The organism is Dechloromonas denitrificans (assembly GCF_001551835.1).
GTDB lineage: Bacteria > Pseudomonadota > Gammaproteobacteria > Burkholderiales > Rhodocyclaceae > Azonexus > Azonexus denitrificans.
The window spans coordinates 56,204-113,420 of sequence record NZ_LODL01000005.1 but is presented as its reverse complement, the minus strand read 5'-3'; the positions used below and the strand labels follow the sequence as shown (position 1 = coordinate 113,420).

52 protein-coding genes and 4 tRNA genes (2 of these 56 cut by a window edge) are annotated in these 57,217 nt (G+C 61.9%); 20 read left to right on the top strand and 36 right to left on the bottom strand.

The features are described from left to right. Window positions 1–406, bottom strand: partial view of a hypothetical protein gene (locus AT959_RS01390; protein WP_157651169.1) — the 5' portion only. 275 nt of this gene lie to the left of the window's left edge; only the first 406 of its 681 coding nucleotides appear in the window; it begins with the start codon at window positions 404–406; the stop codon falls past the left edge of the window. A 28-nt stretch (window positions 407–434) separates the two neighbouring features. Here AT959_RS01390 and AT959_RS01385 point away from each other — a divergent pair, with 28 nt between their 5' ends. Continuing rightward, window positions 435–1,619: a BamA/TamA family outer membrane protein gene (locus tag AT959_RS01385; protein ID WP_157651168.1), complete on the top strand. Its 1,185-nt coding sequence runs from the start codon at window positions 435–437 to the stop codon at window positions 1,617–1,619. 80 nt (window positions 1,620–1,699) lie between these two features. Here the strand turns inward: AT959_RS01385 and AT959_RS01380 are convergent, their stop codons facing one another. The 8 genes from AT959_RS01380 to AT959_RS01345 form a co-directional block, all read right to left on the bottom strand. Then, on the bottom strand, window positions 1,700–2,356 hold the full coding sequence (locus tag AT959_RS01380; protein WP_066879808.1) for a 3-oxoacid CoA-transferase subunit B: 657 nt from the start codon (window positions 2,354–2,356) through the stop codon (window positions 1,700–1,702). 2 nt (window positions 2,357–2,358) lie between these two features. Further along, entirely contained in the window at window positions 2,359–3,015 is a 657-nt protein-coding gene (atoD, locus tag AT959_RS01375) for an acetate CoA-transferase subunit alpha (protein WP_066879805.1), read from the bottom strand. Window positions 3,016–3,037: 22 nt separating this feature from the next. Continuing rightward, entirely contained in the window at window positions 3,038–4,042 is a 1,005-nt protein-coding gene (locus AT959_RS01370) for a YeiH family protein (protein WP_066879802.1), read from the bottom strand. Between the two features lie 53 nt (window positions 4,043–4,095). Then, the gene (locus AT959_RS01365; protein WP_066879799.1) at window positions 4,096–6,546 is read right to left on the bottom strand and encodes an efflux RND transporter permease subunit; all 2,451 of its coding nucleotides are present in this window, start codon (window positions 6,544–6,546) and stop codon (window positions 4,096–4,098) included. Between the two features lie 41 nt (window positions 6,547–6,587). After that, on the bottom strand, window positions 6,588–7,661 hold the full coding sequence (locus AT959_RS01360; RefSeq protein WP_066880240.1) for a WD40/YVTN/BNR-like repeat-containing protein: 1,074 nt from the start codon (window positions 7,659–7,661) through the stop codon (window positions 6,588–6,590). Window positions 7,662–7,730: 69 nt separating this feature from the next. Beyond that, window positions 7,731–9,080, bottom strand: coding sequence for a DUF1329 domain-containing protein (locus AT959_RS01355; protein WP_066879796.1), 1,350 nt, complete (start codon window positions 9,078–9,080; stop codon window positions 7,731–7,733). Window positions 9,081–9,090: 10 nt separating this feature from the next. After that, complete coding sequence (locus tag AT959_RS01350; protein WP_066879792.1) at window positions 9,091–10,803, bottom strand: DUF1302 domain-containing protein; 1,713 nt, start codon at window positions 10,801–10,803, stop codon at window positions 9,091–9,093. A gap of 173 nt (window positions 10,804–10,976) precedes the next feature. After that, window positions 10,977–13,661: a winged helix-turn-helix domain-containing protein gene (locus AT959_RS01345; RefSeq protein ID WP_066879789.1), complete on the bottom strand. Its 2,685-nt coding sequence runs from the start codon at window positions 13,659–13,661 to the stop codon at window positions 10,977–10,979. A 222-nt stretch (window positions 13,662–13,883) separates the two neighbouring features. Between AT959_RS01345 and AT959_RS01340 the strand changes: the two genes are divergently transcribed. The 9 genes from AT959_RS01340 to AT959_RS01300 all read left to right on the top strand — a co-directional run bounded on the left by AT959_RS01340 (window position 13,884) and on the right by AT959_RS01300 (window position 22,222). Then, window positions 13,884–14,192, top strand: coding sequence for a Rieske (2Fe-2S) protein (locus tag AT959_RS01340; RefSeq protein ID WP_066879786.1), 309 nt, complete (start codon window positions 13,884–13,886; stop codon window positions 14,190–14,192). 37 nt (window positions 14,193–14,229) lie between these two features. Next, entirely contained in the window at window positions 14,230–15,264 is a 1,035-nt protein-coding gene (locus tag AT959_RS01335) for a universal stress protein (protein WP_066879783.1), read from the top strand. A 33-nt stretch (window positions 15,265–15,297) separates the two neighbouring features. Next, the gene (locus AT959_RS01330) at window positions 15,298–16,278 is read left to right on the top strand and encodes a quinone oxidoreductase family protein (RefSeq protein ID WP_066879780.1); all 981 of its coding nucleotides are present in this window, start codon (window positions 15,298–15,300) and stop codon (window positions 16,276–16,278) included. Window positions 16,279–16,292: 14 nt separating this feature from the next. Next, window positions 16,293–17,150: a TauD/TfdA dioxygenase family protein gene (locus tag AT959_RS01325; protein ID WP_066879777.1), complete on the top strand. Its 858-nt coding sequence runs from the start codon at window positions 16,293–16,295 to the stop codon at window positions 17,148–17,150. Between the two features lie 102 nt (window positions 17,151–17,252). Next, entirely contained in the window at window positions 17,253–18,308 is a 1,056-nt protein-coding gene (locus AT959_RS01320; RefSeq protein ID WP_066879775.1) for a beta-keto acid cleavage family enzyme, read from the top strand. A 133-nt stretch (window positions 18,309–18,441) separates the two neighbouring features. After that, window positions 18,442–19,752, top strand: coding sequence for an MFS transporter (locus AT959_RS01315; RefSeq protein WP_066879772.1), 1,311 nt, complete (start codon window positions 18,442–18,444; stop codon window positions 19,750–19,752). Window positions 19,753–19,781: 29 nt separating this feature from the next. Continuing rightward, window positions 19,782–20,336, top strand: coding sequence for an RBBP9/YdeN family alpha/beta hydrolase (locus AT959_RS01310; RefSeq protein WP_066879769.1), 555 nt, complete (start codon window positions 19,782–19,784; stop codon window positions 20,334–20,336). Window positions 20,337–20,357: 21 nt separating this feature from the next. Beyond that, window positions 20,358–21,575: an MFS transporter gene (locus AT959_RS01305; protein WP_066879766.1), complete on the top strand. Its 1,218-nt coding sequence runs from the start codon at window positions 20,358–20,360 to the stop codon at window positions 21,573–21,575. Continuing rightward, window positions 21,575–22,222, top strand: a complete 648-nt coding sequence (locus tag AT959_RS01300) for a DsbA family oxidoreductase (protein ID WP_066879763.1) — start codon at window positions 21,575–21,577, stop codon at window positions 22,220–22,222. The genes AT959_RS01305 and AT959_RS01300 overlap by 1 nt, the downstream gene beginning before the upstream one ends. Here the strand turns inward: AT959_RS01300 and AT959_RS01295 are convergent. The 9 genes from AT959_RS01295 to AT959_RS01255 form a co-directional block, all read right to left on the bottom strand. Further along, the gene (locus AT959_RS01295; protein ID WP_066879760.1) at window positions 22,199–22,831 is read right to left on the bottom strand and encodes a response regulator; all 633 of its coding nucleotides are present in this window, start codon (window positions 22,829–22,831) and stop codon (window positions 22,199–22,201) included. The genes AT959_RS01300 and AT959_RS01295 overlap by 24 nt on opposite strands. Then, the gene (locus tag AT959_RS01290; protein WP_083518137.1) at window positions 22,828–23,898 is read right to left on the bottom strand and encodes a PAS domain-containing sensor histidine kinase; all 1,071 of its coding nucleotides are present in this window, start codon (window positions 23,896–23,898) and stop codon (window positions 22,828–22,830) included. The genes AT959_RS01295 and AT959_RS01290 overlap by 4 nt, the downstream gene beginning before the upstream one ends. A gap of 186 nt (window positions 23,899–24,084) precedes the next feature. Continuing rightward, window positions 24,085–25,881, bottom strand: coding sequence for an acyl-CoA dehydrogenase (locus tag AT959_RS01285; protein WP_066879753.1), 1,797 nt, complete (start codon window positions 25,879–25,881; stop codon window positions 24,085–24,087). Between the two features lie 26 nt (window positions 25,882–25,907). Next, entirely contained in the window at window positions 25,908–27,107 is a 1,200-nt protein-coding gene (locus tag AT959_RS01280) for an acetyl-CoA C-acyltransferase (RefSeq protein ID WP_066879750.1), read from the bottom strand. A gap of 20 nt (window positions 27,108–27,127) precedes the next feature. Continuing rightward, on the bottom strand, window positions 27,128–29,524 hold the full coding sequence (locus AT959_RS01275; protein WP_066879747.1) for a 3-hydroxyacyl-CoA dehydrogenase/enoyl-CoA hydratase family protein: 2,397 nt from the start codon (window positions 29,522–29,524) through the stop codon (window positions 27,128–27,130). A 23-nt stretch (window positions 29,525–29,547) separates the two neighbouring features. Further along, on the bottom strand, window positions 29,548–31,194 hold the full coding sequence (locus tag AT959_RS01270; protein WP_066879744.1) for a fatty acid--CoA ligase: 1,647 nt from the start codon (window positions 31,192–31,194) through the stop codon (window positions 29,548–29,550). A 225-nt stretch (window positions 31,195–31,419) separates the two neighbouring features. After that, window positions 31,420–31,512: transfer RNA gene (locus AT959_RS01265), tRNA-Ser, on the bottom strand. A 56-nt stretch (window positions 31,513–31,568) separates the two neighbouring features. Further along, window positions 31,569–32,789, bottom strand: a complete 1,221-nt coding sequence (locus AT959_RS01260) for an aspartate kinase (RefSeq protein ID WP_066879741.1) — start codon at window positions 32,787–32,789, stop codon at window positions 31,569–31,571. Window positions 32,790–32,873: 84 nt separating this feature from the next. Beyond that, window positions 32,874–33,800, bottom strand: a complete 927-nt coding sequence (locus AT959_RS01255) for a histone deacetylase family protein (RefSeq protein ID WP_066879738.1) — start codon at window positions 33,798–33,800, stop codon at window positions 32,874–32,876. Between the two features lie 119 nt (window positions 33,801–33,919). Here AT959_RS01255 and AT959_RS01250 point away from each other — a divergent pair, with 119 nt between their 5' ends. The 4 genes from AT959_RS01250 to mltB are packed head-to-tail and all read left to right on the top strand — an operon-like array spanning window position 33,920 to window position 38,768. After that, entirely contained in the window at window positions 33,920–34,867 is a 948-nt protein-coding gene (locus AT959_RS01250) for an AAA family ATPase (protein ID WP_066879734.1), read from the top strand. Between the two features lie 6 nt (window positions 34,868–34,873). Next, window positions 34,874–35,827 (top strand): DUF58 domain-containing protein, encoded by a 954-nt coding sequence (locus AT959_RS01245; RefSeq protein ID WP_088178923.1) that lies wholly within the window; start codon window positions 34,874–34,876, stop codon window positions 35,825–35,827. Beyond that, a complete protein-coding gene (locus AT959_RS01240; protein WP_066879731.1) occupies window positions 35,824–37,773 on the top strand; it encodes a transglutaminase TgpA family protein in 1,950 nt (649 codons plus the stop codon). Before AT959_RS01245 ends, AT959_RS01240 begins: the two co-directional genes overlap by 4 nt. Next, entirely contained in the window at window positions 37,770–38,768 is a 999-nt protein-coding gene (gene mltB / locus AT959_RS01235; protein WP_066880236.1) for a lytic murein transglycosylase B, read from the top strand. Before AT959_RS01240 ends, mltB begins: the two co-directional genes overlap by 4 nt. Window positions 38,769–38,774: 6 nt before the next feature. Here the strand turns inward: mltB and AT959_RS01230 are convergent, their stop codons facing one another. The 16 genes from AT959_RS01230 to AT959_RS01160 form a co-directional block, all read right to left on the bottom strand. Beyond that, window positions 38,775–40,097: a caspase family protein gene (locus AT959_RS01230; RefSeq protein ID WP_066879728.1), complete on the bottom strand. Its 1,323-nt coding sequence runs from the start codon at window positions 40,095–40,097 to the stop codon at window positions 38,775–38,777. A gap of 56 nt (window positions 40,098–40,153) precedes the next feature. Further along, window positions 40,154–41,080 (bottom strand): RNA polymerase sigma factor RpoS, encoded by a 927-nt coding sequence (rpoS, locus tag AT959_RS01225; RefSeq protein ID WP_066879725.1) that lies wholly within the window; start codon window positions 41,078–41,080, stop codon window positions 40,154–40,156. Beyond that, window positions 41,077–42,006 (bottom strand): peptidoglycan DD-metalloendopeptidase family protein, encoded by a 930-nt coding sequence (locus AT959_RS01220; protein ID WP_066879723.1) that lies wholly within the window; start codon window positions 42,004–42,006, stop codon window positions 41,077–41,079. The genes rpoS and AT959_RS01220 overlap by 4 nt, the downstream gene beginning before the upstream one ends. After that, entirely contained in the window at window positions 42,003–42,665 is a 663-nt protein-coding gene (locus AT959_RS01215; protein WP_083518136.1) for a protein-L-isoaspartate(D-aspartate) O-methyltransferase, read from the bottom strand. Before AT959_RS01215 ends, AT959_RS01220 begins: the two co-directional genes overlap by 4 nt. After that, window positions 42,662–43,402, bottom strand: coding sequence for a 5'/3'-nucleotidase SurE (gene surE, locus AT959_RS01210; protein ID WP_066879718.1), 741 nt, complete (start codon window positions 43,400–43,402; stop codon window positions 42,662–42,664). Before surE ends, AT959_RS01215 begins: the two co-directional genes overlap by 4 nt. Before the next feature lie 3 nt (window positions 43,403–43,405). Further along, window positions 43,406–43,729: an H-NS histone family protein gene (locus AT959_RS01205; RefSeq protein WP_066879715.1), complete on the bottom strand. Its 324-nt coding sequence runs from the start codon at window positions 43,727–43,729 to the stop codon at window positions 43,406–43,408. 100 nt (window positions 43,730–43,829) lie between these two features. Next, window positions 43,830–43,906: transfer RNA gene (locus AT959_RS01200), tRNA-Pro, on the bottom strand. A gap of 34 nt (window positions 43,907–43,940) precedes the next feature. Next, window positions 43,941–44,318 (bottom strand): MerR family transcriptional regulator, encoded by a 378-nt coding sequence (locus tag AT959_RS20180; RefSeq protein WP_083518135.1) that lies wholly within the window; start codon window positions 44,316–44,318, stop codon window positions 43,941–43,943. After that, on the bottom strand, window positions 44,302–44,604 hold the full coding sequence (locus AT959_RS01195) for an integration host factor subunit alpha (RefSeq protein ID WP_066880234.1): 303 nt from the start codon (window positions 44,602–44,604) through the stop codon (window positions 44,302–44,304). Before AT959_RS01195 ends, AT959_RS20180 begins: the two co-directional genes overlap by 17 nt. A 14-nt stretch (window positions 44,605–44,618) precedes the next feature. Next, window positions 44,619–46,994, bottom strand: a complete 2,376-nt coding sequence (pheT, locus tag AT959_RS01190; protein ID WP_066879712.1) for a phenylalanine--tRNA ligase subunit beta — start codon at window positions 46,992–46,994, stop codon at window positions 44,619–44,621. Then, the gene (pheS, locus tag AT959_RS01185) at window positions 46,991–48,037 is read right to left on the bottom strand and encodes a phenylalanine--tRNA ligase subunit alpha (RefSeq protein ID WP_066879709.1); all 1,047 of its coding nucleotides are present in this window, start codon (window positions 48,035–48,037) and stop codon (window positions 46,991–46,993) included. The genes pheT and pheS overlap by 4 nt, the downstream gene beginning before the upstream one ends. Window positions 48,038–48,094: 57 nt before the next feature. After that, window positions 48,095–48,454 carry a 50S ribosomal protein L20 gene (gene rplT / locus AT959_RS01180; protein WP_066879706.1) on the bottom strand — a complete coding sequence of 120 codons (360 nt, stop codon included), beginning with the start codon at window positions 48,452–48,454 and terminating at the stop codon, window positions 48,095–48,097. An 11-nt stretch (window positions 48,455–48,465) separates the two neighbouring features. Further along, window positions 48,466–48,663 (bottom strand): 50S ribosomal protein L35, encoded by a 198-nt coding sequence (gene rpmI / locus AT959_RS01175; RefSeq protein ID WP_066879703.1) that lies wholly within the window; start codon window positions 48,661–48,663, stop codon window positions 48,466–48,468. 84 nt (window positions 48,664–48,747) lie between these two features. Continuing rightward, on the bottom strand, window positions 48,748–49,272 hold the full coding sequence (gene infC, locus AT959_RS01170; protein WP_083518134.1) for a translation initiation factor IF-3: 525 nt from the start codon (window positions 49,270–49,272) through the stop codon (window positions 48,748–48,750). A 26-nt stretch (window positions 49,273–49,298) separates the two neighbouring features. Beyond that, window positions 49,299–51,215: a threonine--tRNA ligase gene (gene thrS / locus AT959_RS01165; RefSeq protein WP_066880230.1), complete on the bottom strand. Its 1,917-nt coding sequence runs from the start codon at window positions 51,213–51,215 to the stop codon at window positions 49,299–49,301. Between the two features lie 131 nt (window positions 51,216–51,346). After that, window positions 51,347–51,423 (bottom strand) — tRNA-Val (locus tag AT959_RS01160). A gap of 119 nt (window positions 51,424–51,542) precedes the next feature. Here AT959_RS01160 and AT959_RS01155 point away from each other — a divergent pair. Continuing rightward, on the top strand, window positions 51,543–51,743 hold the full coding sequence (locus tag AT959_RS01155) for a SlyX family protein (protein WP_066879701.1): 201 nt from the start codon (window positions 51,543–51,545) through the stop codon (window positions 51,741–51,743). Window positions 51,744–51,753: 10 nt separating this feature from the next. After that, the gene (locus tag AT959_RS01150; protein ID WP_066879698.1) at window positions 51,754–52,740 is read left to right on the top strand and encodes a DHHA1 domain-containing protein; all 987 of its coding nucleotides are present in this window, start codon (window positions 51,754–51,756) and stop codon (window positions 52,738–52,740) included. A 4-nt stretch (window positions 52,741–52,744) separates the two neighbouring features. On the opposite strand, the gene AT959_RS01145 is transcribed toward AT959_RS01150, so the two are convergent. Together AT959_RS01145 and AT959_RS01140 are read right to left on the bottom strand one after the other, a co-directional pair. After that, window positions 52,745–53,671: a bestrophin family protein gene (locus tag AT959_RS01145; RefSeq protein WP_066879695.1), complete on the bottom strand. Its 927-nt coding sequence runs from the start codon at window positions 53,669–53,671 to the stop codon at window positions 52,745–52,747. 81 nt (window positions 53,672–53,752) lie between these two features. Then, window positions 53,753–53,837, bottom strand: a tRNA-Leu gene (locus AT959_RS01140). 54 nt (window positions 53,838–53,891) lie between these two features. On the opposite strand from AT959_RS01140, the gene hpnC reads away from it, so the two are divergent. The 4 genes from hpnC to AT959_RS01120 form a co-directional block, all read left to right on the top strand. Continuing rightward, the gene (gene hpnC / locus AT959_RS01135) at window positions 53,892–54,701 is read left to right on the top strand and encodes a squalene synthase HpnC (protein ID WP_066879692.1); all 810 of its coding nucleotides are present in this window, start codon (window positions 53,892–53,894) and stop codon (window positions 54,699–54,701) included. A 4-nt stretch (window positions 54,702–54,705) separates the two neighbouring features. Further along, a complete protein-coding gene (hpnD, locus tag AT959_RS01130) occupies window positions 54,706–55,539 on the top strand; it encodes a presqualene diphosphate synthase HpnD (RefSeq protein ID WP_066879689.1) in 834 nt (277 codons plus the stop codon). Then, the gene (gene hpnE, locus AT959_RS01125) at window positions 55,532–56,785 is read left to right on the top strand and encodes a hydroxysqualene dehydroxylase HpnE (protein WP_066879686.1); all 1,254 of its coding nucleotides are present in this window, start codon (window positions 55,532–55,534) and stop codon (window positions 56,783–56,785) included. Before hpnD ends, hpnE begins: the two co-directional genes overlap by 8 nt. Window positions 56,786–56,850: 65 nt before the next feature. Further along, a protein-coding gene (locus tag AT959_RS01120) for an ABC transporter substrate-binding protein (protein WP_066879683.1) crosses the window boundary here: on the top strand, window positions 56,851–57,217 show its start. 836 nt of this gene lie beyond the right edge of the window; only the first 367 of its 1,203 coding nucleotides appear in the window; it begins with the start codon at window positions 56,851–56,853; the stop codon falls past the right edge of the window.

Genomic DNA, 57,217 nt, shown 5'->3' with positions numbered 1-57,217 from the left:
CTGGTTGCGGCGGTAGCGGCTTCGCCGGATCGAAACCGGTCTGCTGGACGGCCCATGTATGGCAGGCGGACTCATCGCTCTGCTGCTGCGTTGGAGACTGCCCCTGCGCCGGATAGACGTATTGTTGGGCTAACACTTGGGAAATCAGCCCCAAGCTGCAGGCCAACACCCAAAGGATTTTCTTTTTCATTCGATCAACCTCCACATAAAGGTGAATGCCTGGCGCCATGCGGCAGGTAAAACACTTTGCTGGTTCATGTCGCGTATCGAAGCAGGTCAGATCATCCAGAAGATGACAAGTGGTAGCATACCACCGGCAAGTGTTCGCTTTGAATACCGATTTCAGAGGCAATATGAGCCCTGTCGAAACTTCGCCGACAACAAGAAAATCGGGGATCAGAATCAAACAAAGTAGCCAAAAAAGCTTCGAGGCAATGACCAATCAAATTCGTCTTCATGCTTTCAAAGCACTTGGCTTGCTCGCTTTGCTCTCGTCCGGCATGAACACATGGGCGCAGACTGCCCCCTCCGCCGTGCGGACGCCTGCAGAAGCAAATGCGCGGCAAGAGTCGTCGCCCGGAGCGGACGATAATGGCTGGCCGGACTTGGGCAACTTCATCGATCGGGCCTATGGCTTCCTGCCACTGGCGATTCCGATCACGGAACCGGCCGTCGGTTTGGGTGCCGTTGGCGCCCTGGCCTTCATTGACAAGCAAAACCCGGAAGCAGGGGCGGGGTTTGGTCGTCCGAATATCTCGGTGGTCGGCGCCCTGGCAACCGACAACGGATCACGCGGCCTGATCCTGGGGGATATGCGCTACTGGATGGACGATCGACTTCAGACACTGGTCGGCGCCATCAAGACCAGCGTTAATCTGGATTACTACGGCACCGGCGAGCAAGGTTTCCTGAACAAGCACCCACGCGCTTACTCGCTGAACCTGTCGGGTGCAAGGGCACAAGCAAAGTACCGTATCGGCCAATCCCAGAACTGGGTTGGGCTGGGCTACATGTTGGCCAACAGCAGCGCCACCTTCAACACTCCCTTCGATTTCCCGGAGAACGACCGATCAACCAGGCTTGGTGGCATCAATGCCACTTTTTCGCATGATTCGCGCGACAATATTTTCACCCCGCGCAGCGGCAATTATATGGAGTTGTCAGTCAGCATATTCGACCAGACATTGGGCAGCGATCTGAAGTTCACGCGACTCAACCTGGTCGGCATGCAGTATTTCCCGCTGGATGCAAAATGGTCGCTCGGTTTGCGGGAGAGCATCAGCTTCAACTATGGCGAGGCGCCTTTTTACATGCAACCGTATGTACTGATGCGCGGCGTACCGGCCATGCGCTATCAGGGCGAAAAGGTTGCGCAAGTGGAAGCCGAATTGCGCTGGCAATTCTGGCAGCGCTTCAGTCTTCTGGGTTTTGTCGGGGCCGGATCGGCGGTGGATGAAATCCGGCAATTGACGCAAACCAGCAACGTTGTCGCTGGTGGTGCGGGGCTACGATATGAACTGGCCAGAAAGTACGGCATCCATATGGGTCTGGATATCGCTTGGAGCCGCGATGGCCCCGCTGCGTACTTCCAGGTCGGCAGTGCCTGGATGAGGCCGTAAGCCAGGCCGAGTGCTCGGCCCCTGGCTCCGTTAGCCGGTGTCCCCGCCGACACTTCACCCGGCTCTTCTGAACGCCCCCCCTAAGCGATACCGAGCGCCATCCGGCCGACATTCTCGGGCACGACGAAACGTGCGCCGGTCCTCTCGCGCACCACCTTGACCGAGACCCCGGGCGCGGTTTCGAGCAGGATGAACTCGCCATGCGAAATCGAGAAGACAGCCAGCTCTGTAACCACCATCGAGACCCGGGATTTGGCCGTCAGCGGTAAATTGCAGCGTTCAAGGATGCGCGTTTCACCCTCCTTCGTGCAATGCTCCATGGCGACGATCACCTTGCGGGCACCACTGACCAGATCCATCGCACCGCCCATGCCGGGCACCATCTTGCCGGGCACCATCCAGTTGGCCAGGCTGCCTTCTTCGTCGACCTGCAAACCGCCCAGTACGGTGACGTCAACATGACCACCGCGGATCAGCGCAAACGAGGTGGCGCTGTCGAACATCGCCGCCCCCGGCACCAGGCCGCAGGGCACACCGCCGGCATTGACGACACCGGGCATCGGCTCGCCTTCGAGTGGCCCGAGGCCGAGAAAGCCGTTTTCCGACTGTAGCGTGATGTTTATGCCCTTCTGCAGGAAGCGCGGCACCATGGTCGGCAGGCCGATCCCGAGATTGACGACATAGCCCTCCTTCAACTCCTGGGCAACGCGACGGGCAATGATTTCCTTGGCTTCCATTTTCAAGCTCCCTGACTCAGAACGATCTTGTCGACCAGCGCGGCCGGGGTCATCACCATGTCCGGATCGATCTCACCGACCTCGACCAGTTCATCGACTTCGACGATGACCAGATCGGCGGCAAAGGCGATCACCGGATTGAAATTGCGCGCCGCCCGTTCATAGACCAGATTGCCGGCCCGGTCGGCGCGCTTCGCCTTGATGATCGCGATGTCGGCGCGCAGCGGCAGCTCGAGCAGGTATTCCTTGCCGCCAACCGCCATCTTGGTCTTGCCCTCCTCGACCACGGTGCCGACCCCGGTCGGCGTCAGGACGCCGCCCAGGCCACTGCCACCACAGCGGATACGCTCGATCAGCGTGCCCTGGGGCACGAGGTCGACATCGAGTTCACCGGCGATCATCTTCTTGCCGGTGGTCGGGTTGGTACCGATATGGGAGACGATCACCCGGCTCACCTGACCGCTCGCCACCAGCGGACCAACACCGGCATCGGGCATCGCCGTATCGTTGCCGATCAGGGTCAGCTGGCCGACGCGGCTTTCGCGCAGCGCGGCGACGATCCCCAAGGGGGTGCCGACCCCCATGAAGCCGCCGAACATGACGGTCATGCCATCCCGGAACATCGGGCCGATTTCCGGCCATTGCACAATCTTGTTCATGATCTTTGCTCTTTCAAAAGGTTTAGTGCTGGAGCATCAGGCCGCCGAGGATCAGGCAAGCCAGGAATACGGTATCGATCACCAGCATCAAGACCGGGCGCCAGCCGAGGGCAGCCAGTTGCTGAAAGGAGGTCTTGACGCCGAGGGCGGCGATCGCCACCACCAGGCACCAGCGCGACAGGCCAGACATGCCGTCAACGACCGGCTTGGGTATCCAGCCCAGGCTGTTGATCACGATCAGGGCTGCGAAGCCGACCAGGAACATCGGCAGCAGCGGCGGCTTGCTGCCCTGCCCGCCGCCCTGGCTGCGGAAGAGCAGCGACAGGATGACGACGACCGGCAGCAGCATGGCAACGCGCAGCAGCTTGACGAAAGTTGCCGTGTCGCCGACCTCCGGGGAAATCAGGTAGCCGGCAGCCACCACCTGGGCAACATCATGGATAGTGCCGCCGATGAAGACGGCTGAGGCACTGGGGCTGAGTTCGAGGAATTTGGCGATACTCGGGTAGGCGATCATCGCCACGGTCGACAGGGCGGTGACACCGACTACGGTAAACAGCGTGAAACGCTGGTTTTCCTCGTTCTTCGGCAAGACCGCTGAAATGGCCAGGGCGGCAGAAGCACCGCAGATCGCCACAGCACCACCGGTGAGCACGCCCTCGACTGCCGGTCGCTTCAGGATGCGGCCGATCGACACACCAAACAGGATGGTCATGAACACCCCGCCGATGACCATCGTGATCGAAGTGCTGCCGATCGACGTAATCTGGTCGACCGTGATACGCACGCCGAGCAGCGCAACACCGAAGCGCAGGACCTGGCGTGCGGTGAACTCGATACCTGCCTTGACCTTCTCACCCTGCGCCGCAAAGTTGAAGGCCATGCCGAAGAACAGTGCATAGAGCAGTTGCGGGCCGCCCTGGTGCTCGGCGACGAAAGTTGCTGCCATGGCAATGGTGATGGCGGTCAAGATGCCCGGCCAGAGAGCTTTCCAGTGCGGAATGCGATGGGCGAAGAAGGCGTGCATTTTTCCGGCTCCTGCCCCGCGGGCGGACGATTGGCTAAGGGTTGTCATGGTTGTTAGCGGCTGGCGGTGCGCAGCATGGAGAGGCTGAACTGGGCACTGCGCGCCGGCTTGTCGAGCAGGAAGTGCGAGAGGGCCGGGATCAGGATCAGGGCGCCGACCATGTTCCAGACGAACATGAAGGTGAGCAGGATGCCCATGTCGGCCTGAAACTTGATCGGCGACCAGACCCAGGTGACGACGCCGGCCGCCAGGGTGATGCCGACCAAGGCAACAACCTTGCCGGTGAATTGGATCGAGCGCTTGTAGGCGACGGCGAGGGAGGCGCCGGCCCGTTGCTGGGCAAGCTGGATGCTCAGCAGGTAGAGCGCGTAGTCGACGCCGATGCCGACGCCGAGCGCAATCACCGGCAAGGTCGCGACCTTGACGCCGATGCCGAGGATCACCATCAACGCTTCGCAGAGGATCGAGGTCACGATCAACGGCACGATGGCGACGACGACAGCACGCCAGTTGCGGAAGGTGATGAAGCAGAGCAGGATCACGACGCCATAGACGTAGAACAGCATGGTGCGGTTGGCTTCATGAACGACGATGTTGGTCGCCGCCTCGATACCGGCATTGCCGGCGGCGAGCAGGAACTGATGCTCGGGCGTCGAATTGGCTTCGGCAAAGCGGGCCGACTCATCGACCACCCGGCTCAGCGTTTCGGCACGATGGTCGCTTAGATAGGCAATCACCGGCATCACAGAACAATCGTTGTTGAACAAGTCCGGGTTGTTGACCGAAGCCTGCTGCGCGCCGTAGTTGAGCACGTCCTGATTGCGTGCCAGGGTCAGCCACTTCGGGCTGCCCTCGTTCGAACCGGCGGTAATCTGGCGGACGGCATTGCCCAGGAAAACGGTAGTCTGTACGCCGGGCAACTGCTGCAGGTTCCAAGCCAGGCGATCGGCCTCGACCAGGGTCTGATAATTTAAGCAACCTTCGGCCGGCGTCTTGACGATCACCGCGAACTGGTCGCTGGACAGTGAATAGCTGCCGGAAATGTAGGCGTTATCCTTGTTGTAGCGCGAGTCGGCGCGCAATTCCGGCGCCCCGGCATCGAGATCGCCGATCTTCAATTGCAGGCTGACGACGAAGCCAATCACCGCCAGCGCCAGGGAAACGCCCACCGCGCCCAGCGCCCAGCGACGTTCGGTAAAGCGTTCAAGCCAAGACCACAGGCCGGCCATGCCCTTGCCGGAAGACTCGGCCTGGTCGGCCTGCAAGCTACGCTCGGCTGCCCCGGCACTGACGCCGGTATAGGACAGGAGGACCGGTAACAGGATCAGGTTGGTGAAGATCAGCACGGCGACGCCCATCGAGGCGGACAGTGCGAGGTCCTTGATAACCGGGATATCGATCAGCATCAGCACGGCAAAGCCCACGGCATCGGCCAGCAAGGCGGTCATCCCGGCCAGGAACAGGCGACGGAAGGTATAGCGGGCGGCGACCAGGCGGTGTGTCCCCTGTCCGATATCCTGCATGATGCCGTTCATCTTCTGTGCCCCGTGCGAGACACCGATGGCGAAGATCAGGAAAGGCACAAGGATGGAGAAGGGGTCCAGCTCGAAGCCGAGGAAGGCGACCAGCCCGAGCTGCCAGACCACGGCGACCACCGAACAGGCGACCACCAGCGCCGTACTGCGCAGGCAGCGGGTGTAGAAATAAATGATGGCAACAGCGATGGCGGCGGCAATCGCGAAGTACATCATGACCTGCGACAGGCCTTCGATCAGGTCGCCGACCAGCTTGGCAAAACCGATCATATGGATGCGTGTACCGGAGCCATCCTGCTCGTAGCGATGGCGGATGTTCTCTTCCAGCGTCCGGGAAAGCGCCCGGTAGTCGATCTGCTGGCCGGTCGCCGGGTCCTTGTCGAGCAAGGGAACCACGATCATGCTCGACTTGAAGTCGTTGCCGACAAAGCGGCCGACGATGCCGGATCGGGCGATGTTGAGGCGTAGCTGGTCGGTCGCTTTCGGCGAACCGTCGTAGGATTCCGGCATCACCGGACCACCGCGGAAGCCCTCTTCGGTCACCTCCGTCCAGCGTACGCCCGGTGTCCACAGGGATTTCACCCAGGCGCGATCGACGCCAGGCGTCAGGAACAGCTCATCGCTGATCTTACGCAGCGTTTCCTGGTACTTCGGGTCGAAAATATCGCCCTCGGTGTTTTCGACGACGATACGCAGCACATTGCCCAGGCCACGCAGCTCGGCGCGGTTGTCCAGGTAGTTCTTGATATAGGGCTGGCTCTGCGGAATCATCCGCTCGAAGCTGGCATTCAGCGTCAGCTTGGTCGCCGCGCCAAACAGCAAGACCAGCGTTACCAGGACGCAGGCCACGACGACGGCCAGGCGGTTGTTGAAGATCAGTCGTTCAAGCTTGGTGCCCGAATTCTGGTTGAAATCTTTCAGGCTCCGCACGATGGGCATGCGGTCCATGAGGTCAGTTGCGACAGCCATCGCTTGCGTCTCCTGTGGGTTTTTCTTGTTTTGTCGTTGAATTACTGGATAGCCTGAGCGCGGACACCCCGCGCCCCGGCGATCACGCTTACATCACGGCCCAGGCAGGCAACCGCCGAGGCGGGCACGGCCTGCTCCAGCTTGACCGGGCGAAAGCTCGCGCCACTGTTGTCGCTGAGCAACATCCGGCCCGCCTGGCTGACCAGGACAATGCGCCCTTCTCCGCAGACGCTGCTGCCGGTGACACCATCCTGCAGGCCGGTTTCGATCTTCTGCCAGCTTGCTCCGCCATCGAGGCTGCGGAAGGCGTGGCCACGCAGGCCATGCACGATGACTGCGCCGTCGCTGCCGGTGACGCCGAAGAAGGTTCCCCGGTAGCCGGTTTCCAGCGCCACGAAGCGTCCACCGCCGGCATCGAGTTTCTGTACCGAGCCCTGTTCGCCGACGAGGTACAGACTGTTACCAACCTGGCGCATGGCATAGAAGTGGAGACGATTGGGGTTTGCCGTCCGGTGATACCACGGTTCCCAGGTCTTGCCGCCATCGGCCGTGCGAAAGATCAGGTTGAAGGCGCCGACGATGAAACCGTTGTTTTCATCCGCAAACCAGACATCGAGGAAGGGGTTTTCCGCCCCCTGGGCGGCAATACGGCCGGCCTCGTCGATCAGTGCGGCGGCTGCCTCCGGCGCACCCAGGTTGCCCTTGGCCGCCTGCGCAGCGTAGAAATCAGTCATGATCTTGCCCGCACCACGGCCATCGAGCTGGCGCGCCCAAGTCGCTCCGCCGTCGGCCGAATGCAGCACGATGCCATCATGGCCGACCGCCCAGCCCTTCGCGGGGGTCGGAAAGCTCACTGCCACTAGGTCGGAACTGACCGGCACCTGCGCCTGCTGCCAGGACTTGCCGGCATCGTCGGAATAAACGATATGCCCGCGCTGACCAACCGCAACCACCCGGTGCCCTGCATTGGTCACACCATTGAGCAAGGTCTTGGCGGCGAATGGGCTCTGCCGGGCCGGCGTATCGAGCGCATCGCGAAAGCCGTCGGCCGTCGCCGAAAGCGGCAGGCCGAGCGTCAGCGCAATGACAGGGAGAATGATGCTGCGGATGTTCATGGCGAACTCTTCAATAAGGAAGGGCATGCCGGACAAGAGAAGCCTCTCGCCCGGCCCTGATTTGCCTTGTTAGCGGATACCGGCACCAGCCAGCGCTTCCGGCGACCAGTCACGCTCGGAAACCGGTTTGCTGTGGCGCATGCCGCCGGTCTGGGCGGTGTAGCCGCTCAGTGAGTAGGAGCCGGCGACCAGGTCGTACAAGCCATGCGTTGCGCTATACGGTGCCGGCGCTTCGTAGCTCGGCGTCATGTAGGCAAAACCGGCACGGAACAACTGACCACGGGCGTCGTACTCATCGGAAGCCAGGATGGTCCAGCTATCCTCGTCGATGTAGAAGGTCCGCTTGCTATAGACGTGACGCTTGCCCTCGCGCAGGTTGGCCTCAACCACCCAGACGCGGTGCTGTTCCCAGCGGACCAGGTCAGGATTCAGGAATTTCGGCTTGAGCAGATCTTCCTTGGTCGAGTTGTAGGCCATACGATAGGTGTTGTACGGCACGAACATTTCCTTCTTGCCGACCAGCTTGAAGTCGTAACGATCGAGCGAGCCGTTGAACAGGAAGACGTCGTCAAAGGTCGAAGTACCGCCGGTGCCCGGATTCGGGGTGTCGTGCGAGAGATCGGGCGCGACCTTGACGCGACGCTGACCAGGCAAGTACTGCCAGGCACGGCGGTCCTTGTCGGTATAGTCGAGCGGATCGATCAGCATCAGCGCCTCGCCGGCACGACGGGCCGGGCCAGAGTAGGTGATGCGCTGCTTGTAGTAGACACCGGTATCAGCCTTGTCCGCCTGCCAGTACGGGTAGTCCTGGACGATAGTGCCTTCGGTCGAGATGGACGGCCGACCGGATGCGTCGATATTCCAGTTCTGGTACTTCACGGTGTAGGCAACGCCCTCGTAACGCACCAGATGGTTCCACATCACCTCGAAGCCGGTCTTCGGGATCGGGAAGGGGAAGCCGGCATGGCAGCCTTCCATGGAACGCCCGCCGGCATTGGTCTTGGCGGCGGTGGCGCACTTGGCGGTGGTTTCCTCGACCGCCTTGGGATAGGCAACCGTGCGCTGGGTCTTGTAGACATCGATCCGGTAATCCGGATTCTTCTTCATCAGCGCCTTGGTCCCTTCGGTCAGCTTGTCGCCGTATTTGTCGGTCGACTTGCCATCAACCGAGAAAAGCGGTTTTTCGTCAGCAAAGGGGTCTGGGCGCAGGCCATCACCAGCCTTGTAGGCCGCCGGCGCCTTGGTCAGGCCACCGGTGTAGGCCGGGATGGAACCGTCCTTGTTGGCGCCTTTCTCGGCACCAACGGCGGTCAGGGAAGTGCCGAGTTTCTTGGCTTCGTCAGCGGTGACGCCGGCGTGGGCCAGGCCGCTCAATGTAGAAGCGACGGCGACGATAGTGAGTGATTTTTGAAATCGCATGTTTGTCTCCTTAGAAGGTAGTCTTGAAGGTCAGGCCGAGGAAATCGCGATCCTTCAGATAGGTGGTCAGGCCAGCGGCGGTGATGTTCGTCGAGCCGCCCGACTGGCCGTAGTCCTGGATACGGCCGAAGTAACTGACGTACTTCAGATCGATCCGATATTTCTGGAAAATATCGAGTCCGAGACCGGCGGTGAAGTTGCCATTGGCCTGGCTGCCGCCGAAGGTCGTTGCGGAGTTACCCTTCAGACCATAAGAGAAGGCCATCGGCGCTGAAAGATCAACGCCCGGCGAAACCTGGAACCAAGTCGGCGTAAAGCTGGCGCCCAGACCGAAATAGTCGCGGGTCGCACAACCATCATGGACGTCGCCAACCGGCTTGAAAGCAAAGGAACAGCCGCCGTAGCCGACCCCGCTGAAATTATTCGCCCCGCTGCGCACCTTTTCCAGGCGGCTCCAGACCAGTTCGGTCGCCCAGGTAGCAGCCCCGAAAAGCGGAGTTTCCGAGATCGTCCCCAATACATTGACCAGGGCATGGAGGGTATCGCCACGCGGACCAACGGTTTCCCCCTCGCCCGGGAAGCCTGTCGTCACCGTGCCCAGAATCTTGGCTGCCAAAGGCGTGTTGTGGCGATAGGACATTTCCGCACCAACGCTGACGCCGCCAATATTCTTCGCGAAGCTGATGCCGTACAAGTCAATGTCGTCGGCGTAGGTCAGGTTGTACTGGTGGAACGGCACCCCGTTCCTCGCCGTCCGCAAATTCAGCAGGGCTTGCGGCAATTTGTCGGCGTAATTGCGGTAATAGAAGCCCAGTGTCCCGTCGAGGAACTCCGGCGACCAGCGGGCGCTCAGGCCAAACTCGCCACGCTGCTTTGGCTCCCGGGCGTCACCGCGCGGGACGAAGCCGAGTGGTGCGCCGGCAAAGACGCGATCCGGACCATTGAAGGCGAAGTCGGCGGGCCCTAGATACGTGCCGCCCTCGGGATAACGGTACGGCTCCCATTCAAGGAAATACTGGCCGGCAAGCGACAAGGTGTCGGTCACCTGAACCTGGCCGGAGACCTGATTCAAGGGACGGAACAACTCCTTCGCCTCGACGCCCGGAGTAGCAAACCCCTTTTGCAGATCGAGCGGCATCTGTGAATAGGAAATACCATGCAGCGCGCCGCCAAGGAACAATGCCTCGCCCCAGAACACAGTGTGACGACCGCCTCGTACCTTGGTCGGCACATTGCCGAGATCGAAATTGGCGAAGACGAAGGCATCGAGCACTTCACCTGCCGGCCCCTGGTAATAGCGCTTGGTATACGAGCTGTAGTGGTTACCGTTGTATTCGCCAATCGCCGCGAACTTCGGGTTGGGATGAGGATCGTCGCCGTAGGCACCGTCATACCAGCCGGCACCGCTGAAGCGGAAGCCAAGCATTTTCTTGTAGGAAAGATCGAACTCGGTCAGCAAGTCGATACGATTGGCGACCGCATCACCGCGATCCTTGCTGAAGGTACCCTGATCATAGGCCTGATTGCCGGCGATCAGCGGGTTACGCCCCTTGGTACGGCCTGCGACGTTGTAGCGGATCGTGTTGTCCCAGCGGACCTCCAGATCCTCGTTGCCGGTATCGATATTGAACGCCGCGGCATTGCCCCCTGCTCCCAGTGCAGCAACTGCCAACACGATGGGACGGATGCGATTCCACTGCGAGCCTTGTCTCCGTTTATGCATTATTTTCTCTTCCTTCCTGGCTGATTAATCCGAGAGGTCTGTTTCCAGACTGCTTCTGGGATCTGATTATCCAGAGCGCGCGCCAGCTTCCCCCCCCAGAAACGGGGGGTTAGTCAGGTAAAGAAGGGGGGGGTAAAACGGGCCGGGGTGAGCTCCCCGGCTGAAAGAACCGGTCAGTCAGCGCCTTCGAGCAGGCCGAGGAGCTGAGCCCGGCGAACGACGTGCTTGCGGGTGCCGGCATCGAGTTTGCCGAACAGGTTCTTCAGATGCCACTTGATCGTCTCTTCGCCGACTTCCATGGCCTGGGCAATTTCCTTGTTGGAAAGATTGCGCGCTAGGTGCTCCAGTACCTCGCGCTCCTTCGGGGTCAACACCATGCTCGGCACCGCACGCGGCGCCGCAGTCGAGCGCAGGGGAAGCGGGCGGGCCGTGCGCGCCATCTGGATCCGCTGCCCCCCATCTTCCTCCGAAGTACGCCGAACCCAATCGGCCAGGGCCGGGTGGGCATCGACAAAGACTCGGGACAGACTGAAAGTCTGTGCCAGATTCATCGCTTCGAGCAGCAGCGGCCGCCCCTCCTGGCCGGCGCGCTCCATGGCGAAGGCGCGCAAGGCCATGGTTTCGATACGCCAACGCCCCAAACGTGCGATCTCGATCATGGTCAGCGCACGCCCCAGACCCTCGGCAGCCGCCGCCCATTCCTGGGCCGCAATCAGGGCGTGGGCATGAGCCAGCCGCTGCAACACCTCGACCGAGGCGCACCAGAGCGGCCCCTTGCCCTGCAAGTGCTCGGCAACGATTTCATCAATCCGCTGAACCAGCGCCCGGCAGGTTTCGGAACGGAACCGCCCGGCGTGCATCCTGACCTGCTCAGCCAGACTGGCGACGCAGAGCCGCGGCAGATTGCGGGCGACACCGACCGCACTCATCACCTCCAGCAAATCGAGCGCCCGATGCTCGACGCCCTTGGCGGCGGCAATTCGGGCTGCCGTCCGATAACCGATCAAGGCGGTTTCCGGCGTCCCCACCCGTTCGAGGACATCGAGCCGGTTGGCCAGCAACTCCGCCGCTTCATCGACCCGGTCACGGTCGAATACTGACGCAGCCAACAAGGAGGCGATCATGCAGGATAGCGGATGACGTCGCCCGAGTTCGGCATCGGCGTTACCAAGGGCCGGCCGCAGCACTTCTTCGGCCAGCACGCCCTGCCCCTCCCAGTAATAGCTCAGGCCGCCGATGAATTCGCCCCAGCGTATCCCGTAGCGATAGCGCTTGTCGAAATCGGCATGCGGCACGGCCTGCAGGCAACGCCGCGCCCGCGCTGGGTCGCCGGTCATGATGGCCATCGCTGCCTGCCGGTTGGCATGCATCTGCAGCACGCGCTGCTCCCGGTCAGGGGGCGGTCCGGCCAGCCAGGGCTGCAGCAACTCGATGTAAAGATCCGGCTCGTCGGCATAATAGGCCGCCCCACTGGCGATCAGGGCACACTCATAGCGCAACAGGGGATCGACCGCCGGGTTGTCGATAATGTCACTGACCAAGGCCTTCGCCTCATTGTGGCGCTCGCTCAGGGCCAGGGCCCAGGCAGCCGCCAGGCGCAGCCGGAAACGTTTTTTGAGTTCAGCGTCGGGCAACAGATCAAGCCAGCGCAACACCATTTCCTGGCGGCCCTGGGTGACCGCTTCGTAAAGACACTTTTCCGCCAGATCGTAGGCCAGGTCGTGTTGCCCGGCCTCGTGGGCGTGCCGGGCGGCATCCTGGATCATGCCGTGGTCGGCCAGCCAGCGCATCGCTCGCAGATGCAGATCGCGTCGTTCCGCCTCGGGCAATTCGGCCAATTTGCGGCGCAAGGCATCGCGCACCAGGTTATGCAGGCGGACCCAGTCGCTGTCGTCGCCGACGACGAAGACCGGTGTTTCGCGAATCAGCCGGGCCAGTTGTTCCGGCGCCCCGGCGACACCGTTCAGGGCGGCTGCGAGATCAGGATGAATGAGATCGACAATGGAAATCCGGACCAGGAAATCAGCATCCTCCCTCCCCAGATTAGTCAGCAAGCCACCGACAAAACCACTGCCCGACTCACTACCGGACATCAAGGGCAGGCCAGCCCGCAGATCGCCGCCCTTTTCCAGCCCGGCCATCAGGATCTGCAGCCCGAGCGGCCACCCCTCGGTCAGTTCGTGCAGGCGCGCCGCCGTGTCGGTATCGAGCTTTTCACCAAAGCGATTGCGAGCCAGCAACATGCTTTCATCGAGCCGGAAACGCAAAGCATCCGGCCCCAGCGACAACGCCTGACCATAGTCGACCAGATCGGCGATCGCCGCATCAAGCCCGCCGCGCGCGCCGATAACGACATGCAAGTTGGGTGACAGGTTGTGCAACAGATAGGTCAGCGCGGCGAAGTTTCCGCTCGACAGGCGCTCCGCCTCATCGACGATCAGCACCATGTCGAGGGAACTCTGGGCCACCTCGGCCAACCAGGCCGTGACGCCCTCCAGTTCGCCCGGCTTGGTACCCACGGTTTCCAGCAGCAAGCGCCCGAAAGCCGGGCGCCCACATCCGAAGCGAACGGCCTGGACCAGGCAATGCAGGAATCGCTGCAGGTCGTCGCCGTCATCGGCGGTCATCCAGGCCACGGCCGCGCCGCGCGCCAGATACTCCCGTCGCCACTGGCCAAGCAGCGAGGTTTTGCCGAAACCGGGTGGGGCCTGGACCACGATCACCGGGCAATCGCGAAACTGTTCGTCGCCCAGGCTCAGGCGTGGCCGGGGCAATTGATGGCGTGGCGCGCGCGGCGGCATCGTCTTGAGGACGAGCTCGGAATAAGTCGCGCTGGCGTCGATAGGTGCGAAGTTCATCGGGCGTGAGTTCTCTATGGAATCGTTATCGTATTTGCCGAACAACACTCGAAACGGACCGCCATGTTCGCGTCTCCAGGCGAACAATCCAGCAGTCATCATTTATACGATAAAACAAAATCACTGCTTTGCTGAAATAGTTATACCCCCCCTTTTTCGAGGGGGGTCCGAGGACGATCGATCCCCTACGATTCAACCAAGCCCGATACCCGTGAGTCAAAAATGAAATTCGTCGAAACATATTCCCTGCATGACATTGCCCCCGGCAAGTCGCGTCCCGTGCGCATCGGGACGACGGATATCGTCCTCTTCAATGTCGACGGCACCATCCACGCCACGGAAAACTCGTGCCTGCACGGTGGTGCTGCGCTGAGTGGCGGCCGGTTGTGCGGCAAGGTCGTCGCCTGCCCGGCCCACGGCTGGCGTTACGACGTGACGACCGGCGCCTTGCTGGTTGCCCCCGAGAAGGGGCTGAGAACCTTTCCCGTCAGGATCGACGATGGAAAAGTCTTTGTGCAGGTCGAGGCATGAAGATCAACTTTAGAACAATATTGCGCTAGGAGTCGCCATGTATCGTCACTTGCTGGTACCCATCGACAACACCGATCTGTCTACCGTCACGGTTGGCCGGGCCGTCGAGTTCGCACGCACCCTGGGTGCCCGGATCACTTTCTTCCATGCCGCCGCCGATCATGCCGCCTCCTTGCGGGGCGATGCCGAGATCGTGCGCCTGACATCGCCCGACGACTACAGCTACAACTTCGAAGGGCGGGCCCGCGAACTGCTGACCAAGGCGGAATCGGCAGCCCGTGCCTGCGGCGTGCCCTGCGCCTCGAGCACGACGGTCAGCGACTCGCCCTATGAGGCGATCATTGCCGCTGCCCGCGGCGAAGGCTGCGACCTGATCTTCATGGCTTCGCATGGCCGGCGCACTACCCTGGGCATGATGCTCGGCTCACAGACGCTGAAGGTGCTGATTAATTCGGAAATTCCGGTTCTCGTTTCGGCGATGGCCGATCCCCCCGCCCCGGCCCAGGCCATCGCCACCATCCGTGACGAGCATCGTTCCCTGGCCGCCGTCCTGCACGCCTGGCTGCACGCCTTGGCCCCGGCCGCCGACGGCACGCTCACCCCCGACCCGGCCCTGATGAAAGCCATGGTGCATTACATCCGGGAATTTCCGGTGGCCTTGCACCATCCCAAAGAAGAAGAGTATCTGTTCCGCAAGCTGCGCGAACGGACGTCCGCCGTCAATCCGGAGCTCGACGAACTTGAACGCCAGCACGACCGGGACCAGCAGATGGTGGCCGACCTGGAGGTAGCGGTAGACGAATATATCGCCGGCAAAAAACCGGCCGAAAAACTGGAAAAGCTGGTTGCCGCCTACGCCAATTTCATGTGGGAGCACATGGGGCGCGAGGAAGGGGTCATTCTGCCGGAGGCGCAGCGCTACCTGACCGAGGCCGACTGGAGTGAAATCAACGCGGCGTTTTCGGAAAACCGCGACCCGCGCTTCGGTGGTGAAACCGATGCCGAGTTCAAGCACCTCTTTTCGAGAATCGTCAATCTGGCAGAAACCGATACCGCAACGAAGCGCGGCTAATAAATCAGACATCAAGAACACAAAGGAGAACACGTGGAAAAGGCAATTCGATTCTATGAGGCCGGCGGCCCCGAAGTCCTGCGACTGGAGGATGTTGCAGTCGGCGAACCCGGCCCGGGCGAAGTCCGCCTGCGCCATGTCGCGGTCGGCCTGAATTTCGCCGACACCTACTTCCGCAACGGCACCTACCCGATCCCACTGCCTGCCGGCATGGGCGTCGAGGCGGCCGGTATCGTCGAGGCCATCGGCCCCGGCGTCAACAATGTGGCAGTTGGCGACAAGGTGACCTACACCGGCTTCATCAATACGCTGGGCGCCTACAGCACGGCCCGCATCATCGCCGCCGCACCGCTGATCAAGCTGCCGGCCGGCATCGAATGCGAGACAGCCGCTGCAATGACCATGCGCGGCCTGACCTCGGCCTACCTGATGCGCCGCATCTATGATTTCAAGGCTGGCGACACCATCCTGCTGCATGCCGCAGCGGGCGGCGTCGGCCTGATCGTCTCGCAGTGGGCCAGGCTGCTCGGCCTGCGCGTCATCGGCACCGTGTCGACCGAGGAGAAGGCGGAAATCGCCCGCGCCCACGGTTGCGACGAAACCATCAACTACAGCCACGAGGATGTCGCCAAGCGAGCCCGCGAGCTGACTGACGGGGTCGGCGTCAATGTCGTCTTCGACAGCGTCGGCAAGAGCACCTTCCTGGCGTCGCTCGATTCGCTGAAGCGCCGTGGCCTGATGGTCTGCGTCGGCACCGCCTCCGGCCCGATCGACGGCTTCAACCCGCAACTGCTGGCGATGAAGGGTTCGCTCTACCTGACCCGCCCGGCGCTCGCCGACTACATCGCCGACCCGGCCGAGAAGAGTGCGCTGGCCAACGAAATTTTCGGTCATGTGGCTGCCGGCCGCATCAAGATCGAAATCAACCAACGTTATGCACTGCGGGAGGCAGTGCAGGCGCACCGTGATCTGGAAGCCCGCAAGACGACCGGTTCATCAATTTTTGTAATTTGAGGAGACAACCACAAATGAGAATCGAACAACTGACATGCGCCGTGGGTGCGGAACTGCTCGACGTCAATCTCGGCGATGCCGTTCGCGACGACGGCCTGTTCAACGAGATCTACGCCGCGCTGCTCAAGCACAAGGTACTTTTCCTGCGCGACCAGGACTTGAACAAGCTGTCGCGCAAGGACCACATGGCCTTCGCCCAGCGCCTCGGTGAGCTCGAAACCCATCCGATGGCCCCGAGCCACCCGGAAGCCCCGGGCCTGGTCCAGATCTACAAGGACCCGAACAGCCCGATCGACCGCTACGAGAATGCCTGGCACACCGACGGCACCTGGCGCGAGACGCCGGCCCTCGGTTGCGTGCTGCGCTGCATCGAATGCCCGCCGGTCGGCGGCGACACGATGTGGGCGAACATGGTGCTAGCCTACGAAAAGCTGCCGGAATACGTCAAGAAGGAAATCGCCAGCCTGATCGCCAACCACAGCTTCAATTCCTCGTTCGCCGCCGCGATGCCGCAGGAGAAGCGCCTGGCGATGAAGGCCCAGTACCCGGATGCCGAGCACCCGGTGGTCCGCACCCATCCGGAAACTGGTGAGAAGGTGCTGTTCGTCAATGCCTTCACGACGCACTTCGTCAATTACCACACCAAGGACCGCGTCCGTTACGGCCAGGACTACAACAAGAACGGCAGCGACCTGATGCAGTACCTGATCAGCCAGGCCTACAACCCCGAGTACCAGGTGCGCTGGCGCTGGAAGCCTTACAGCATGGCGATCTGGGACAACCGCAGCACGCAGCACTACGCGGTCATGGACTACCCGCCGTGCCATCGCAAGATGGAGCGCGCCGCCATCATCGGCGACAAGCCTTTCTAAGCAACATCAGAGTCGACCGCAGAACAGTAGAAAAACTGCAGGTCCTGCGGTCGACCCTGAAAACAGCCAAAAACCACACCCCATCTATTCAAGGAGCATCACATGAACTTTCTCGACGGATCCCTCTGGCCGGAAAACCAGCAAAAACTCGTCATCACCTGCGCCCCGTATGGCCCCGAATGGGAGCCGTCGGACTTCCCGGAAGATATCCCGGTCACCATGGAAGACCAGATCCAGAAGGCAGTCGATTGCTACAACGCTGGTGCCACGGTCATCCACATTCACGTTCGCGAGCTGGACGGCAAGGGCTCCAAGCGCCTCTCCAAGTTCAATGAACTGATCGCCGGTATCCGGGCCCGCGTTCCCGACATGATCCTGCAAGTCGGCGGTTCGATCTCCTTCGCCCCGGAAAGCGAGGGCGAGACCGCCAAGTGGCTGTCCGACGACACCCGCCACATGCTCGCCGAACTGAGCCCGAAGCCCGACCAGGTGACCATCGCCATCAACAGCAACCAGATGAACGTGGTCGAGCAGATGTGCGCGGCCGACGTTGCCGGCACCAGCCTGGGTACGCCCGAAGGCATGCGCGCCTACAGCGAGATGACCATTCCGGCCGGTCCGAGCTGGGTCGAGGAGCACATCAAGCGCCTGTCGGCCAATGGCATCCAGACGCACTTCCAGCTGGCCAACATCACCCAACTCGAAACGGTCGAGCGCAACATGCGCCGCGGCGCCTGCAACGTGCCGCTGATCCTGACCTGGGTGGCGATCGGTGGCGGCTTCGATGCGCCGAACATCTACAACCTGGCCAACTTCGTCCGCGCCTGTCCGGACGGCGCGGTGCTGACCCTGGAAACCTCCATGCTCAACGTCCTGCCGCTGAACATGATGGCCATCGCCATGGGCCTGCACGTCCGCTGCGGTATCGAAGACAACATCTGGACCCAGGACCGTTCGCGCAAGATGACCACCGTCGAGCAGATCGAGCAACTGGTGCGCATTTCCAAGGAGTTCGGCCGCGAGGTCGCCAACGCCAAGGAAGCCCGCCAGATCTACAAGATCGGCACCTTCTACGAAACCGCCGATCAAACCCTGGCCAAGAACGGCTTCGCACCGAGCCGCAAGCCGGGCCAAAAGGGTTTCACGCAGCACGCCTAAGCCCGGGCACTAGTTGAGTTTGCACGAGTAGCATGGGCAAGCGGTCCTCCCCTGACCGCTTGCCCACAATAAAAAACCGGCCGGATGCGCCTGACGGCTCGCCGACACGGTCATAACCATCAGGAGACACCCCTTGGCCGTTTACATTGCAGATTCGCCGCCGATTGTCTCGGCCGCCCCCCCGAGCGTTCCGCGCACCTATGCCTGGATCGTCTTCGCCCTGACCTTCGGCTTGCTCCTGTCGGACTACATGTCGCGCCAGGTGCTCAATGCCGTCTTTCCGATCCTCAAGGCCGAATGGAGCCTGTCGGACACCCAGCTTGGCTCGCTCAGCAGCATCGTCGCGCTGCTCGTCGGCCTGCTCACTTTTCCGCTGTCGGTCGTCGCCGACCGCTGGGGCCGAGTCAGGAGCGTCATCCTGATGGCCGGCCTGTGGAGCCTGGCCACCCTCGCCTGCGCGCTGGCCGCCAGCTACAACCAGATGTTCATCGCCCGCTTCTTCGTCGGGGTCGGCGAAGCTGCCTACGGCAGCGTCGGCATCGCCCTCATTCTCAGCATCTTCCCGGCCCACATGCGTTCCACCCTGGCCAGCGCCTTCATGGCCGGCGGCCCGGTCGGCTCGGTGATCGGCATGGCGCTGGGCGGTATCGTCGCCACCCATTTCGGCTGGCGCTGGTCGTTTGGTGCGATGGCCGCCTTCGGCCTGGTCCTGGTCATCCTCTACGCCTTCATCGTCCGCGAAAGCCGGATCAGCTCGGAAGCAGAGAATGCGGCCCGCTCCGGCAAGGCACCCGCCCTCCAGCGCCCCAAGCTGCGCACCATCTTCTCGGGCCTGTTCTCGTCACGCGCGGTCATTGCCGCCTACATCGGCAGCGGTCTGCAACTGTTCATCATGGCCGCCATGCTCGCCTGGCTGCCCAGTTTCCTCAACCGCTACTACGGCCTGCCCACCGACAAGGCCGGTGTCGCCGCCGCCGCCTTCATCCTGATCGGCGCCATCGGCATGACCGTCTGCGGCGTCATCACCGACCGGGTCAGCCGCAGCGTGCCGTCCCGCAAATGGACGGTGGCGATCGCCTACGCCCTGATCTCGGCCAGCCTGCTCCTGATCGGCTTCATGCTGCCCCCCGGCACGGCGCAACTGGTCCTGATCGCCCTCGGCATGGCGCTGGTCGCCGGCACCACCGGCCCGGCCGGCGCCATGGTCGCCAACCTGACCCATCCGTCGATCCATGCGACCGCCTTTGCCACGCTGACCCTGGCCAACAACCTGCTTGGCCTCGCTCCCGGCCCCTTCGTCACCGGCATCCTCGCCGACCGTATCGGGCTGATGGGCGCCATGCAGGTCGTGCCGCTGATCGCCCTCGGTGCCGCCGCCGCATTCGTCATCGGCAAGCGCTACTACGCCGCAGACCTGCAGCGCATGCGTGCCATGCAGATCTGATTTTCAACCTCGATTTTTTCAAGACCACCATGAGCACTTCCCCAACCATCCTGATCGTTCCCGGTCTGCGCGACCACGTCGAAGAACACTGGCAAACCATTCTCGAACGCAAGCTGCCCAAGGCCTGCTCGGTGGCACCGCTGGAACACGACAAGTTGAGCTGTGCCGCCCGCATCGAGGCTCTGCAGCAGGCCATCGCCAAAATCGACGGCCCGCTCGTCCTGGTCGCCCACAGCGGCGGCGTGATGATCGCCGTGCATTGGGCGCAGAAATACGACCGGCCGATCCAGGGCGCCCTGCTCGCCGCTCCGGCCGATCTCGAATCGCCGCTGCCGGCCGGCTACCCGACCCTCGACGCGCTGCGCGACAACGGCTGGCTGCCGGTCCCGCGCAGTCGCCTGCCCTTCCCGAGCATCGTCGCAGCCAGCACCAACGACCCGCTGGCCGATCTCGAGCGCGTCAAGCAGTATGCCGCCGACTGGGGCAGCGAACTGGTCGACATCGGCGCCGTCGGCCACCTCAACCCGGCCGCCGGCTTCGGCGAATGGCCGCAGGCGGAAGAACTGCTCGGCCGGCTCGTCTGAGGCGACCGGCAAAGCGACCCCATGAAGGCGATGCAACCAGCCGTGCTGATTGTGCTGCTCGCCGTCATGGGCCTGCTCAATTCCCTAGGCTCGGACATTCTCATCCCGGCCCTGCCGGCCATGCGCAGTGACCTGAACATCAGTAGCTGGCAAGCGCAGCAGACCATCTCGCTGTTCTTCTTCGCCAGCGCCTTCATGTCGCTGTGGTACGGCGCACTGGCCGATGCCTACGGTCGACGGCGCACCATCCTGTTTTCCCTGCTCCTGCTCGCCATTGCGGCGGCGGCCTCGGCTTTTCCGGCCAGTATCGAAATGCTGTGGGGGCTGCGCATTGCGCAGGGCGTCGCCGCCGGTGCCGGCATGGTGGTCAGCCGCTCCATCCTGCACGACCTGCATCATGGCCCGGAAGCCCAGCACCTGCTTGGCCGCATCACCATGCTGCAGACCCTGAGCCTGATCGCGACGCCGGTCATCGGCGCCTGGCTGAGCACACATTTCGGCTGGCGCGCCGTCTTCGTCGCCCTGAGCGCAACGGCCTTCATGCTGGCCGCTATCTACTGGCGCTGGCTGCCGGAGACCTTGCCGCAAGAGCGCCGCCTGAGCCTGCACCCGGCGGCGCTGGCTCGCGCCTACCTGCATGCGCTGCGCACGCCGCGTTTCGTCCGGCTGTCGGTGGCCCATGTCGCCAACTGGACGAGCATGGCCATCTACGTCGTCTCGGCCCCGACCATTGTCATTCATCTGCTCGGCAAGGCGGCCACCGAGATCTACCTGATCTACGGCCCGATCACCCTCGGCCTGACCGCCGGTTTCTGGGCTTTCCCCCATCTGCTGCGGCAACTGAAAAGCGGCCAACTGCTGGCGACCGCCTATCGCGTCCTGGCGCTGGCGGTTGGCCTCAATCTGCTGATCAGCGGCCTGCTGCCAGCCGGCCTCAGTGCCGTCCTGCCACTCTTCGCCTATTCGTTCGGCCTGGCCCTCGCCCTGCCCATCCTGATCGGCGGCGCCATCGAACCCTTGCGGCAGAGCGCCGGGGTCGCCGCCTCGCTGCAAACTTTCCTCCAGTTCACGATGATCGCCCTGGCCGCCGGCCTGATCGCGCCGTGGCTCTGGGATTCCCTCTTCACGCTGGCTCTCGGCACCGGCCTGCTGACCCTGATTGGCGGCGTCGCCGTCTATCTCGAGCACAAGGCCGGCTTGCCGGGCGCCGCCACCTCCCACCTGCATTCGGAAATCTGATGACCCCGACCCTGACTATCGACGTCTGTTTCGACCTGATCTGCCCCTGGTGCCTGATCGGAAAACGCAATCTGAATACCGCCCTGGAAGAGTTCCGGGCAAGCCGCCCGGATATCCAGCTGCGCATCGTCTGGCGTGGCTTGCCACTGTTGCCGGCGACACCACCGGCCGGCGAACCGTATCAGGAATTCTATCTTCGACGCCTCGGCAGCCCGGCCGCCGTGGCTGCACGCCGGGCCCAGGTGCGGGAAGCCGGGCAGCTGGCTGGCGTCGACTTCGCCTTCGACGACATTACCGTGCTGCCGAATACGCTGGCCGCCCATGCCCTGGTCGAACTGGTGGCCAGGAACGGCGACGAGGCGCAAACGGAGCAGCTGATCGAGGCGTTGTTCCAGGCCTATTTCATGGACGCCCGCGACATCGGCGATCTTGCCGTCCTGCTCGACATCGCCGGCGAATGCGGCCTGACGATCAGCCTGCAGCAACTGGTCAGCGCCAGTTCGACGGCAAAGTCGGCCAATGGCGCGGTGAACGTCTCCGGCGTGCCTTATTACGTTTTCAATGATCGCTTCGCGCTGTCCGGCGCCCATCCGCCGGCCACGCTGCGCGAAGCGATCCAGCGTTCAGTCAATGAGCTCGTGTCTTAGGGCGTAGCGCACCAGATCCGCATTGCTTTCCAGGCCGAGCTTGGCGAGCAGGCGGGTCCGGTAGGTACTGATCGTCTTGACGCTGAGAAACAGTTTTTCACCGATCTCGGTCAGCGACACCCCCTGCACGATCAGGTGCATGATTTCGATCTCGCGCGCACTCAAGCCGAGATGCGGTGCCTGGCTGGCTTCGTGGCGCGGCTTGGTCAGCAGCTGGACGGCGACATTCGGCGAAATGTACTTTCCCCCCGCCGCCGCCGCCCGGATCGCCTGGAGCAGTTCGCCGGCGTCGCGATCCTTCGACAGATAGCCGTTCGCCCCGCCTTCGATGGCGATCAGGGCGTACTGCTCCTCCGGGTACATCGACAGCATCAGCACCGGCTGCGCCGGCCACGAGGCGCGGATGCGCTTCAGGGTTTCCAGTCCGCTGCGCCCCGGCATGTTGATGTCGAGCAGGACGACCGAGTATTTGCCGGCCTGCAGCAGGTCGATGACTTCCTGGCCATTGGCCGCTTCGCCGGAAACGCGCATGTCGGGTTCATCGGAGAGCAGGCGGCGCATGCCGCTGCGAAAAATGGCATGGTCGTCGGCGATCAGGACATCGATCATTGATTCAGCTCCAGGGGAATGCGCAGGGAAATGCGGGTGCCGCAAGCGTTGGCGCCCTCGCCGATGCTCAGAGTGCCGCCCAGTTCGCGCGCCCGCTCGGCCATGCCGACCAGACCGATGCTTTTGCCGGTCCGGTTGCTGTGGGCCAGGCCCTGCCCGTCATCGACGATGTCGAGATGCAGTTCGCCATCGTCGGTCGCCAGGCTGACTTCGACCCGGTGCGCCTTGGCGTGGCGGGCGATATTGGTCAGCGCCTCCTGGAAGATCCGGTAGATGGCGGTGGCGCGGCTTTGCGACAGCTCGACATCGAAATGCCCGGGCGACAGCGTGGCAGCGATTTCGGTCCGCTCCGAAAACTGGCGCAGGGCCGATTGCAGCGCGGCATGCAGACCGAGATGATCAAGGATGCCCGGCCGCAGGTCTTCGGAAATCAGGCGGACGGCTGAAATGCTCTCCTGGACCAGGCCCAGCAGATCATCGACGATGCCGGTGACCTCCGGATCATCGACCCGCCGGTTGATGCGCTGGATATCCAGCTTCATCGAAGTCAGGATGCCGCCGACCACGTCGTGCAGTTCGCGGGCGATCCGAGAACGCTGTTCCTCGCGCATGGTGTTGATGTAACGGGCCAGTTCGCGCAGCCGTTCGCGCGATGCCTGCAAGTCTTCCTGCTGGCGAACCTGCTCGGTAATGTTGATGCCGACGCCGACCACCGCCGGCCGGCCACGGAAATCCAGGCTGGAGCCGTGCACTTCGAGGTGCACCAAGCTACCGTTCTTGTGCACACCCCGGGTCGTGAAACGGATGCTCGGCCGCTCGCCGCTGACCCGCAAATGATAGTTGCCGACCACCTGCTGCAGGCAATCCGGCGCCACCAGATCCTTCAGGTGCATGCCTGTCAGTTCCTCGGCGGTGTAGCCGAACATGCCGGCAAAGGTGGCGTTGGAATACTGGAAAACCTCGTCCTGGATGACGTACATGCCGGCCAGGGACTGCTCGACCAGCCCACGAAAGGGGATTTCCTCCATCGTTTCGTCATCCATCGCCTCGCCTCGCTCTGTCATCATCCGCCAACCCGTATTACAAGCCCTTCATCCGGCGCGCACAAGGCAGGCCGACCAAAGACCGGCAAAAAAAGAGGGGGAAACCTCCCCCCTCGAAAGCGATGCCGGCAAAAGCGCCCTTCACTTTTGCCCCACCCGCAGAGTGATCCCGGCGGCAACAGTGCGAGAGTTTTCGCGCTGCACCAGCCCTTAATCGAACAAATCGTTGCCGATATCCTTGATCGCCAGATCGCGGGCCATTACGGTCTGCGCCCAGGCTTCGGCCTGCGGCAGCATCTGGTCGGCGTAGAAACGGGTGGTGGCGATCTTGTTGCGATAGAAGCGCGGATCGCCCTCGCCCTGGTCGAGGCGTGCCACCGCAGCCAGCGCCGCCTTGCCCATCATCCAGCCGCCACAGACGGCGACGGCGATGTTCAGATAGGGCACGGCTGCGGTCAACACCCCGGAAACGGCATTTTTCGTGTTGGCGGCCAGCCATTCACTGACCTCTCGCCATGCCTTCAAGGCAGCGTTGAGGCGCTGGCCGATGGCTTGCAGTTCCGGCTTGCCGGAGTCAGCGAGCGCCTTGGCGGTGGCGTAGACTTCAGCAAAAACGACCTTGGCAGTGGCGCCCTGGTCGCGCATCAGTTTGCGGAAGATCAGGTCGTTGGCCTGGATGCCGGTCGTCCCCTCGTAAATCGTCGTGATCCGCGAATCGCGCCAGTGCTGGGCAGCGCCGGTTTCCTCGATGAAGCCCATGCCGCCGTGAATCTGGATGCCAAGCGAAGTGACGTCGATGCCCATTTCGGTCCCGCCGCCCTTGACGATGGGGATCAGGAACTCGGCCAGGAACAGGTCGCGCTTTTTCTGCTCGGGGTCGGTCCCGGCATGCGCCCGGTCGAGCAGGCCGGCCGTGTAGTAGGTGATGGCCCGGCAGGCCTCGATGCGCGACTTCATCAGCATCAGCATGCGGCGGATATCCGGGTGATGCTCCAGGGTGACCAGCGCCTCGCCGGTCACCGCATCGCGCCCCTGCTTGCGTTCGCGGGCATAGCCCAGGGCCTGCTGGTAGGAACGTTCGCCGACGGCGATACCCTGCAGGCCGACGCCGAGGCGGGCTTCGTTCATCATGATGAACATGTACTCCAGGCCGCGGTTGGCCTCGCCCAGCAGGTAGCCAACGGCACCGCCGTGATCGCCGAAAGCCATGACGCAGGTCGGACTAGCGTGGATGCCGAGCTTGTGTTCGATCGAGACGCAGTGGGCGTCGTTGCGCTCGCCGGGCGAGCCATCGGCGTTCACCAGGAACTTGGGAACCAGGAATAGCGAAATCCCCTTCACCCCGGCCGGTGCATCCGGCAGGCGGGCCAGCACGAGATGGACGATGTTGTCCGTCATGTCGTGGTCGCCGTAGGTAATGAAGATTTTCTGGCCGAAGACGCGGTAGCTGCCGTCAGCCTGCGGCTCGGCCCGACTGCGCAGCAGCGCCAGGTCGGAACCGGCCTGCGGCTCGGTCAGGTTCATCGTGCCGGTCCACTCGCCGGTGATCATCTTTTCCAGATAGATCGCCTTCAGTTCGTCGCTGGCACAGGTCAGCAGCGCCGCAACGGCGCCGCCAGTCAGCATCGGGCCGAGCGAGAAGGACAGGTTGGCCGAAGCCGCCATTTCCTTGATGGCGATGCCGAAGGTTTCCGGCAAGCCCTGGCCGCCGAACTCGACCGGCGAGGCCAGCCCGTTCCAGCCGCCATCGCAGAAGGCCTTGTAGGCTTGTTTCCAGCCATCGGGCGTGATCACACCATCGGGACCGAGCTTGCAGCCCTGGGTATCGCCAATGCGGTTGAGCGGCGCCAGCACCTCGCCGGTGAAACGGGCCGCCTCTTCCAGGATGGCATCGGCCATATCCGGCGTCGCTTCCTCGTAGCCCGGCAGACTGGCAATCTCGGCCAGGCCGACGATCTCGTCCATCACAAATCGCATATCCCGGACGGGTGCTTTGTAATCGCTCATGCTGTTATCTCCTTTTATTTTTTGGTTCAAATACGTTCAAAAATGCCGGCGGCGCCCATGCCGGTACCGATGCACATGCTGACCAGGCCGTACTTGCTGCCGCTGCGGCGCATGCCGTGCAGCAAGGTTGCGGTGCGGATGGCGCCAGTGGCGCCGAGCGGATGGCCCAGCGCGATGGCGCCGCCGAGCGGATTGATGCGTTCCGGATCGAGGTCGAGGTGCTTGATCACAGCCAGCGCCTGCGCCGCAAAAGCCTCATTGAGTTCGATCCAGTCGAGCTCCTGCTGGCGGATGCCGACCTGCTGCAAGACCTTGGGAATCGCCACGATCGGGCCGACGCCCATGATCTCCGGCGCCACCCCGCCGACCGCATAGCCGGCAAAGCGGGCGAGCGGCGTCAGGTTGTGTTCCTTCAAGACCTTCTCCGAAACCAGCATCACGGCGCCGGCCCCATCCGACATCTGCGAGGCATTACCGGCCGTCACCGAGCCCTTGGCGTGGAAAACGGTGCGCAGCTTGGCGAGCTTCTCGACCGAGATGTCGGCCCGCGCCCCTTCGTCGTTTTCCGGGGTGCGCAGACGCTGGCGGATCTCGCCGCTGTTCAGGTCGGGCAGGTAATCGCAGACGGTGTAGGGTGAAATTTCCGCCCTGAAATGGCCGGCGGCAATCGCCGCGCAGGCCTTGCGATGCGAGGCTTCGGCGAAGGCATCCTGTTCGTCGCGGCTGATCTGCCATTGCTCGGCGACCCGTTCGGCGGTCAGGCCCATGCCGTAGGCGATGCCGAGGTTTTCGTCGGCACCAAACAGCGCCGGGTTCGGCATGACCTTGTTGCCCATGATGTTGGACATGGCGCTCATCGACTCGGTACCGGCGGCGATCATCACGTCGGCCAGGCCGAGGCGGATCTGGTTGGCGGCATCGGCCACCGCCTGCAGGCCGGATGAGCAGAAGCGGTTGATGGTGATGCCCGGTACCGTATCCGGCAGGCCGGCCAGCAAGGCGCCGATGCGGGCGATGTTCATGCCCTGCTCGGCTTCGGGAATGGCGCAGCCGACGATGACATCGCCGATGCGGGCCGGGTCGACGCCCGGCACCTGGCCGACCACGGCACGGATGGCGTGGGCCAGCATGTCGTCCGGCCGCACGTTCTTGAACATGCCGTTGCGCTTGGCCACCGGCAGACGGGTGGCAGCGACGATGTAGGCATCCTGGATCTGTTTGCTCATTGCTTGTCTCTCTTCGCGAATCAGTTGCGGAGTACCTTGCCGGTATCGAGCATGTGCTTGATCCGGGCCTGGGTTTCGGGGTTCTTCAGCAGCTGGACGAACAGCCGGCGCTCGACGCCGAGCAGCCATGCCTCGTCGACCAGGCTGCCGGCATCGATCTCGCCGCCGCACAGGGCGACCGCCGCCGCACGGGCGACCTGGTAGTCGTAGGCCGAGATCATGCCGCCGTCCCGCATATTGACCAGCGTCATTTCCAGCGTCGCGATGCCGGCCCGGCCGGCGACCGGAATGCCGCGCGCCATCTGTTTCGGCGCATAACCGGCCTCGGCCAGGGCGCGCGCTTCGCGGATGGCGACGTAAAGCAGTTCGTCGGGATGGAACAGCACGGTATCGCTGGCCTGGGCAAAACCGTAACCGACCGCCTCCTGCGCGCTCTTCGAAACCTTGGCCGTGGCGATGTTCATGAACACCGGCTGCAGGAAGGCCAGCAACTCGTTCGGCGTCGCCGTGCGGCTGGCCCATTCGGCCGCCTGCAGCGCGAACTCTTTGCAGCCGCCGCCGGCCGGGATCAGGCCGACGCCGGCTTCGACCAGGCCGACATAGCTTTCCAGTGCCAGCACCCGGCGCGCCGCATGCATCGCAAACTCGCAACCGCCACCCAGAGCCATGCCCTGCACCGCCGCGACCACCGGCACCGGTGCATACTTGATGGCCAGCGCCGCCTGCTGAAAGGCTTCGACATATTTTTCCAGCTGGGCAAACTCGCCGCTGGCGCAAGCCTCACTGACCTGGGCCAGATTGGCCCCGACGGCAAACGGTGCCTCATGCCAAATGACCAGACCGGCCAACCCGGCTTCCGCCTGGGCGATGGCCGCCTGCAGGCCGCTGACAACTTCGCTGCCGATGGCATGCATCTTCGACTTGAAGGAAATGATGCCAATCCCGGCGTCGACCGCCGGCATCGTCCACAAACGCACTCCGTCGTTCTCATACAGGGTCTCGCCGGACTGTTCCGGGCTGGCCCCACCGGCGCCAAGCACCCGCTCGGGGAAGAGCTGGCGCTGATAGACCGGCAGCGCCGAGGGCGCGACATAGGCAGTGCGCCGGGCCGACCACGAACCGGCCGGCGTATGCACGCCGTCGCGGCCATCGAAGACCCAGGCCGGCAGCGGCGCGCCACTCATCGTCAGGCCGGCGGCAATGTCGGCGGCGATCGCCTGGGCGATCTCGCTCCAACCCGCCGCCTGCCAGATTTCGAACGGCCCCTGCGTCCAGCCGAAGCCCCAGCGCATGGCGAAATCGAGGTCGCGGGCATTGTCGGCGACCGCTTCGAGCTGGACGGCGGCATAGTGGAAGACGTCGCGGAAAATGGCCCACAGGAAACGCGCCTGCCGATCCTGCGAGGCACGCAAGGCGGCGAAGCGAATGGCCAGATTCTTTTCCTTCAGGATAGCGGCGACTTCAGCACTCACCTCGCCGGCCGAAGGCCGGTAATCCTGCAGGCCTAGGTCGAGGACATGAATCGCCTTGCCGACCTTGCGGAAAATGCCGCCCTTGCTCTTTTGGCCGAGCGCCCCCTGCTCGATCAAGCGATCGAGCCAGGCCGGCGCCTTGAAATGGCCATGCCAGGGATCGTCCGGCAAGGTGTTCTGCATCGTCCGCACGACATGGGCCAGCGTATCGAGGCCAACGACATCGGCGGTGCGATAGGTGGCGCTCTTCGGCCGACCGATTTTCGGGCCGGTCAGCGCGTCGGCCGTATCGAAACCGAGTTCGAAGCGTTGCGTATGGTGCATCACCGCCAGGATGGAGAAGACGCCGATCCGGTTGGCGACGAAATTCGGCGTATCGAGCGCCCGCACGACGCCCTTGCCGAGCCGCGAAGTGAGCCAGGTTTCCAGCGCATCAAGGGTGGCGGCATCGGTCGTCTCGGTGCCGATGATCTCGACCAGGTGCATGTAACGCGGCGGATTGAAGAAGTGGATGCCGCAGAAACGCGGCCGGATGTTTTCCGGCAGGCCCTGGGCCAGCGCGTTGATCGACAGGCCCGAGGTATTCGAGGCAATGATTGCGGTCGACGACACAAACGGGGCAATTTTGGCGTAGAGATCGTTCTTCCAGTCCATGCGCTCGGCGATCGCCTCGATGATCAGGTCGCAGCCGGCAAGCAGGGGCAGATGCTCGTCGTAATTGGCCGCATCGATCTGCTTGAGCACCGCCCGGCTGGCCAGCGGCGCCGGGTCGAGCTTCTTCAGGCCGTCGAGCGCCTTCCGGACGATGCCGTTCTTGTCGCCGTCCTTGGCGGCGAGATCGAACAAGACGACCGGCACGCCGGCGTTGGCGAGGTGCGCCGCAATCTGCGCCCCCATCACGCCGGCCCCGAGGACGGCAGCTTTCTTCACATGCAACTGGCTCACTTCAATCTCCCGGAAAATTGTACTCAACCCGCGACTTCTTCGCGAATGGCCTTCTTGTTGATCTTGCCGACGCTGGTCCGTGCCAGCGACTGAACGAAACGCACCTGATTGGGCACGGCATAACGCGAGACGTGGCCGGCTTCGGCAAAATTCATGACGTGGGCCTTGATCTCGTCAGCCGAAACGCTCTGCCCTTCCTTGAGAACGACCAGCGCCATCGGCCGCTCGCCCCACTTGTCGTCCTTGACGCCGATGACGGCGACTTCGTTGACCGCCGGATGCTGCGAAATGATGTTTTCCAGTTCCAGCGACGACACCCACTCGCCACCGGTCTTGATCACATCCTTCAGACGGTCGGTCACGATCAGGCAACCCTTGGCATCGATGACGCCGATGTCGCCGGTATGCAGACAATTGCCCTCCCACAGATCCTCGGAAGCCGCCGGGTTGTGCAGATAGCCCATGGTCAGCCACGGCGCGCGGACGACGATCTCGCCGGCGCTCTTGCCGTCACGCGGCGTATCGACCATCTCGCCATCGACCGTGCGCAGATCGACCAGCGGAATCGGATAGCCGGTCTTGATGCGCTGATCGGCCTGGAGATCGAGATCGGCCTCGGCCATCTCGGACGGCAGGCGGGCGATGGTCAGGATCGGGCAGGTTTCCGACATGCCGTAGCCGGCAAAGACGTCGATGCCACGGGCCAGCGCCATGGCCGCCATGCCCTTGGGGAAGGCGGCGCCGCCGATGATGACTTTCCAGTTCGAGAAATCGACATCCTTGGCGGCAGCACTCGACAGCAGCATGTGCAGGATGGTCGGCACGCAGTGCGAGAAAGTCACCTTCTCGTCGCGAATGTACTGTGCCAGCGTATCCGGCGCATAGCGGCCGGGATAGACCTGCTTCACGCCGAGCATGGTGGCGATGTAGGGCAGGCCCCAGGCATGGACGTGGAACATCGGGGTGATCGGCATGTATACATCGTCGCGATGCAGCCGGCCCTGTCCCGGCGCGGTGCCGAGATGGGCCGCCACCGCCAGGGTGTGCAGCACCAGTTGGCGATGGCTGAAGTAGACGCCCTTCGGCAGGCCGGTCGTACCGGTTGTGTAGAAGGTCGTGGCGCGCGTGTTTTCGTCGAAGTCCGGGAAGTCGTAGCTGGCCGATTCGGCAGCCAGCAAAGCTTCGTATTCGCCGGCATAGGGGATCTTGAACGAGGCCATGTCGGCGCCGTCGTCGCTGATCAGGATGAACTTCTTCACCGTCTCCAGCTGGTCCTTGATGATCGCCAGCATCGGAATGAATTCGGCGTTCACCAGCACGACATCCGCCTTGGCGTGATTCAGCGTGTACAGGATCTGTTCCGGCGAAAGGCGGATATTGACCGTCTGCAGCACGGCGCCCATCATCGGCACGGCGAAGAAACATTCCAGATAACGGTGGCTGTCCCAGTCCATCATGGCGACCGTGCTGCCGGACGTGACGCCCTGGCGCGTCAGGGTATTGGCCAGGCGACCGATGCGCTGCGAAAGGTCACGGTAAGTCAGGCGGCACTTGTCGCGATAGACGATCTCCTGATCAAGCGAAGTGGCCAGCGGCGTGTGCAGGAGCTGCTTGATGAGCAGCGGATAGGTATAGGCCGACGGGGTAACCGCTACGGATTCGAACGCCATTTTTGTCTCCTCGGATTTATTGGTGATATCTCGAGGGGTAAAGATAGACAAAGGGCGCGACCAGCGAAGTCAGAAACTTCCCGACTCCGTGTAGGAAAATTCTGAATCAGCTCAAGTCTTCATTTTCGGCGGATCGCCACCGACAGGCCAGAAAAGAAAAACCCCGCCTGGCTTGCGCTGAGCGGGGTCATCTAATTCGTTGCCGGCAGGTTTCACCAAACATTTTGGCGGAGACGGAGGGATTCGAACCCTCGATGCAGGTTTTGCCCGCATGCTCCCTTAGCAGGGGAGTGCCTTCGACCTCTCGGCCACGTCTCCGTTCCTGCCCTCAACGAGGCGCGGATGATATAGCCTCCGCGCCGTTTGGTCAAACCTTACTGATCAAGACCGAAAGTACGGTGCAGGACACGGACGGCCAGTTCCAGATATTTCTCGTCGAGAACGACGGAAATCTTGATCTCGGAGGTCGAGATCATCTGGATGTTGATGCCTTCGTCGGCCAGTGCCTTGAACATCTGGCTGGCGACACCCGGATGGGAGCGCATGCCGACGCCGACGGCGGAGACCTTGCAGATCTTGTTGTCGCCGGTCACTTCACGAGCGCCCAGCTTGGCCTTGACGCCTTCGAGGATGCCCTGTGCCTTGGCGAATTCGCCGCGGTTGACGGTGAAGGAGAAATCGGTGGTGCCGTCATGGCCGACGTTCTGGATGATCATGTCGACGTCGATGTTGGCGTCGGCGATGGCGCCCAGGATCTGGTAGGCGATGCCCGGGGTGTCCGGTACGCCGAGCATGGTCAGCTTGGCTTCGTCGCGATTGAAAGCGATCCCGGAGATGATCGGTTGTTCCATGTTCTTGTCTTCCTCAACAGTGATCAGCGTGCCTTCCCCTTCGTCCTGGAAGCTGGAAAGAACGCGCAGTTTGACCTTGTACTTGCCGGCGAATTCGACCGAGCGGATCTGCAGCACCTTGGAGCCGAGGCTGGCCATTTCCAGCATTTCCTCGAAGGTGATGGTATCGAGCTTCTTGGCTTCCGGTACGACACGCGGGTCGGTGGTGTAGACGCCATCGACGTCGGTATAGATCTGGCACTCGTCGGCCTTCAGCGCAGCGGCCAGCGCCACGCCCGAGGTATCAGAGCCGCCACGACCGAGCGTCGTGATGTTGCCATGCTCGTCGACGCCCTGGAAACCAGCGACAACCACGACATGGCCGGCATCGAGATCGCGCCGCATGTTGGATTCGTCGATCGACAGGATGCGCGCCTTGGTGTGCGTGCTGTCGGTCAGCACCTTGACCTGGCCGCCGGTGTAGCTCTTGGCCTTGCAGCCGATATCCATCAGCGCCATGGAGAGCAGGCCGGTGGTGACCTGTTCGCCGGTGGACATGATGGCATCCAGCTCGCGCGGATCGGGGTTGGCCTGAACTTCCTTGGCCAGCGCGATCAGCTTGTTGGTTTCGCCGCTCATCGCGGAAACGACCACCACCACCTGATGGCCCTGGGCCTGGAACTTGGCAATACGCTTGGCGACGTTCTTGATGCGCTCGGGATTACCGACCGAAGTGCCGCCGTATTTCTGAACAATCAACGCCATGGATTTGTCCGGTTAAACGTTGGAAACATGAAAAAGAGCGCGGGATTTTACCTCACCCGGCACTTTTTCCGAAGAAAACGAATTTCAGAGATCGCCCAGAACGCGCAAATGGGCGCCAACGCTGCGCGCCAGCGAGGTCATGACATAGCCGCCTTCGAGCATGGAAACGATGCGCTTGTCGCACATTTCGGCAGCCAGCTTTTTCAGGTGCTCGGTGCACCAGGCGAAATCCTTTTCGACCAGCTTGAGGCCGCCCATGTCGTCCTCGTAATGGCCGTCGAAACCGGCCGAGATGAAGATCATCTGCGGCTTGAATTCCTTGAGGCGGGGCGTCCACACCTGCAGTACGGCATCACGGAACTCTTCGCCCCCCGAACCAGCGGCCAGCGGCACGTTGCACATGTTGGCGGCGGGCTTGTCGGCCCCGCTGTAGGGGTAGAACGGGTGCTGGAAAATGCTGCACATCAGGACCTGTTCGTCACCGGCAAAACAGTCTTCGGTACCGTTGCCATGGTGCACGTCGAAGTCGATGATGGCGACGCGCTCCAGACCATGCGCCTTGATGGCATGGCGAGCGGCAACCGCGATGTTGTTGAAGAAACAAAAGCCCATCGGATTGGCTTTTTCGGCGTGGTGACCGGGCGGACGGACGGCGCAGAAAGCGTTTTCGACTTCCTTGTTGACGACCAGATCGACCGCCAGGCAACCGGCCCCCGCGGCGCGCAGTGCGGCCTGCCAGGTATGCGGATTCATCGCGGTATCGGGATCGAGATGGACGACGCCGAGCTCCGGGGAGGCGCGCTTGATGCGCTCAAGATGCGAGGCTGGATGGACGCGCAACAACTGCTCAAAAGTGGCCAGCGGCGCATCGTAATAAACAAAATAGGCATCGATGCCCTGGGCAATCAGGTGATCGTTGATGGCGGTAAGACGTTGCGGGCATTCCGGGTGATGCGACCCCATGTCGTGCAACTGGCAGTCGCGATGGGTTATGAAGGCAGTGGTTGTCACTTGTTCTCTCTCTCCGAGCCGGCGCGCCAGGCGGCGCACGTCGAAATGTCATTATCGTCCGATTCAGCGCGCTGCTTCAAGCATTAGAATCGGTTTGACAGATTTTGTGAGATTTGACGATGCTCGGAAGCAAACTATCCATTCTCGCGGGCCGCCCGCGCCCCCTCGACGGCGTACTGGCCGCCGCCGGCCGGGTCATTCTCGGCAAGGACAAGGAAATCCGCCAGGCCCTCGCCTGTCTGTTGGCCGGGGGACATCTGCTGATCGAAGACCTGCCCGGCATGGGCAAGACGACGCTGGCCCACGCCCTGGCCCGCCTGCTCGGCCTGCAGTTTTCGCGCATCCAGTTCACCAGTGACCTGCTGCCGGCCGACATTACCGGCGTCTCCATCTTCGAGCGCGAGAAAAACGAATTCCGCTTCCTGCCCGGCCCGGTTTTCGCCCAACTGGTGCTGGCCGACGAGATCAACCGCGCCACGCCGAAAACCCAGAGCGCGCTGCTTGAAGCGATGGAGGAAGGCCAGGTCACCAGCGAGGGCCAGACCCGCGACCTGCCCCGCCCCTTCTTCGTTATAGCGACGCAAAACCCGGCCCATCAGATCGGTACCTTTGCGCTGCCCGAATCGCAACTCGACCGCTTCCTGATGCGCATCGAACTTGGCTACCCGGAGCGCAGCGCCGAGCGTGCCCTGCTTGCCGCCGGCAGCCAGCGCGTGCAGGCCGATCAATTGCCGGCCCAACTCAGTGCCGACGACTTGCCCGCCCTGCAACGGGAGGTGGCCGGCATTCATGCCGCAGAGCCGCTGATCGATTACGTCCAGGCGCTGATCGACGCCACCCGGCAAAACCCCGCCTTCCAGCACGGCCTGTCGCCCCGCGCCGGACTGGCCCTGCTCGCCGCCGCCCGCGCCTGGGCTTGGCTGAGCGGCCGCGACATGGTACTGCCCGACGACGTCCAGGCCGTCTTGCCGGCCGTCGCCCGCCATCGGCTGCGCTCGGCCCAGGGCGGCGGTTACGCCAGTGCCGAGGAGATCGCCCTGTTGATCCGCAGCGTCGCCATCCCCTGATCTGCCGTGAGCATTTTCGCAACCCTTAAGCAGCAGCTTTTCCGCTGGCAAAGCGATGGCAGCGCCCCCTTCCGGCTCGGCCAGCGGCGCATCTTCATCATCCCGTCGCGCGGCGGCCTGCTCTTCGCACTGGCCCTGATCGTCATGCTGCTCGGGGCGATCAACTACACCCTCGCCCTCGGCCACGCGCTGGTTTTCCTGCTCGCTGGACTTGGCCTGACCGGCATGGTGCATACCTTTCGCAACCTGTACGGCATGCTGATCATGCCGGGCCGCTGCGAGCCGGTTTTTGTCGGCGAAACCGCGCTCTTCCAGCTGACGCTGGGCAATGAGCGCAGCTCCCCGCGCCTGGCGCTGGAACTGGGTGTAGAAGAAGGCAAAACGGTGATGGCTGCGGTCGACGCCCTGGAAAACACAAAAACCGCCATTCCGGTAACGGCAACACGGCGCGGCTGGCTGACGCTGCCCAAGGTCAAGATGTCCACCCGCTATCCGCTCGGCATGTTCTACGCCTGGTGCTACCTGCAACCGGCCATGCGCTGCCTGGTGTACCCGCAACCGGTCGACTCGCCGCTGCCCGCCGTCAGCTCGACACCCAATCCCGGCGAAAGGAGCGGCGATGGCGGTCAGGAAGACTTCGCCGGTTTTCGCGAACGCCAGCCCGCCGACTCACCGCGTCACGTCGCCTGGAAGGCCAGCGCCCGTGACACCAGCAACCGCCCGCTGCTGATCAAGCAGTTTGCAGGTGGCGGCCAGCTTGAACTGCAACTGAACTGGGCGCGGACCGATCCAGCGCAGAGTACGGAAAGTCGGCTCTCCATCCTCTGCGGTTGGGTACTGGCGGCCGAAGCGGCGGGGGCGCTCTACGCCCTCCACCTGCCCGACCGGCAGATCCCGCCCGGCGGCGGCGAACAGCAGCGCCAGCGCTGCCTCGAAGCCCTCGCCCTCGTGCAGCCATGAGCACGCCCGCCAGCCAGGCCCTGGATCGGACGGCCGTCCCCTGGCTGTTTGCCGCCGCCCTCGTCACCACGCTGCCGCATTTCGCCCACCAGGCAGCCTGGCTCAGCCTGTTTACCGGCCTCACCTTTGCCTGGGGGGCCTGGCTGTGGTGGAAGGACCAACGCCTGCCCGGGCGCTGGCTGCTGATCCTGCTGGTCATCGCCGCCTGCAGCGGCATCTTCGTTGAATTCCGCACCCTCTTTGGCCGCGATGCCGGCGTCGCCATGCTGGTCATTTTCATGGCGATGAAACTGCTCGAACTGAAAAGCCGGCGCGACGGCATGGTCGTCGTCACGCTCGGCTACTTCCTGCTGCTCACCCACTATTTCTATTCGCAGAGCATTCCGACCGGGCTCTGGCTGCTCCTTGCCATGTGGCTGGTGACCGCCACCCTGATCCGCCTGCACGGCGGCCCGGCCAGCACGCTGCGCGCGACGCTACGTTACGCTGCGGTGCTCAGCCTGCAGGCAGTACCCTTCATGCTGGTCCTCTACCTGCTTTTCCCGCGCATCTCCGGCCCGCTCTGGGGCTTACCGCAGGATGCCCACGCCGGCAAGACCGGGCTGTCGGACACCATGTCGCCGGGCAGCATTGCCAATCTGGCGCAAAGTGCCGAGATCGCCTTTCGCGTCCGCTTCGACGGCCCGCTGCCGCCCCGGGAAAAGCTCTACTGGCGCGGCCCGGTCATGGAACAGTTCGATGGCACCAGCTGGCGCCCCTTCCCCGGCCGCCACCCGGCCGAGCGCATCGAAATCATTTCATCGCCAATCAGCTACGAAACCACGCTCGAAGCCCACAACCAGCGCTGGCTACTGGCCCTTGACGCCCCGACCGGGCTGCCGGCGGAAAGTGCCCTGAACGGCACGTTGACCGCCGGGCTCCGCCTGCCGATCACCCAGCGCCAGCGTTTTCGCCTGGCGGCCAGCCTCGACTACCGTTTCAACGCCAGCGAAGACATCGCCGTCTTGCGCCGCAACCTGCAACTACCGGCCGGTCGCAACCCGCAGTCACTGGCCCTGGCCCGACAATGGCAGGCCAGCGAAAAATCGCCGGCCGCCATCATCGGCCAGGCCATCGCCCTGTTCGGCAGCCGCGACTTCGCCTACACGCTGCAACCACCACTGCTCGGCGAAAACGGCATCGATCAGTTCCTGTTCCAGACCCGGCGCGGCTTCTGCGAGCACTACACCGCCGCCTTCGTCGTGCTGATGCGGGCCGCCGGCATTCCGGCCCGCGTCGTCGGCGGCTACCAGGGCGGCGAAGCCAATCCGCTTGACGGTTATCTGGTCGTCCGCCAGTCCGATGCCCATGCCTGGGCCGAAGTCTGGCTCGAGGACAGGGGCTGGGTACGGGTCGACCCGACCGCCGTCGTCGCCCCGGCCCGTATCGAAACCGGCATTGCCGATGCCCTGCCCGCCGGCGAACCGCTGCCCGGCCTGATCCAGATGCGGGCCGACTGGCTGCGCCACATGCGCCACCGCTGGGAGGCGATCAACAATGCCTGGAACCAGCAGATTCTCGGCTACGACCCGCAGCGCCAGCGCGAACTGCTGGCCCGGCTCGGCCTGCCTGACACCGAATGGCGCAGTCTGGCGATCGCCCTCGGCCTGGCCTGCAGCCTGCTGCTCACCGCCATCACCGCCTGGACCCTGTACCAAAGACCGCGCCTCGACCCGGCGACTCTCCTTTGGCATAAAGCCTTGCGACAGTTGGCGCGAAGACAAGTAAACTGCGCCCCCTGGGAAACGCCGCTGGCCATCGCCCGCCGCGTGGACGAGGAAAGACCGGAACTGGCCGAGGCTTTCCGCCGCGTCGCCGACGCCTACCTGCAGGCCCGCTACGGTAGGCCAACGAATAATCTGAAAAACCTGCGCGAAGCAATCGCGCAACTGCCCCGATGGAGATGAACTTGAAGCACACCCTTGCCGCCCTCGTTTGCGCGGCCCTGACCAGCCTGAACTGCGCCGCAGCCCAGACCCCGCCCAGCTTCGCCAGAGAGCAGGCGGTCATCGACTTCGCCCGCGATCTCGAGCAGCGCCAGGGCTTCAATGCCGACGAACTGCTCGCCCAATTCGCGCAAACCCGCCCGAACAGCAAGGTTCTGCAACTGATCAAGCCACCGACCTCACCGCTGCAACGTTCCTGGGAACGCTACCGGCCGCGCTTCCTCAACGAGCGCCGGATCGACGGCGGCATCCGCTTCTGGCAGGAGAACCAGGCCAAGCTGGCGCGGGCCCGTGCCCTGTATGGCGTACCGGAGGAAATCATCGTCGCCATCATCGGCGTCGAAACCGAATACGGTCGCAACACCGGCGGCTTCCGCGTTCTCGAAGCGCTGGCGACGCTGGCTTTCCACTACCCGCCACGCGCCGAGTTTTTCCGCACCGAACTCGAGCAGTTCCTGCTCCTCGCCCGCGAAAACAATCTCGACCCGCTGGCGGTCAAGGGGTCGTTTGCCGGCGCAATCGGCATTCCGCAATTCATGCCAGGCAGCCAGCGCCGCTACGCGGTGGATTTCGACGGCGACCAGCGCGTCGACCTCGGCAACAGCGTCGACGACGCGATCGGCAGTGTCGGCCGCTTTCTCGAACAACACGGCTGGCAAGCCGGGCAAGGCATCGCCGTGCCGGCCAGCAGCCAGGGCGAGCCGGAACGCAGCCTGCTCGAAGCCGGCCTCCGACCCAGCCTGAAAGTCACCGAACTGAGTGCCAAAGGGGTGTTCAGCGATGCCGATCCGGCCGCTACCGTGGCGTTGATCGATCTCGTCTCACCGGGCCGGGAGACGGAATACTGGCTCGGCTTCGACAATTTTTACGTCATCACCCGCTACAACCGCTCCAGCTTCTACGCGATGTCGGTCTTCCAATTGGCCGAGGAAATCCGCAAGCGAATGCCGCGGTAAACCGGTCTATTTGGCCTTTTTCTGGACCGCCGGCTTGGCAGCCTTGCCGACCGGCGCTTGCTCTACAGCTTGCTCGGCGGCGCCAACCCCATCGCCGTAGACCAGGCGGCCGTTATCGGTCTGCCGATCGTCGCGGAACTCGCCTTCCCAATAATCACCGCCCACCCAGGTCAAGCGCCCCTGGCCGTGCTTGTTGCCATTGAGCCAGGCGCCGACATAGACATCGCCGTTATGCAGGGTGTAAGTGCCCTTGCCATGCGGTTGGCCATTGCGGAACTCGCCCTCGTAACGATCGCCATTGGTGTAATGCAGGGTACCCACACCATTGATCCGGTCCTCCGACCACTCGCCGTCGTAGCGCTGTCCGTTCGCCCAGGTGAAACTGCCCCGCCCCTGCTTCTTGCCGTTAACCAGGGTGCCCTCGTAACGATCACCATTCAGCCACGCGATCCGCCCCTCCCCGGTCATCGCACCGGTCACCGTATCCAGCACCACCTTGCCGGTCACGGTAAAGCTGTCGGTCCGAATCACTTGCTCCTCGACCGCATCCGCCACCGATGGCTTGGCAGCAGCGGCAGGCGGAGTCGCCGGAACGAAGTAGAAATCGCTGGTCAACGACGAGGATTCCCACGGAATCTGCTTATCACGGGTGGCCCGCGCCACTTCGCGACGGACATTCTTAAACACCTGCTCGATGGTCAGGCCGGGCACCTGCATCTGCTTGAGCAGTTCCTGCGTGAACAGGCCGTTGCGACCATCGCCATCGACCGCCGTCTTGCCGGGAGCCGTGGCGTAGGCGATCAGGCTTCCCTTCGGCGCATCCATCTGGGCCAGACCGCCGCCGAGACTGCGGAAGCGGCCCTCGAACGGGTTGTTCCGGCACGCATCGAGAATGATCACGTTGAGTTCGCTGCTGGCCAGTTGATCCAGCACGCCATCGACATCGACTGACTCGACGCGAATCGAGGTTTGATTGGTGATTTTCGCATCGACCGGAATCAGGTAGTTTTTGCCGCGCACCTGCATGCCGTGCCCGGCGTAATAGAACAGAGCAACGGCATCCTTGCTCAGCCGATCGCTGAATTTGGCAATCGCCCGATTCATCTCCTTCTGCGTGCCATCGATCAACTCGATGACTTCGAAGCCGGTCTGACGCAGCATGTTGGCCATGTCGCGGGCGTCGTTGAGCGGATTGCCGAGCGGTGCGTCGCGGTATTTGGCATTGCCAATCACCAGCGCCACCCGTTTTTCCGCCGCCACGGCCGGCGAGGCGAGACCAATCAGGATGAGCACCGAGGCCAGGAGAGAGGTGAGAAAACGCTTCAACATCAAGGCTACCGCCGTTCAATATCAGGAAGAGAGACTACCCGGCAACGGCTAGCAAACTAGAGCAGGGAATCCCGCGAAATATTGCCCCGCTTGATGATCTTGCGCAGCCGGTCCAGACCTTCCATCTGGATCTGCCGCACCCGCTCGCGGGTCAGACCGAGATCGCCGGCAATCAGGTCCAGCGTCGCAATATCCTGGCCATTCAGGCCGTAACGGCGTTCGATCACCACCCGCTGCCGCTCGGTCAACTGACGCAGCCAGTCCTCGAGCAAGTCACCGATCTCGCTGGTCTGCAACAAGGACTCGGGATCGCGCCCGGTATCGTCGGCAATCAATTCGGCCATCGTATGGCCGGGGTCGATTTCCAGCGGCGCGTCGAGCGAGGCGATATGCTCATTCAGCGACAGGATACGGCGTATTTCGGCCGCCGGCTTGTCGATCAGCAGCGCGACACGCTCGATGGTCGTTTCGCGCCGCTCGGCCGACTCCAGATGGCGCATGGCACGCAGCACAACGTTGATTTCCTTGACGACATGCACCGGCAGACGGATCGTCCGCGACTGGTTCATGATGCCGCGCTCGATACTCTGGCGTATCCACCAGGTGGCGTAGGTCGAAAAGCGGAAGCCGCGTTCCGGATCGAATTTCTCGAGGGCATGAATCAGGCCGAGATTGCCCTCCTCGATCAGATCCAGCAAGGGAATGCCGCGGTTCAGATAATGCTTGGCAATATTCACGACGAGCCGCAGATTGTGCTCGATCATCTTCTGGCGTGCCGCAAAATCACCGGAACACACCAGACGCGCCGTCGCCACCTCTTCGGCAGGGGTCAGCAAGGGCTTGGCGCCAATTTCATTCAGGTAGAGCTGGGTGACATCCTCGAGCAGATCAAGTTCGGGCGCCACCGGCTCAGGCTCGGGAAGAAGCGCAGAGTCATCCGGCTGCCCTTCGAACTCATCCTCCTCGACGGCCTCAGTGCTCATCTTTTGGGCAGATACTGGGCAGGATCGACCGGCTTGCCTTGCTTGCGAATTTCGAAATGCAACTTGACCGAATCCGCATCGGTATTGCCCATTTCCGCAATTCTCTGGCCCCGCGTCACTTGCTGCCCTTCCTTGACGAGAATTTTCCGATTGTGGGCATAAGCGGAAAGGAAGGTCGCGTTGTGTTTGACGATGACCAGTTCGCCATAGCCGCGCAGTCCGGCCCCGGCATAGACGACCTTGCCATCGCCTGCGGCAATTACCGGGTCGCCCGCCTTGCCGGCAAAATCAAGTCCTTTGTTGGCCGACTCGCTATACGGGGTCACCACCTTGGCCGCCGAAGGCCAGATCCATGGGACATCATCCGGACCAGCCGCAACCGCCGCCGCAGCGGGCGCCGGTTCCGGTTTGACCTCGGGCTTCGGCTCCACCTTGGTCTCGACCGGCTTGGCCGGCTCCGGCATCCGGTTCAGGCGGGCATACGCCTCGTCGGAATAAGGCTCCTTGCCCACCCGCGGCTCACGCTTGACCCCGTCCGCCGGCAGCGACTGCGCGCCATTGACCGGCTGATCGAGTGATCTCGACTCGATGATGCCCCCCGAAGCAATCGGTTTGCTGACCACCGCGCCACCGGCCTCAGTCGTTCCCGGCGGTGCCACCCGCAGAACCTGGCCTTCCTTGATTGCCGAAGGATTGACCAGATTGTTCCAGGCCGCCACATCCTTGTAGTCCTGACCATTTTCCAGCGCAATCCGGTACAGGGTATCGCCGCGCTTCACCGTGTAATAACCGGGCCCGCTCGGCTGAGCCGGCTGGGAGACACGGGATTGTGCCGTCGAATTACGGTCGACCGCAGGTGCCGGCTGCTGTGAGAAACAACCGGCCAACAACAGCGAAGGGAGGGCAAAGACAAAAGCTCGAATCATTGCGTTCCTGCAAGAAGCGGGACAAACCGCACGGCATCGAGCCGCGTCTCGGTGTATCCCTGAGGCGTTCGTTCAATGAAGCTAAGATACTGCTCGGATGTCCCGACTGGCAAGACCAGCCGGCCACCAAGCGCCAGTTGTTCCAGCAAGGCTTGCGGCACATGCATGCCGGCCGCTGCGACAATGATACTGTCAAACGGCCCCGCTTCAGGCAAGCCGAACTGACCATCCGCATGTTTTAGACGAACATTGAATTGCTGCAAGGCCCGCATATTGGCCTTGGCTTTTTCGAGCAGGGGCCCGAGGCGCTCGACGGCAAAAACCTCGTTGGTCAGTTGCGCCAGTACGGCCGCCTGATAACCGCAACCAGCCCCGACTTCCAGCGTTTTACCCAGTGACGGACGGCCATTGAGCAGCAACTCGATCATTCGAGCGACGACGTAGGGCTGCGAAATAGTCTGTCCCATGCCGAGTGGCAAGGCCGTATCTTCATAAGCGCGCGAGGCCAGGGCCTCCTCGACAAAGACATGGCGCGGCACGGCTGCCATCGCCGCCAGTACCGATTCATGGCGGATGCCTTTTTCACGCAGGCGCTCGATCATCCGCGCCCGCGTTCGCTGCGAGGTCATCCCAATACCGCGAAGCACGCTTGAACTCATTGCACCCAGCGACGGATCGCCGGCAACTGGGCCGTATGGGTCAAATCGATCTGCAGCGGCGTAATCGACACACAACCCCGTTCGACCGCGTTGAAATCGGTACCGGGGCCGGCATCGGCAGCAGCGCCGGCCGCACCGACCCAATACACCGTTTCCTTGCGCGGCGAGGTCATTTTCACCACCGGCTCCGCCTTGTGACGCCGGCCCAGCCGAGTGACTTCCATGCCCTTGATATCTGCATAGGGAATATCCGGCACATTCACATTCAGCAAAACCGGCTCTTTGATCGGATCACGAATAAAGCGCTCGACCAGTTCTCTGGCAACCTGGCCGGCAGTCTCGAAATTATTGCCTTCAAAACTGGTCAGCGAAATTGCGATCGATGGAATGCCCAGCAAAAAACCTTCGGTTGCCGCAGCAACCGTACCGGAATAAATGGTGTCATCGCCCATATTGGCACCGTGATTAATTCCGGAAACAATAATATCCGGCAATCTATCCAGCATGCCGGTCACCGCCAGATGCACGCAATCCGTAGGGGTACCATTCACAAAATGAAAACCACTGGCCGCCTTTTTCAACAACAACGGGCGATCAAGAGTCAGTGAATTGCTGGCACCACTCCGATTCTGCTCGGGAGCAACGACGACGATTTCACCAATAGCAGATAGCGCCTCCGCCAGTGCCGCCAAACCGGGCGCAAAATAACCGTCGTCATTACTGAGCAGAATACGCATATATCAAACCAATAGATTATCGATGCTGGCGCCAGTAGCTACCCAAACCTCAACCCACTTCGGCTTGCGGCCACGACCGGTCCATTCCAGTTCTGGATTTTCCGGATGGCGATATTTGACTTTAACCTTATTGCCAGAAGAGGAAACCGCCTTGATCTTGGCTTCCTTACCCAGCAAGTCCTCAATGGCGTAACCGCGAGCTTTAGCAAAGGCGCGAACTTCATTCAGGATATTCGCTTTATCCTGAACCTCACGGCGCTTCAATTCGGCGGGAATCTGTTGCTGCAATTCACGCAACTGGGGAACAGACAATGTCGACAAATCCATAATTACCTCCGAAATTAAATAGGTGGCAACAATTTAATTTGTCTTAATATATTTTTCAACGTTAAAAATTAAAAAACCGGCAAAAGCCGGTTATTTAATTTGGTCGGGGCGGCGGGATTCGAACTCGCGACCCCTTGCACCCCATGCAAGTGCGCTACCAGGCTGCGCTACGCCCCGACAAGCCAAGCATTATACCTGAAATTACCAGGAATCAAAGCCGTAACATTTCAATAACCGACTTCAATTCAGCGCGCAGGCCTGTTTCGATTTTTGACGAGACCTGCTTGTCGATGACAACAGCCTCAACCGCCGGACCATCATCCAGTCGATTACGCGCGCCACTGATAGTAAAGCCCTGATTATAAAGAAGCTCGCGAATACGCCGAACCAGCAAAACCTCATGATGCTGGTAATAGCGCCGATTCCCCCGGCGCTTTACCGGCTTGAGCTGATTGAATTCCTGCTCCCAATAACGCAGTACGTGGGGTTTAACACCACATAATTCGCTAACTTCACCAATGGTGAAATAGCGCTTGGCAGGAATGGGCGGGAGTTCATCCCCACCGGAGGCTTTATGCCGCTGTTCCATCGTAGGCTAACTCAACATCGGACTTCAGCTTTTGACTGGCGTGAAAAGTCACCACACGGCGAGCCGTGATGGGAATTTCCTGACCGGTTTTTGGGTTGCGCCCTGGGCGCTGAGGCTTGTCACGCAACTGGAAATTACCGAAACCAGACAGCTTGACGCCGTCGCCAGTCTCCAGCGCATTACGAATTTCTTCGAAAAAAGCCTCGACCATATCTTTCGCCTCACGCTTATTGAGACCAACCTTCTCAAAAAGAAGGTCAGCGAGCTCGGCTTTGGTGAGCGTCATCGTTGTTTTATCCATCAGGCACGCAGTTGAGCACCGAATGCCCGTTCGAGACAAGACACCAGTTGCTGCATCGCAGCATCAACTTCCGAATCTAGCAAAGTGCGTTGAGTATCTTGCATAACTATACGGAACGCAAGACTTTTCTTGTTTTCAGGCACCCCCTTGCCAACGTACACGTCGAACAATTGAATGTCCTGCACGAGGGTCGGCAACTGCTCTTTCATGCCATCGAGCAGGGTCTGCAAACCAAGCCCTTGATCGACAACAATGGCCAGATCGCGAATCACCGGCGGGAATTTGGAGACTTCAAGATAAGAAGGCACATGGACCGCCTTCACCAGATCGAAATCAAGCTCGAATACGACCGGCGCTTGCGGCAAATCGTATTTCTGAACCCATTCGGGATGCAGTTCACCTAGGCAGCCAATCTCGCGACCATCAAGCAGCACCTTGGCCGCGCGACCGGGGTGCAAGGCCGGATGCTGCAGCCTTTCGAAACGCAGTTGAGCCGGCGCCAGCAGCGCTTCGATATCACCCTTCATATCGAAGAAATCGACCTTGAGCGCCCCGCTACCCCAACCTTCCGGCAAGGCGCCACCGTAAGCCAAGCCAGCCAGCTTCCAGGGCTGCCGAAAACCGGCAACCGGAGCTCCCTGCGCATCACGCTGGAAAGCACGCCCCGTTTCAAACAGACGAACTCGGCTCTGCTTGCGCTTGAGATTAGTCACTAAATTCGAAATCAGGCCACCAAACAGCGTCGACCGCATGACTGCCATTTGACTTGCAATCGGATTGGCCAGACGAATCAGATCGGGATTAGCGGCAAAATCAGCCTCCCAGGCTTCTTCGACAAAAGCGAAATTGACCACTTCCTGATAACCGCGATCAACCAACAATTGACGAACGCGCGCCGCCGGACGTTGCGCCTCTGGCTGCACCATCATTTTCAAATTACCGCGCGGCGCCGGCGCCGGAATGTTGTCGTAACCGTGCAGACGGGCAATTTCCTCGATCAGGTCTTCCTCGATTTCGATATCGAAGCGCCAGGTCGGTGGCGTCACCAGGAAATCGTCGCCTTCGCGCACGAAAGGCAGGCCAAGGCCGTTGAACAACCCGGCGATCTGCTCGGCGGAAAAAACCATGCCGATCACTGCGCTGGCGCGCGCACTACGCAGGCGCACCGGCTGGCGCGCCGGCATCTCGGCCTTCGCCTCGACCACCGGACCAGCGGCACCGCCGCAAATATCAATAATCAGTTGCGTGGCGCGTTCGATGGCACGGCGAGCGCCACCGAAATCGACGCCGCGCTCGAAACGATGCGAGGCATCAGAACCAAAACCGTAGCGGCGGGCACGGCCAGCAATGGCCTTCGGTGCAAAGAAGGCGGATTCCAGGAACAGTTCGCTGGTTTCCAGCGTGATGCCGCTCTCCTCACCGCCCATGATGCCGGCCATGGCCAGCGGCTTGACATCGTCGGCGATGACCAGGATGTCGGCGTCAATGGCGATAGCCTGCTCGTTCAACAGCAGCAGCTTTTCTTCCGGTTTGGCCATGCGGGCATGCACGGCGCCTTCGAGTTTGGTGTTATCGAAGGCGTGCAGCGGCTGGCCGAGTTCGAGCATCACATAGTTGGTGACGTCCACCAGCGCCGAAATCGAGCGGATGCCGCTGCGTTCGAGGCGGCGCTTCATCCATTCCGGGGTCGGCGCCTTGGCATTGACGCCCTTCAGCACACGACCGCAGTAGAGCGGGCAGGCATCCGGCGCATTGAGCACGACGGCACGCTGATCGGCGATGGTCGCTGCCACTTCCGGCACCTCGATCAGCTTGGCCTGGGCGCCGGCGATGGCTGCCACTTCTCGCGCCACGCCTGTCAGGGACAGGCAGTCAGCACGATTCGGCGTCAGCTTGAGTTCGAACTGGCTATCATCGAGATCGAGATATTCGCGGATCGACTGACCGACCGGCGCATCAGCCGGCAGCACCAGCAGACCGGAAGCCTCTTCAGCAATACCGAGTTCCTTGGCCGAGCAGAGCATGCCGGAGGACTCGATGCCGCGCACCTTGGCGATCTTGATGGTGAAATCGCCAGGCAACTTGGCACCCGGCAAAGCGCAGGGCACGCGCAGGCCGACGGCGACATTCGGCGCACCGCAGACAATGGTCGTCGGCTCGCCACGACCCGTATCGACCTTGCAGACATTCAAACGGTCGGCATCTGGATGCTTGACGACGTCGAGCACCAGGGCGACGACGACGTCGTTGAATTGCGGAGCGACCGGCTCCAGACCTTCGACTTCAAGGCCGGCCATGGTCAGCAGATGGGAAAGTGCCTCACTCGACAGTTGGGTGTCGACAAGGGTACGCAGCCAGGATTCGGAGAATTTCATGCGAATTGCCTCAGGAAACGGAGGTCGCCTTCAAAGAAGAGGCGCAGGTCATTGACGCCGTAACGCAGCATGGTCAGGCGATCCTGACCGAAGCCGAAGGCAAAGCCGGTGTACTTTTCTGGATCGATGCCGGCAATGCGCAGCACATCCGGATGCACCATGCCGCAACCGGCAATTTCCAGCCAGCGACCTTCGAGCGGGCCACTCATGAAGGCGACGTCGATTTCGGCGGATGGCTCGGTAAACGGGAAAAAGGACGGGCGGAAGCGGACCTTGAGGTCGTCGGTCTCGAAGAAACTGCGCAGGAAATCAGCAATCACGCCCTTGAGGTCGGCGAAGGAAACGCCCTCACCCACCCACAAACCTTCAACCTGATTGAACATCGGCGAATGCGTCGCATCGGAATCAACACGATAGACGCGGCCCGGCGCGATGATGCGGATTTCGGGCATTTTTTCCAGTTGACCGTAGCGTTCGACATGCGCCTTCATGTAGCGCGCCTGGATCGGGCTGGTATGGGTCCGCAACAGCACCTTGTCGGCAACAGTGCCATCCGGGTTCTGCAGATAAAAGGTGTCATGCATAGAACGCGCCGGGTGATCCTCGGGCGTGTTCATGGCAGTGAAATTGAAAAAGTCTTCCTCGATCTCGGGGCCGTCGGCCACTTCAAAACCGATCGAACGGAACAGGGACTCGATGCGCTCCAGCGTGCGCGTTACCGGGTGCAGACCACCGCGCACTTCGGCGCGACCAGGCAGCGTGATATCCAGCGCCTCTTCGGCCAGGCGCGCTTCCAGCGCAGCCTTGCGGATCGCCTCGCGACGCTCGTTGAGCGCCACTTCAACCGCCGTCTTGGCAACGTTGATCGCGGCACCGGCGGTTTTCTTCTCTTCCGGCGGCAATTTGCCCAAGCCTTTGAGAAGTTCGGTAATCTGCCCGCTCTTGCCGAGGAAACGGGCTTTTACCTGTTCCAGCGCATCCGGGTCAGAGATGGCAGCAAACGCCGACTGGGCTTCGCTAACGATTTGATCGAGATTGTCCATAAACATCCACCAACAAAAAAGGAGGCTTTCGCCTCCTTTTTTTAATTACGCTTTCGCTCAGGCGCCGAGCTTTGCCTTGGCTTGAGCAGCCAGAGCAGCAAATGCCGGCTGATCGAAGACAGCCAGGTCAGCCAGAACCTTGCGGTCCACTTCGATGTTGGCCTTCTTCAGACCGTTCATGAAGGTGCTGTACTTCATGCCCAGCTCGCGAGCTGCTGCATTGATACGGGCGATCCACAGGGCACGGAACTGGCGCTTGCGTTGACGACGGTCACGGTACTGGTATTGACCAGCCTTCATTACCGCCTGTTTGGCGACGCGATATACGTTCTTGCGACGACCGCGGTAACCCTTGGCTTGAACGAGAATCTTTTTGTGACGAGCGCGAGCTGTTACACCACGTTTAACTCTAGGCATCTGCTATCTCCTTATGCGTAGGGCATCATGGCGCGGACAGAAGCGGAATCGCGCGCGTTAACTTCGACGGAACCGCGCAGATGGCGTTTCACCTTGGTGGTCTTCTTGGTCAGAATGTGACGCTTGAAGGCTTGACCGCGCTTGATGCTGCCACCGGCGCGAATCGAGAAACGCTTTTTGGCGCTGCTCTTGGTCTTCATTTTGGGCATTTAGATGCTCCTTAATGACATGCTGTCAGGTGGTTCCCGGCGGGAACGCTTGCACTACCCGAAGGCACTTATGGGTACTACGTATTACACTTTCTTTTTGGCTGGCGCGATGATCATGATCATCTGACGACCTTCCATCTTCGGCATCTGCTCGACCTGGCCAACGGCCTCGAGGTCTGCCTTGATACGTTCAAGCTGGCGCATACCGAATTCCTGATGCGCCATTTCGCGTCCCCGGAAGCGCAAAGTCACTTTGACCTTGTCTTCTTCTTCCAGGAAACGGGTCATATTCCGAAGCTTGATCTGGTAATCGTTTTCGTCGGTACCCGGGCGCAGCTTGACTTCCTTGACCTGCACCTGCTTCTGCTTCAGCTTGGCCTCATGCGCACGTTTCTGTTCCTGATACTTGAACTTACCGTAGTCCATGATCCGACAGACCGGCGGCTTGGCAACCGGGGCGATCTCAACCAGATCGACGCCAGCTTCTTCAGCCATCTGCAAGGCAGCGCGGATACTCATGATACCCAGCTGCTCACCTTCCAAACCCTGGAGACGAATCTCCGGAACCGTAATTTCTTCGTTGAGGCGATGCGCCTTGTTCTGAGCTATGGTGAAACCCCCGAAAACAACAATAATTAAGCCGTGCCACTACGCGCTGCGACTTCGCTTTGAAGTCGCTCGATCAGTGCATCCACGGACATCTGCCCGAGATCCTGACCACCGCGAGTACGCACGGCTACCAGTCCGTCCGCTTTTTCCTTATCGCCCACAACGAGCTGATAAGGCAGCCGGTTCAAGCTATGTTCGCGAATTTTATAGGTAATTTTCTCGTTACGCAAATCCGACTCAGCCCGGAAGCCCGCTTGGTGTAGCTTTTGCGCGACTTCAGCCGCGTAATCCGCCTGCTTTTCCGAAATATTCAGGACCACAGCCTGGGTCGGCGCCAGCCAGAGCGGCAAGGCGCCAGCAAAGTTTTCGATCAGGATGCCGATGAAGCGCTCCAGCGAACCGAGGATCGCCCGGTGCAGCATCACCGGCACCTTGCGCGTATCGTCAGCCGCAACATACTCAGCACCGAGACGGCCCGGCATCGAGAAATCGACCTGCATCGTGCCGCACTGCCAGGAGCGCCCAATGGCATCCTTGATGTGGAATTCGATCTTCGGGCCATAGAAAGCCCCCTCACCCGGCAATTCCGTCCACTCCAGCCCGGAAGCACGCAAGCCCTGACGCAGCGCATCCTCGGCCCTATCCCAGACCTCGTCGGAACCGACCCGACTTTCCGGGCGCAAGGCCAGCTTGACGGCAACGTCGTTGAAGCCGAAATCGGCATAGACCTTCTTGACCAGCGCATTAAAGGCGGTCACTTCGGACTCGATCTGATCCTCGGTACAGAAGATGTGACCATCGTCCTGCACAAAGCCGCGCACGCGCATCAGGCCGTGCAGCGCGCCGGTCGGCTCGTTGCGGTGGCAGGAGCCGAATTCGCCATAGCGCAGCGGCAGTTCGCGATAGGAACGCAGATCGGAATTGAAGACCTGGACATGCCCCGGGCAGTTCATCGGCTTCACTGCGTAATCGCGGTTTTCCGAGGCCGTCGTGAACATATTGTCCTTGTAGTGCTCCCAGTGACCGGATTTTTCCCACAACGACTTGTCGAGAATCTGCGGGCAGCGCACTTCCTGGTAACCATTATTGCGATAGACGGCACGCATGTACTGCTCGATTTCCTGCCAGACCGCCCAGCCTTTCGGGTGCCAAAAAACCAGACCCGGCGCCTCGTCCTGCATGTGAAAGAGATCGAATTGCTTGCCGAGACGGCGATGGTCACGCTTCTCGGCCTCTTCCAGCATATGCAGATACGCCTCGAGATCTTCCTTCTTGGCCCAGGCCGTACCGTAGATGCGCTGTAACTGCTCATTGCGATGATCGCCGCGCCAGTAGGCACCAGCAACCTTCATCAGCTTGAAGACTTTCAGCTTGGCCGTGGTCGGCACGTGCGGACCGCGACAAAGGTCGATGAAATCACCTTCACGGTAGAGCGACACCTGCTGGTCGGCCGGAATAGCGCCAATCAGTTCGGCCTTGTATTTTTCACCGAGATCGAGAAAGAACTTGACGGCGTCGTCGCGCGCCCAGACTTCGCGACTGACCGGAATGTCCTTCTTGGCCAGTTCAGCCATGCGCTTTTCGATCACCACCAGATCTTCCGGCGTAAACGGGCGCTTGTAGGCGAAGTCGTAATAGAAACCGTTTTCAATGACCGGCCCGATCGTCACCTGCGCCTCCGGGAACAACTCCTTGACGGCGTAAGCCAGCAAGTGAGCGGTCGAGTGACGAATCACCTCAACACCTTCGGCATCGCGATCCGTAATGATCGCCAGATCGGCATCTTTTTCGATCAGGAACGAGGTATCAACCAGTACGCCATCAACCTTGCCAGCCAAGGCAGCACGGGCCAGACCGGCACCAATGCTTGCCGCAACCTCGGCAATCGTTACCGGCTGCTCAAAGGAGCGGATGGAACCATCAGGCAGTTTGATATCAGGCATGGCAAATCTCTGGGCAAAAAAAAAGCGCGGGACGAGCCGCACTTTTTTGGTCGAACGAAAGCTGACTCGATTAGTGTTTCTGAACTGCAGTGCAAGTTCGGAAATTCATCAATTCAGCTCCGTCGGGAATTTGGTAGGCGGTATTGGAATCGAACCAACGACCTCCACGATGTCAACGTGGCGCTCTAACCAACTGAGCTAACCGCCTTCAGAAGGTGCGCATTATAGACTGAACACCGAAACCGTCAACAACTTTTCACGGAAAGTTGTGAAGCCAAGTACACTCCGCCCCTCAAGCCAATGAATTTTAAGGAAACAGGACTGCCAATGGAATCGCGAATTACCGAGTTGGAGATCAAGATAAGTTACGCCGAAGACATGATCGACGAGCTTAACCACACCATTTTTCGCCAGCAGCAGCAAATCGAGATGTTGATTTCCCAGATGCGTACTTTGCGCGAACAAATGCAGACCTCCCAGCCAAACGAAGCGCTCAGCCTGCGCGACGAACTCCCACCGCATTACTGAAGCTGTTCGCATGACCGCACATACGCCGACCAGCATTCTCTATCACGCCGACTGCCTTGACGGCTTTGGCGCAGCCTATGCCGCCTGGCGGCGATTCGGCAGCGCCGCCCGTTATTGCCCAATGCATCATGGCGCCCCTTGGGACATGACTGAGATCGCCGGGCATACCGTGTATATCCTCGACTTTTCCTTCCCGCCGGAAACCTTGGAGCGCATGGCAAAGCTCGCCCACGCGGTCATCCAAATCGATCACCATGCCTCGGCTTGCCAAGCCTGGGCCGACGAACTGCAGCCGGCGGATGACGGCAGTCATTCATTTCACGCCCCATCACTGCCGCTCAGCATCATTTTTCATCTAGGCAAATCCGGCGCGCGGCTGGCCTGGGAATACTTTCACGAGGCGCCCGCCCCGCTCGCCCTGGCTCATATCGAAGACCAGGACCTGTGGCGCTTTGCCTTGCCGGCAACGCGTCCTTTTTGCCGCGCCCTGCGGCTGCTGCCCTTCGAGTTGGAAACCTGGGATGCGATGGTGCAGGCGACGGCGACAGCGGACGCACCCCACTACCAAGAGATGCTAGGCAACGGCCAAGCCATTGAGCAGTTCTTCCAGAAGGAAGTCGAACGACTTGCCCACGGCGCCCTGCCCAGCCCGGCCCGCCTGCGCGGCGAACCCGTCGACGCCCTGCAGGCAACCCGCCATGGCCTGCCGATCATCAGCGACAACGAACTCAGCTGGCGAGCCATCGAAGGCATCGCAATCAATACCAGCGCCCTGTTCAGCTCCGAACTTGGCCATCAACTCGCACAGCAGAGTGGTACTTTTGGCTTGATCTGGCAACTGGCCGCCGACGGCGAAGCCAAGGTTTCGCTGCGCTCTGAGGGGGGCTTCGACGTCGCCGAAATCGCCAGCCGCTACGGCGGCGGTGGACATCGCAATGCGGCCGGTTTTCGCATGCCGGTCGCCCGCTTCATGGCCGAAGTTCTGGGCCTCGGTTAAAAACTCAGGTCAGGACGAAATCCGTCACCACCGGTGGCTGACCGAGCGGCTCCAGGCCGGCCATCTCGCAGACCGAAACCTCAATGGTGTGGCACAGGGAATCGAGCGCCAGGTCATTGGCCTCGGTGCCGAACGGCTCCTCGATCTGCTCGCCGATCATTTCCAGCGCCAAAAAGGTATAGGCGACAAAGGTGGCAATCAACGGTGTCAGCCAGCCGATGCTGGTCGCCAGCCCGACCGGCAGCAGCAGGCAATAGACCATCACCGTCCGATTCATCAGCACCCGGTAGGTATAGGGGATCGGCGTGCTGGCAATTCGCTCGCAAGCCCCCGAGGTATCGGCCAGCACATTGAGGCTCTTGTCGATGGCGAACAGCTGCATTTCGGAAAGCTGCCCCTGACGCCGCAGATCGGCCAGCAGATGGGCCAGCGAGAGCAGGATAATCTGCGGCTGGAAGCGGGCGGCGGCAACCTCGGCGAGCAAGACCCCTTCCAGGCGCAAGGCCAGATCGGCCGCGGCATCGGTCTGCCGTAACTGGTGCTTCAAGGCATAGGCAAAAGCCGCCACCCGGCGCACCACTACCTCCCGAACCGGTTCATTTTCCGGCCCAGGCAAGCTGCTACACACCTGCCGCACCAGCGAGCGGGCCACCACCAGCAGGCCGCCCCATTGCTTACGCGCCTCCCAGAAGCGGTCGTAACTGACCGAGTTGCGAAAGCCGAGGAAAATGGCCAGCGCCACCCCCATCAGCGTAAAGGGCGGGATGCTCAGCGCCGAATGGGCATGGACGCTCATCCACCATTCGCGACTCAGCACGCTGATCACCGAAACCACGAGAACCAGCGCCAGGCGGCCAATGATGTCCGGCAAGACGGAGCCGCGCCAGACAAAAAGCAGGCGGAACCAGTGGTGGCGGGGACGAACGATCATGACGGACGATATCCTGATGATGAAAAGCAAAAAGCCGCCAATCCTCGGATTAAAGCGGCTTTTTCAGCTTCTAAACAAACATGGTGCCCAGGAAGGGACTCGAACCCCCACACCTTTCGGCGCCAGAACCTAAATCTGGTGCGTCTACCAATTTCGCCACCTGGGCAGGCGGCGCGCATTCTAACACTGTCCCGGCCTTCACCTCTATACTTCCGGCCCCATGCCGGTCGACCACTACGAAAACTTTCCCGTTGCCTCGCTGTTGCTGCCTGCGAAATTGCGCCGGCCGATCGAGGTTATCTACCGTTTTGCGCGCAGCGCCGATGACATTGCCGACGAGGGAGATGCCGAGCCGGCCGAGCGTCTGGCCGGCCTGGCCGCCTACCAGGCGGAACTGGATCGGATCGCCGCCGGACAGGCGCCGCACAGTGCAATGTTCGTCGCCCTGGCCGAAGTCATTGAGCAGTACCGCTTGCCGATCCAGTTGTTCCGCGACCTGCTCGATGCCTTTGCCCAGGACGTGGTCAAGCAGCGCTACGCCGACTACCCGGAACTGCTCGATTATTGCCGCCGTTCGGCCAACCCGGTCGGCCGGCTGGTGTTGCATCTGTTCGGCCGGACCGAGGCAGAACATCTGGAACAGTCTGACTGCATCTGCAGCGCCCTGCAGTTGATCAATTTTTGGCAGGATGTTGCGGTCGACTGGCAAAAAGACCGGGTTTACATCCCGCAGACCGACTTCCCGCACTTCAAGCTGACCGAGGACGACATCGCCGCCAGTCGCTGGTCGGCCAACTGGGCGGCGCTGATGGATTTCGAGATCGACCGCGCCCAGGCGCTGATGCTGCGCGGTGCGCCGCTCGTCCATGCCCTGCCCGGCCGCCTCGGCTGGGAAATCCGCCTGACCATCCAGGGCGGCCTGCGCATCCTCGAAAAGCTGCGCCAGGTGCGCGGCGACGTCTTCCACCGCCGGCCGAAACTCGGCAAATGGGACTGGCTGGTTCTCGCCGGCCGTTCCCTTACAATGTAGCCCCATGAGCCCAGAACAATACTGCCAGGAGAAGTGCGCCGCCAGCGGCTCCTCCTTCTATTACAGCTTTCTCTTCCTGCCCACCGAGCGCCGGCGCGCCATCATGGCGCTGTATGCCTTCTGCCGCGAAGTCGATGACGTGGTCGATGAATGCAACGACATTTCGATCGCCTCAACCAAGCTGACCTGGTGGCGCCAGGAGGTCGAGCGCATCGCCAGTGGCGAGCCGACGCATCCGGTCGGTCTGGCCCTGAAAGCGGTCGGCGGCCAGTTCAACCTGCCCAAGGAACAACTGCTGGAAATCATCGACGGCATGGAGATGGACCTGCAGCAGTCGCGCTACCTCGATTTCAAGGGGCTCTCACTGTATTGCTACCGCGTCGCCAGCGTCGTCGGCCTGCTCGCCGCCGAGATCTTCGGCTTTAAGGACCGGCAGACGCAGAAATACGCGCACGACCTGGGCATGGCCTTCCAGCTCACCAACATCATCCGCGACATCGGCGAGGATGCCCGGCGCGGCCGCATCTACATCCCGATGGACGAACTGAAGCAGTTCAACGTACCGGCCGCCGACATCCTGAATGGCAAGTATTCGGACAATTTCACGGCGCTGATGAAGTTCCAGACCGAAAGAGCCGAGCAATACTACGCGCAGGCTTTTGCCCAGTTACCAGCCGTCGACCGCAAGAGTCAGCGTCCCGGCCTGATCATGGCGGCGATCTACCGCACCCTGCTCGACGAGATCAAGCGCGAGAACTACCAGGTGCTGCACCAGCGCATCGCGCTGACCCCGGTGCGCAAGATCTGGATCGCCTGGAAGACCTGGGCGTTTGCCTGAGCAACGTACCACGGTCGCCGTCATCGGCGGCGGCTGGGCCGGCCTGGCCGCTGCCGTCGAACTGACGGCGGCCGGCATCGACACCACGCTGTTCGAAGCTGGCCGCGTGCTGGGTGGGCGGGCTCGCACGGTCAGCATCGACGGCCGCAAGCTGGATAACGGCCAGCACATCCTGCTCGGCGCCTACCGCGAAACCTTGGCCCTGATGCGCCGGCTGGGCGCCGACCCCGAACGGCTGTTCGAACGCCGGTCGCTGCAGGTCATCGAGCCGGATGGCTTCCATCTCGCCCTGCCCCGCTGGCCGGCGCCACTCAATGTCGCCTGGGGGCTGCTGACGACCAAGGGCGTCGGCCTGCGCGAGAAACTCGCCACGGCGTGGTGGATGGAAGGCATCAAGGCCAAAAAATTCCAGCTAGACAACGACACGACGGTCGCCGCCTGGCTCGATGCCGCCGGACAAACCGGCCGCCTGCGCCGGCATCTGTGGGAACCGCTCTGCCTCGCCGCGTTAAACACGCCGGCCGAACAGGCCTCGGCGCAACTGTTCGCCAATGTGCTGCGCGACAGCCTGGGCAGTGCACGCCGGGCCGATACCGACCTGCTGCTGCCGCGCGTCGATTTCGGCCAGTTGCTGGCGGAGCCGGCGCGCGACTGGCTGCTCGCCCATGGCGCCGAAATCCGGACGGGGACGCGGATCGAGGAACTAGCCGCAGGCGAGCACGGCGTCGACATCGACGGCTGCCGCTTTGATGGCACCATTATTGCCACCGCCGCCCAGCATGCGACCAAGCTCTGGCCAGCGCTAACCGCCCGCTACGACTACGAGCCGATTGCTACGGTCTACCTGCAATTCGGGGCAAAAACCGGGCTGCCTTTCCCGCTCATCAACCTGGCCCGAAAACACGGTCAATGGGTGGTCGACCGCGGCAATGGCCTCCTCGCCTGCGTCCTGAGCGGCCATGGTGCCTGGGAATCGCTCGACGACAGGGCGCTGGCTGAAGCCCTGGAGCGCGAACTCGGCCTGGGCGAAAAGGCGAGCTGGCAGAAAGTCATCCGCGAAAAACGCGCCACCCTGTCGGCCCGCCCCGGCCTACTGCGCCCGGGCTGCAGCACGGCGCACTCCAGAGTTTTCCTGGCCGGCGACTACACTTGGGCCGACTATCCGGCAACGCTGGAAGGCGCCGTCCGCAGCGGGCTGCGCGCCGCCCGCCGAATCATTGACCGGGAGCTCGCACCGGCTTGGTGAAACCCCCTATAGCGCCCACCCCCGACGCGGTTTAGTGTTGCAGCATAAAAATTTCCGGAGACAACATGTTCATCATTCGCCATCTGGCGCTCGGCTTGCTGGGCGCCCTCACCCTCGGCGCGGCAAGCGCCGAACCGATCCGCATCGCCGTGACCGGGCCGTTCACCGGCTCGTCGGCGCCGATGGGCCTGTCGATGCTGGCCGGCGTCCGCATCGCGGCCGAGGAGATCAACCTCGGCGGCGGCATTTTCGGGCGCCGCATCGAACTGGTCGAACGCGACGACAAGGCTGATCCGGAGACCGGCAAGAAAGTCGTGCAGGAAGTCATCGAAAAGGAAAAAGTAGTGGCCGGCCTCGGCTTCATCAATACCGGTGTCGCCATGGCCGCCCAGCGCCTTTACCAGGATGCCCGCATCCCGGTCATCAACAACG

What these genes read in the sequence shown, in the direction of transcription:
- AT959_RS01385 (WP_157651168.1), top strand. Translation starts at nt 435, where the DNA reads ATGACCAATCAAATTCGTCTTCATGCTTTCAAAGCACTTGGCTTGCTC.
- AT959_RS01380 (WP_066879808.1), bottom strand. Translation starts at nt 2,356, where the DNA reads ATGGAAGCCAAGGAAATCATTGCCCGTCGCGTTGCCCAGGAGTTGAAG.
- atoD (WP_066879805.1), bottom strand. Translation starts at nt 3,015, where the DNA reads ATGAACAAGATTGTGCAATGGCCGGAAATCGGCCCGATGTTCCGGGAT.
- AT959_RS01370 (WP_066879802.1), bottom strand. Translation starts at nt 4,042, where the DNA reads ATGCACGCCTTCTTCGCCCATCGCATTCCGCACTGGAAAGCTCTCTGG.
- AT959_RS01365 (WP_066879799.1), bottom strand. Translation starts at nt 6,546, where the DNA reads ATGGCTGTCGCAACTGACCTCATGGACCGCATGCCCATCGTGCGGAGC.
- AT959_RS01360 (WP_066880240.1), bottom strand. Translation starts at nt 7,661, where the DNA reads ATGAACATCCGCAGCATCATTCTCCCTGTCATTGCGCTGACGCTCGGC.
- AT959_RS01355 (WP_066879796.1), bottom strand. Translation starts at nt 9,080, where the DNA reads ATGCGATTTCAAAAATCACTCACTATCGTCGCCGTCGCTTCTACATTG.
- AT959_RS01350 (WP_066879792.1), bottom strand. Translation starts at nt 10,803, where the DNA reads ATGCATAAACGGAGACAAGGCTCGCAGTGGAATCGCATCCGTCCCATC.
- AT959_RS01345 (WP_066879789.1), bottom strand. Translation starts at nt 13,661, where the DNA reads ATGAACTTCGCACCTATCGACGCCAGCGCGACTTATTCCGAGCTCGTC.
- AT959_RS01340 (WP_066879786.1), top strand. Translation starts at nt 13,884, where the DNA reads ATGAAATTCGTCGAAACATATTCCCTGCATGACATTGCCCCCGGCAAG.
- AT959_RS01335 (WP_066879783.1), top strand. Translation starts at nt 14,230, where the DNA reads ATGTATCGTCACTTGCTGGTACCCATCGACAACACCGATCTGTCTACC.
- AT959_RS01325 (WP_066879777.1), top strand. Translation starts at nt 16,293, where the DNA reads ATGAGAATCGAACAACTGACATGCGCCGTGGGTGCGGAACTGCTCGAC.
- AT959_RS01320 (WP_066879775.1), top strand. Translation starts at nt 17,253, where the DNA reads ATGAACTTTCTCGACGGATCCCTCTGGCCGGAAAACCAGCAAAAACTC.
- AT959_RS01310 (WP_066879769.1), top strand. Translation starts at nt 19,782, where the DNA reads ATGAGCACTTCCCCAACCATCCTGATCGTTCCCGGTCTGCGCGACCAC.
- AT959_RS01305 (WP_066879766.1), top strand. Translation starts at nt 20,358, where the DNA reads ATGAAGGCGATGCAACCAGCCGTGCTGATTGTGCTGCTCGCCGTCATG.
- AT959_RS01300 (WP_066879763.1), top strand. Translation starts at nt 21,575, where the DNA reads ATGACCCCGACCCTGACTATCGACGTCTGTTTCGACCTGATCTGCCCC.
- AT959_RS01295 (WP_066879760.1), bottom strand. Translation starts at nt 22,831, where the DNA reads ATGATCGATGTCCTGATCGCCGACGACCATGCCATTTTTCGCAGCGGC.
- AT959_RS01290 (WP_083518137.1), bottom strand. Translation starts at nt 23,898, where the DNA reads ATGATGACAGAGCGAGGCGAGGCGATGGATGACGAAACGATGGAGGAA.
- AT959_RS01285 (WP_066879753.1), bottom strand. Translation starts at nt 25,881, where the DNA reads ATGAGCGATTACAAAGCACCCGTCCGGGATATGCGATTTGTGATGGAC.
- AT959_RS01280 (WP_066879750.1), bottom strand. Translation starts at nt 27,107, where the DNA reads ATGAGCAAACAGATCCAGGATGCCTACATCGTCGCTGCCACCCGTCTG.
- AT959_RS01270 (WP_066879744.1), bottom strand. Translation starts at nt 31,194, where the DNA reads ATGGCGTTCGAATCCGTAGCGGTTACCCCGTCGGCCTATACCTATCCG.
- AT959_RS01260 (WP_066879741.1), bottom strand. Translation starts at nt 32,789, where the DNA reads ATGGCGTTGATTGTTCAGAAATACGGCGGCACTTCGGTCGGTAATCCC.
- AT959_RS01250 (WP_066879734.1), top strand. Translation starts at nt 33,920, where the DNA reads ATGCTCGGAAGCAAACTATCCATTCTCGCGGGCCGCCCGCGCCCCCTC.
- AT959_RS01240 (WP_066879731.1), top strand. Translation starts at nt 35,824, where the DNA reads ATGAGCACGCCCGCCAGCCAGGCCCTGGATCGGACGGCCGTCCCCTGG.
- mltB (WP_066880236.1), top strand. Translation starts at nt 37,770, where the DNA reads ATGAACTTGAAGCACACCCTTGCCGCCCTCGTTTGCGCGGCCCTGACC.
- AT959_RS01230 (WP_066879728.1), bottom strand. Translation starts at nt 40,097, where the DNA reads ATGTTGAAGCGTTTTCTCACCTCTCTCCTGGCCTCGGTGCTCATCCTG.
- rpoS (WP_066879725.1), bottom strand. Translation starts at nt 41,080, where the DNA reads ATGAGCACTGAGGCCGTCGAGGAGGATGAGTTCGAAGGGCAGCCGGAT.
- AT959_RS01220 (WP_066879723.1), bottom strand. Translation starts at nt 42,006, where the DNA reads ATGATTCGAGCTTTTGTCTTTGCCCTCCCTTCGCTGTTGTTGGCCGGT.
- AT959_RS01215 (WP_083518136.1), bottom strand. Translation starts at nt 42,665, where the DNA reads ATGAGTTCAAGCGTGCTTCGCGGTATTGGGATGACCTCGCAGCGAACG.
- surE (WP_066879718.1), bottom strand. Translation starts at nt 43,402, where the DNA reads ATGCGTATTCTGCTCAGTAATGACGACGGTTATTTTGCGCCCGGTTTG.
- AT959_RS01205 (WP_066879715.1), bottom strand. Translation starts at nt 43,729, where the DNA reads ATGGATTTGTCGACATTGTCTGTTCCCCAGTTGCGTGAATTGCAGCAA.
- AT959_RS20180 (WP_083518135.1), bottom strand. Translation starts at nt 44,318, where the DNA reads ATGGAACAGCGGCATAAAGCCTCCGGTGGGGATGAACTCCCGCCCATT.
- AT959_RS01195 (WP_066880234.1), bottom strand. Translation starts at nt 44,604, where the DNA reads ATGACGCTCACCAAAGCCGAGCTCGCTGACCTTCTTTTTGAGAAGGTT.
- pheT (WP_066879712.1), bottom strand. Translation starts at nt 46,994, where the DNA reads ATGAAATTCTCCGAATCCTGGCTGCGTACCCTTGTCGACACCCAACTG.
- pheS (WP_066879709.1), bottom strand. Translation starts at nt 48,037, where the DNA reads ATGGACAATCTCGATCAAATCGTTAGCGAAGCCCAGTCGGCGTTTGCT.
- rplT (WP_066879706.1), bottom strand. Translation starts at nt 48,454, where the DNA reads ATGCCTAGAGTTAAACGTGGTGTAACAGCTCGCGCTCGTCACAAAAAG.
- rpmI (WP_066879703.1), bottom strand. Translation starts at nt 48,663, where the DNA reads ATGCCCAAAATGAAGACCAAGAGCAGCGCCAAAAAGCGTTTCTCGATT.
- thrS (WP_066880230.1), bottom strand. Translation starts at nt 51,215, where the DNA reads ATGCCTGATATCAAACTGCCTGATGGTTCCATCCGCTCCTTTGAGCAG.
- AT959_RS01155 (WP_066879701.1), top strand. Translation starts at nt 51,543, where the DNA reads ATGGAATCGCGAATTACCGAGTTGGAGATCAAGATAAGTTACGCCGAA.
- AT959_RS01150 (WP_066879698.1), top strand. Translation starts at nt 51,754, where the DNA reads ATGACCGCACATACGCCGACCAGCATTCTCTATCACGCCGACTGCCTT.
- AT959_RS01145 (WP_066879695.1), bottom strand. Translation starts at nt 53,671, where the DNA reads ATGATCGTTCGTCCCCGCCACCACTGGTTCCGCCTGCTTTTTGTCTGG.
- hpnC (WP_066879692.1), top strand. Translation starts at nt 53,892, where the DNA reads ATGCCGGTCGACCACTACGAAAACTTTCCCGTTGCCTCGCTGTTGCTG.
- hpnD (WP_066879689.1), top strand. Translation starts at nt 54,706, where the DNA reads ATGAGCCCAGAACAATACTGCCAGGAGAAGTGCGCCGCCAGCGGCTCC.